Genomic DNA, 56,396 nt, shown 5'->3' with positions numbered 1-56,396 from the left:
GCGAAGTCCCAGACGTGCTCCAGGATGTCCGCCTTGGACACCACCTCGCCGGCCCGCAGCACCAGGTGCTCCAGAACCGCGAACTCCTTGGCGGTGAGGCTCACTTCGTCCTCCCCCAGGAACACCCGGCGGGCGGCGGTGTCCACCTTCAGGTCACCGTGCACACGCACCGGCGATGCCCCGGCCCCCTGCCCGCGCCTCCGCAGCAACGCCTTGATCCGAGCGACGAGCACGACATACGAGAACGGCTTGGTCAGATAATCATCCGCGCCGGTGTCGAGCCCCTCCGCCTCGTCGTACTCGCCGTCCTTGGCGGTCAGCATCAGGATCGGCACGTCGTGCCCCGCGGCGCGCAGGGCGGCACAGACCCGGTAGCCGTTCAGCCCGGGCAGCATGATGTCGAGGATCACCAGGTCGTACGAACCCTCCGAGGCCCGGTGCAGCCCCTCCCGCCCGTCATGGACGACGTCCACGGCGTATCCCTCGGCCGTCAGGCCTCTGGCCAGCGACAGGGCCAGCCGCTTCTCGTCCTCCACGATCAACAGGCGCATGGGTAAAGGGTCGCAAAACCAACCTGAAGATCCCTTCAGGGGCTTTCAGCTTCCTCTCAGCATCCGTCAGCGAGATTGAAGAGGTCGAAAACGAAGCGACTCGGGAGGAATCCGCATGAAGCGCAACATCGTGATCGCCGCGGTGACGGCTGCCGCCTTGATCGGAGGCGGTACGGCCACGGCTCTCGCGGTCACGGGGAACGACGGGGCGGCGCGGCAGGCGGCACACACCCGGCTGTCGGACGACGCCGACCGCGTGACGTCCGTCGACGTGACGGCACCCGACGCGATCGCCGCCGCGCTGAAGCACACCCCGGGCACGGTGGTCTCCGCGGAGCTGGACGACGAGGACGACGACAACGGCAAGGTGGTCTGGAGCGTCGACGTCCTCGGCGGCGACGACACGTGGCACAGCGTCCGCGTCGACCCGGGCACCGGCAAGGTCCTCGGCGTTCACACCGAGCACGAGGACGACACGGCTCAGGTCCGGGCGGCGCTGAAGGGTACGTCCGTGACGGCCGCGGAGGCCGCGAAGGCCGCGGCCGGCAAGGGCACGGTGACCTCGGTGGACCTGGACGAGGACGGCAGGTCCAAGGCGTGGGAGACCGAGACGCACCGCTCCGGCGGCGCCGAGCAGGACTGGAAGGTCGACCTCAACACCGGCAAGCTCACGGCGGACCGCTCGGACGACGACTCGGACGACGACTGACGGAACGCCACGGGGGTGGGCTGCGGGGTGACTGCCGGCGGCTGGGCCGAATGTCCCGGTGCCATCCGCCTGTCAGGCACCCGGCGCCGCAGCTCGGGTGGGTGCGCAACCCGGCGCCGCGAGGTGCCGCTGCACCCACCCTCCCCCATCGCCCCAGGCGGCACGACTGCCCGCAGCTAGGCGGCTGACGCCGTGCGCGGTGCGGCGCCGCGCGCGCCGAAGGCCTGCCCGCACCGCAAGGTGGACGCACCCGCAGTCGCCCACGCACGGGCCTTGCCCCCGCCGAAGCGGTAGGCGCTAAGCGCACCCCCACCGAAGCCGCACAAGCCGCCGCAGACATCCCCGCTCAGACCGCCGGAGGCACCCGCACAAGCCACCGCAGGCACCCCCGGCCAAACCCCCGGAGGGCTACCCCTCCGTCAGCCCCGCCACCAGTTCGTCCGCCGCCCGGTACGGATCCAGCTGTCCCGAAACGATCCGTTCCGCCAGCGCGCCCAGCCGGCGATCCCCGTGCAGATCCCCGATCCGCTCCCGCAGTGCCGTGACCGCGATCGTCTCCACCTCGCGTGCGGCCCGGGCCAGCCGGCGCTCGGCCAGGACGCCCCGCTCCTCCATCCACGCGCGGTGCTTCTCCAGGGCTTCGACGACCTCGTCGACGCCCTCCCCCCGCGCGGCGACCGTCTTCACGATCGGCGGGCGCCAGTCACCCGGCCCGCGCGCCTCCCCCAGCCCCAGCATGTGGTTCAGCTCGCGGGCGGTCGCGTCCGCACCGTCCCGGTCGGCCTTGTTGACGACGTACACGTCACCGATCTCGAGGATGCCCGCCTTGGCGGCCTGGATACCGTCGCCCATCCCCGGGGCCAGGAGCACCACGGACGTGTCGGCCTGCGACGCGATCTCCACCTCCGACTGCCCGACGCCCACCGTCTCGACGAGGATCACGTCGCAGCCCGCCGCATCCAGCACCCGGATCGCCTGGGGCGCGGCCCACGCGAGCCCGCCCAGGTGGCCCCGCGTGGCCATGGACCGGATGTACACGCCGGGGTCCGACGCGTGCTCGGACATCCGCACCCGGTCACCGAGCAGCGCCCCGCCGGAGAAGGGCGAGGACGGGTCCACGGCCAGCACCCCGACCCGCTTGCCCTGCTTCCGGTACGCCGTCACCAGCGCCGAGGTCGACGTGGACTTGCCGACCCCGGGCGATCCCGTCAGCCCCACGACATACGCCCCGCCCGTCAGCGGCGCGAGCGTGGCCATGACCTCCCTCAGCTGTGGGGACGCCCCCTCCACCAGGGAGATCAGCCGGGCCACGGCCCGCGGCCGCCCCTCCCTGGCCTGGGCCACCAGCGTGGAGACGTCCTGCATCACAGCTCCGTTCCCGAGAAGGTCAACCAAGTCAACCGAAGAATCCGCCGTCAGGCCTTCGGTACCCGCACGATCAGCGCGTCACCCTGACCGCCCCCACCGCACAGCGCCGCCGCACCGACCCCGCCGCCGCGCCGCTTCAGCTCCAGCGCCAGGTGCAGCACGAGCCGGGCACCGGACATCCCGATCGGGTGACCCAGGGCGATGGCCCCGCCGTTGACGTTCACCTTTTCGGTGGATACCCCGAGGTCCTTCATTGACTGCACGGCCACGGCGGCGAAGGCCTCGTTGATCTCGATGAGGTCGAGGTCCTCGACGCTCAGCCCCTCCTTCTTCAGCGCGTGGAGGATCGCGTTCGACGGCTGGGACTGCAGCGAGTTGTCCGGCCCGGCCACGTTCCCGTGCGCGCCGATCTCGGCGATCCACTCCAGGCCGAGCTCCTGCGCCTTGGCCTTGCTCATCACCACCACGGCCGCCGCACCGTCCGAGATCTGCGAGGACGAGCCGGCCGTGATCGTGCCGTCCTTGGAGAACGCGGGACGCAGCTTGCCCAGGGACTCGACCGTCGTGTCGCCGCGGATGCCCTCGTCCTTGCTGAACAGGATGGGGTCGCCCTTGCGCTGCGGGATCTCCACCGGCGTGATCTCGGCCTCGAAGATCCCGTTCTTCTGGGCCGCGGCAGCCCGCTGGTGCGACAGAGCGGCCACCGCGTCCTGCTCCTCCCGACCGATGCCCAGCCGCGTGTTGTGCTTCTCGGTCGACTCGCCCATGGCGACGCCCTCGAAGGAGTCGGTCAGCCCGTCGTGCGCCATGGCGTCGAGCATCTGGACCGCGCCGTACTTGAAGCCCTCACGGGACTTCGGCAGCAGATGCGGGGCGTTGGTCATGGACTCCTGCCCACCGGCCACCACCACGTCGAATTCACCCGCGCGGATCAGCTGATCCGCCAGCGCGATCGCGTCGAGCCCGGACAGACACACCTTGTTGATCGTCAGCGCCGGGACGTTCATCGGGATGCCGGCCTTGACCGCGGCCTGGCGCGCCGGGATCTGCCCCGCCCCGGCCTGCAGCACCTGGCCCATGATCACGTACTGCACCTGGTCGCCACCGATCCCCGCACGGTCGAGGGCGGCCTTGATCGCGAAGCCGCCGAGGTCGGCTCCGGAGAAGGACTTCAGCGAACCGAGCAACCGCCCCATCGGGGTACGGGCACCCGCGACGATGACGGACGTCGTGCCGTTCGTGCCGGAGGTTCCAGTCCCGGAAGTTCCAGAAGACATGAGCTGTGATCCCCTTACCGGCTGCACTGCCGAGGAGTGAACGAGGGTTTACTTCGAATGTACTGACCGGTACTCCACCCCGTCATCGGGCTGTCGGTGTGATCGCGCGCACGTTGCGTAACCACCTCTTCAGCGCTGCACTGAATCCATGCTGACGCGAATCGACCACATCGGAATCGCCTGCCACGACCTCGACGCGACCGTCGAGTTCTACCGGGCCACCTACGGCTTCGAGGTGTTCCACACCGAGGTCAACGAGGAGCAGGGCGTGCGCGAGGCCATGCTCAAGATCAACGATACGTCCGACGGCGGGTCTTCGTACCTGCAGCTTCTCGAGCCGATCCGCGAGGACTCCACCGTCGCGAAGTGGCTCGCGAAGAACGGGGAGGGCGTCCACCACATCGCCTTCGGCACGGCGGACGTCGACGGGGACGCGGCCGCCATCAGGGACAAGGGCGTACGCGTCCTGTACGAAGAGCCCCGACGCGGCTCCATGGGGTCACGGATCACCTTCCTGCACCCCAAGGACTGCCACGGCGTACTCACAGAACTGGTCACTTCCGCGCCTGTTGAGTCACCTGAGCACTGACCCTCGTACATAAGGGCCGGTAGGGTTGGGTGCGGTCGCCGCTCAATCCGCGGCGATCGCATTCCGGGGTCCGGGTTTCGGGGGACGAGCGTCGGGGCAGCAGCCCATGCTCCGCCGTTGATCTGACACCATTCCCCGGGGGCCCCGTTCGGCGGATGGACGGAGCTCGTTTGGAGAGACTTGCGACCAGGGGACGGATGGGACCGCGCAGTGCGGGGCTACGAGAGCCAGGAGCGAGAGCCGGCGGCTGACGTCGACCACCTCTCTCGGTTCGAAGCCGAGATGAAGCGGCTGAAGACCGAGCGGGAAAAGGCGATCCAGCACGCCGAGGACCTCGGCTACCAGGTCGAGGTGCTGCGCGCCAAGCTGCACGAGGCGCGGCGCACCATCATGTCCCGGCCCGCGTTCGACGGCGGCGACATCGGCTGGCAGGCCGAGCAGTTGCTGCGCAACGCGCAGATGCAGGCCGACCAGATCCGGGCCGACGCCGAGCGCGAGCTGAGCCAGGCCCGGGCGCAGACCCAGCGGATCCTGCAGGAGCACGCCGAGCAGGCGGCCCGGCTCCAGGCCGAGCTGCACCAGGAGGCGGTGACGCGCCGCCAGCAGCTCGACCAGGAGCTGGCCGAGCGCCGGCAGACCGTCGAGTCGCACGTCAACGAGAACGTGGCGTGGGCGGAGCAGCTGCGCGCCCGCACCGAGCAGCAGGCCCGCCGTCTGCTGGAGGAGTCCCGCGCCGAGGCCGAGCAGGCCATGGCCGCCGCGCGTGCGGAGGCCGAGCGGCTGACCGCCGAGGCGCGGCAGCGGCTGCAGAGCGAGGCCGAGGCGGCCCGTGCGGAGGCCGAGCAGCTGCTGCGCCGCGCCCGCGCGGACGCCGAGCGGCTCCTCAACGCCGCCTCCACACAGGCCCAGGAGGCCACCGACCACGCCGAGCAGCTGCGTACGTCCACCGCCACCGAGTCGGAGTCGGCGCGCCGCCAGGCCCAGGAGATGAGCCGGGCCGCCGAGCAGCGCATGGCTCAGGCCGACACGGCGCTGCGCGAGGCCCGCGCGGAAGCCGAGAAGCTCCTCGCGGAGGCCAAGGAGGCCGCGGCCAAGGCGCTCGCGAGCGCGGAGGCGGCCAACGAGACCCGCACGCGGACGGCGAAGGAGCAGGTCGCCCGGCTGGTCGAGGAGGCCACGAAGGAGGCCGAGTCCACCAAGGCGGAGGCCGAGCAGCTCGTCGCCGACGCCCGCGCCGAGGCCGAGAAGATGCTCGCCGAGGCCGCCGAGAAGGCCCGCAGCATCACCGCCGAGGAGGCCGCGACCCAGCTGTCGAAGGCGGCCAAGACCGCCGAGGACGTCCTCAACAAGGCCTCCGAGGACGCCAAGAAGACCACCAAGGCCGCGGCCGAGGAGGCCGAGCGGATCCGCAGGGAGGCCGAGGCCGAGGCGGACCGGCTGCGCGCCGAGGCGCACGACATCGCCGAGCAGCTCAAGGGCGCGGCGAAGGACGACACCAAGGAGTACCGCGCCAAGACGGTCGAGCTGCAGGAGGAGGCCCGCCGGCTGCGCGGCGAGGCCGAGCAGCTGCGCGCCGAGGCGGTCGAAGAGGGCGAGAAGATCCGCGCCGAGGCCCGTAAGGAGGCCGTGGCGCAGATCGAGGAGGCGGCCAGGACCGCCGAGGAGCTGCTCGCCAAGGCGAAGGCGGACGCGGACGAGCTGCGTACGACCGCCCAGACGGACAGCGAGAAGGTCCGCACCGAGGCCATCGAGCGCGCCACGACGCTGCGCCGGCAGGCCGAGGAGACCCTTCAGCGCACCCGCCAGGAGGCCCAGCGGCACCGCGAGGAGGCCCTGGAGCAGGTCGAGGCCCTCAAGTCGGACGCCGAGCGGGCCGCGCGCGAGCTGCGCGAGGAGACCGAGCGGGTCCTCGCGGCCCGGCAGGCGGAGGCCGCCGAGGAGCTGGCGCGGCTCCAGAAGGAGGCCGAGGACCGCCTGGTCGCCGCCGAGCAGGCGCTGAGCGACGCCCGCGAGGAGGCCGCGCGGATCCGCCGTGAGGCCGCCGAGGAGACCGAGCGGCTGCGCTCCGAGGCCGCCGAGCGGATCCGTACGCTCCAGCAGCAGGCCGAGGAGGAGGCCGAACGCCTGCGCACCGAGGCCGCGTCCGACGCGTCCGCCTCCCGTGCGGAGGGCGAGGCCGTCGCCGTACGCCTGCGTTCGGAGGCCGCGGCCGAGGCCGAGCGGCTGAAGGCGGAGGCGCAGGACACCGCGGACCGGGTCCGCGCGGAGGCCCAGGCCGCCGCCGAGCGGCTCGCCACCGAGGCGTCCGAGACGCTGGCCGCCGCCCAGGAGGAGGCCAACCGGCGCCGCCGCGAGGCCGAGGAACTCCTCGGTGCCGCCCGGCAGGAGGCCGACCAGGAGCGTGAGCGGGCCCGCGAGCAGAGCGAGGAGCTGCTGGCCTCGGCGCGCAAGCGCGTGGAGGAGGCGCAGGCCGAGGCCGTACGCCTGGTGGAGGAGGCCGACCGGCGCGCCACCGAGATGGTGTCGGCGGCCGAGCAGCACGCCCAGCAGGTCCGGGACTCGGTCGCCGGGCTGCACGAGCAGGCCCAGGAGGAGATCGCCGGGCTGCGCAGCGCCGCCGAGCACGCGGCGGACCGCACGCGCCGGGAGGCCGAGGAGGAGGCGGACCGGGTCCGCTCCGACGCCTACGCCGAGCGGGAGCGGGCCACGGAGGACGCCAACCGGGTCCGCCGCGAGGCCCGCGAGGAGTCGGAGGCCGCCAAGGCGCTCGCCGAACGCACGATGTCCGAGGCGATCGCCGAGGCCGAGCGGATTCGTACGGACGTCGCCGAGCACGCCCAGCGGGTGCGCACGGAGGCGTCGGACACCATCGCCGAGGCCGAGCAGAGCGCGGCGCGCACCCGGGCGGACGCCCGCGAGGACGCCAACCGAATCCGCTCGGACGCGGCGACGCAGGCGGACACCCTCATCACCGAGGCACGCAACGAGGCCGAGCGGCTCACGACGGAGACCATCGCCGAGACCGACCGGCTGCGCAACGACACGGTCGCGGAGGCCGAGCGCGTCCGTACCGAGGCCCTCACCGAGGCGGAGCGGGTCCGCGGCGAGGCGGCGAACGAGGCCGAGCGGCTGCGGGCCGAGTCGGTCGCCAAGGCCGAGAAGCTGATCGGGGACGCCACGTCGGACGCGGAGCGGATGCGTGCCGAGGCCGCCGAGACGGTCGGCTCCGCGCAGCAGCACGCCGAGCGGATCCGCACCGAGGCCGAGCGCGTCAAGGCCGACGCCGAGGCGGAGGCGGAGCGGCTGGTGTCGTCCGCGCGCGAGGAGGCCGAGCGCACCCTCGACGAGGCCCGCAAGGCCGCCAACAAGCGGCGTTCCGAGGCGGCCGAGCAGGTGGACAAGCTCATCTCGGAGACCACGGCCGAGGCCGACAAGCTGCTCACCGAGGCGCAGCAGCAGGCCCTGAAGACCACGGCGGACGCCGAGGCGCAGGCCGACACGATGGTCGGCGCGGCCCGCAAGGAGGCCGAGCGGCTGGTCTCCGAGGCCACCGTCGAGGGCAACTCCCTGGTGGAGAAGGCCCGTACGGACGCGGACGAGCTGCTGGTCGGCGCCCGCCGGGACGCCACGCAGATCAGGGAGCGCGCCGAGGAGCTGCGCGACCGCATCACGAGCGAGATCGAGGAGCTGCACGAGCGGGCCCGCCGCGAGGCCGCCGAGACGATGAAGTCCACCGGCGACCGCTGCGACGCGCTCATCAAGGCCGCCGAGGAGCAGCTCGCCAAGGCCGAGGCGAAGGCCAAGGAGATCGTCTCCGAGGCCAACTCCGAGGCCGGCAAGGTGCGCATCGCCGCCGTGAAGAAGGCCGAGGGTCTGCTGAAGGAGGCCGAGCAGAAGAAGGCGACCCTCATCAAGGAGGCCGAGGAGCTCAAGGCCGAGGCGATCCGCGAGGCCAAGCGCACGGTCGAGGAGGGCCGCCGCGAACTGGAGGTCCTGGTCCGGCGCCGCGAGGACATCAACGCCGAGATCTCCCGTGTCCAGGACGTCCTGGAAGCGTTGGAGTCCTTCGAGGCACCGCCGGCGGGCAAGGACAACGGGGTCAAGGCGGGCGCGGCGGCGGGAGCGACCCGATCGGGTGGCAAATCGTCAGAGAGCTAGCGAGGAGGGACGAATCCGGTGTCCGCTGGAGCCTTTGACCAAGTCTTTGGCAAGCCGTCCGCCGGTCAGCCACCCAAAAGGGGTCTCATTCTGCGTATCAAACGTGCATCCGCTCGATGACACACCGCTTCGGCCCCTAGGATTCCACCTATCACCTCACCGGTCTCATTCGACAGGAACCCCATGAGCGACACTTCCCCCTACGGCTTCGAGCTTGTGCGGCGTGGGTACGACCGCGCTCAGGTGGACGAACGTATCTCCAAGCTCGTCTCCGACCGTGACAGCGCTCTCGCCCGCATCACCGCTCTGGAAAAGCGCATCGAAGAGCTCCACCTCGAGACGCAGAACGCCCAGGCCCAGATCAGCGACGCCGAGCCGTCGTACGCGGGTCTCGGCGCGCGCGTGGAGAAGATCCTCCGTCTCGCCGAGGAGGAGGCGAAGGACCTGCGCGAGGAGGCCCGGCGCGCGGCGGAGCAGCACCGCGAGCTCGCCGAGTCGGCCGCCCAGCAGGTGCGCAACGACGCCGAGTCGTACGCGGCCGAGCGCAAGGCCAAGGCCGAGGACGAGGGCCTGCGGATCGTCGAGAAGGCCAAGAGCGACGCCGCCCAGCTGCGCGCCGAGGCGCAGAAGGACGCGCAGTCCAAGCGCGAGGAGGCGGACGCCCTCTTCGAGGAGACCCGCGCCAAGGCCGCACAGGCCGCCGCCGACTTCGAGACGAACCTCGCCAAGCGCCGCGAGCAGTCCGAGCGCGACCTGGCCTCCCGTCAGGCCAAGGCCGAAAAGCGCCTCGCCGAGATCGAGCACCGCGCCGAGCAGCTGCGCCTGGAGGCCGAGAAGCTGCGTACGGACGCCGAGCGCCGTGCCCGCCAGACGGTGGAGACGGCCCAGCGCCAGGCCGAGGACATCGTGGCCGACGCCAATGCCAAGGCCGACCGCATCCGTTCGGAATCCGAGCGCGAGCTCGCGGCGCTCACCAACCGCCGCGACTCCATCAACGCCCAGCTGACGAACGTGCGCGAGATGCTCGCCACGCTCACGGGCGCCGCGGTGGCCGCGACCGGCGCACCCGCCACGGAGGACGAGCCGATCTCCCGCGGGGTCCCCGCCCAGCAGTCCCGGTAACGCCCCGGCGTACGGCGGCTGAAAACCTGCGAAGCCCTCTGCCACTGCGGTGGCAGAGGGCTTCGTCCCGTTCTAGCGTGGGCCGCATGATCGAGCTCGAGGGGCTGACCAAGCGGTACGGCGAGAAGGTGGCGGTGAACAACCTGACCTTCGCCGTCAGACCGGGCACCGTCACGGGCTTCCTCGGACCCAACGGCGCGGGCAAGTCGACGACCATGCGGATGATCCTCGGCCTGGACCGGCCGACGGCCGGGGACGTCCGCATCGACGGCAAGCACTACGACCAGCTGAAGGACCCGCTGACGTACATCGGCGCCCTGCTGGAGGCCAAGGCCTGGCACGGCGGGCGCAGCGCCTACAACCACCTGCTGTGCCTGGCGCAGAGCAACGGCATCCCGAAGCAGCGGGTGCGCGAGGTGCTGGACACGGTCGGGCTGACGGCGGTCGCGCGGAAGAAGACCAAGGGTTTCTCGATGGGCATGGGGCAGCGGCTGGGGATCGCCGCCGCGCTGCTCGGCGACCCGCGGATCCTGATGTTCGACGAGCCGGTCAACGGCCTCGACCCCGAGGGCATCCACTGGATCCGCACGCTGATGAAGTCCCTGGCCGCGCAGGGCCGGACGGTGTTCGTCTCCAGCCACCTCATGAGCGAGATGGCGCTGACGGCCGATCACCTGGTCGTCATCGGGCAGGGCCGGCTGCTCGCGGACACGTCCATGGCCGACTTCATCGAGCAGAACTCGCGCTCGTACGTCCGGATCCGTACCCCGCAGCGGGAGCGGCTGCTGGACGTGCTGCACGGGGCCGGGATCACGGCCGTGGAGAGCGGTGGCGGGGCACTGGAGGTGGACGGCAACAAGGCCGAGCACATCGGTGAGCTGGCCGCCCAGCACCGGATCACCCTGCACGAACTGAGCCCGCAACAGGCCTCGCTGGAGGAGGCGTTCATGCGGCTGACCGCGGAGTCGGTGGAGTACCACGCACACAGCGGGACGGCCCCGGAGGCTCCGCAGTGGGGCGAGAGCTGGAGGAGGGGCTGAGCATGGCGGCGACCCAGGTCATCCGGTCGGAATGGACCAAGATCCGGTCAGTGGCGTCCACCGTGTGGACGCTCTCCCTCGCGGTGGTCGTCACCATCGCCCTCGGCATGCTGATCTCGGCGCTGTCGAAGAGCGAGTTCGACGGCATGAGCCGGCAGGACCGGCTCTCCTTCGATCCGACGTTCATCAGCTTCGCGGGGATGAGCCTCGGCCAGCTCGCGATGATCGTGTTCGGGGTGCTCGTCGTGTCGAACGAGTACAGCACCGGCATGATCCGCAGCTCGCTGGCCGCCGTACCGCAACGCGGCACCTTCCTGTTCAGCAAGATCGCGGTCGCCACGGGCCTCGCCCTCGTCGTCGGCATGGCCACCAGCTTCGCCGCCTTCTTCCTCGGCCAGGCGATGCTCGGCGAGCACAGCACGTCCCTGGGCGAGCCCGGTGTGCTGCGGGCGGTCCTCGGCGGCGGGCTCTACATGACCCTCATCGCGATGTTCTCGATGGGTGTCGCCGCGATGCTGCGCTCGCCGATGCTGTCGCTGGGCATCCTGATGCCGTTCTTCTTCCTGATCTCCAGCATCCTCGGCAACGTCGACGCGACGAAGAAGGTCGGCCAGTACCTGCCCGACCAGGCCGGCAGCCGGATCATGCAGGTGGTCACCCCGGTCGACGACGACGTCCCCTACGGTCCCTGGGGCGGCCTCGGGATCATGGCCCTGTGGGTGCTCGCGGCACTCGTCGGCGGTTACCTGCTGCTGAAGAAGCGCGACGCCTAGTGACAGCACGGCGGGGCCGACCTTTTACTCGCTCTTGGGTGGAACCGTCAGCGCCCGGATATCCTCCTAACCCTTACGGGGGCGTGTGCCCCGCTGTCCTGAACCTTGCGATGGGTGCGGAGCATGATCGAGGCAGTCGGCCTGACCAAGCGCTACGGCGACAAGACCGCTGTGTACAACCTTTCCTTCCAGGTACGGCCCGGCGCCGTCACCGGCTTCCTCGGGCCCAACGGCTCGGGCAAGTCGACGACCATGCGGATGATCCTCGGCCTGGACAACCCCACCGCGGGTCAGGTGACGATCGGCGGCTACCCGTACCGCAAGCTGCCCAACGCCCCCCGCCAGGTCGGCGCCCTGCTGGACGCCAAGGCCGTGCACGGCGGCCGGGCCGCCCGCAACCACCTGCTGTGCCTGGCCCAGCTGTCCGGCATCCCCGCCAAGCGCGTGGACGAGGTGCTCGGGGTCGTCGGCCTGCAGGACGTGGCCGGGAAGCGGTCCAAGGGCTTCTCGCTGGGCATGGGCCAGCGGCTCGGCATCGCCGCCGCGCTGCTCGGCGACCCGCAGGTGCTGCTGTTCGACGAGCCGGTCAACGGCCTCGACCCCGAGGGCATCCTCTGGGTGCGCAACCTGATGAAGGCGCTCGCGGCGGAGGGACGGACCGTGTTCGTCTCCAGCCACCTCATGAGCGAGATGGCCCTCACCGCCGACCACCTCATCGTCATCGGACGCGGGCAGCTGCTCGCCGACATGAGCGTGAAGGACTTCATTTCGGCCAACTCCGCCGACTTCGCGCGCGTGCGTACGCCCGACACCGAGCCGGAGGCGCGCGAGAAGCTGTCGGCCGCGCTCACCGAGGCGGGCGGGCACGTGCTGCCCGAGCAGGACGGCGCGCTGCGGGTGACGGGACTGCCGCTGCCGCGCATCAGCGACATCGCGCACGCCCATGAGGTACGGCTGTGGGAGCTGTCGCCGCATCAGGCCTCGCTGGAGGAGGCGTACATGCGGATGACGCAGGGCGCCGTCGACTACCGCTCGACCATCGACCAGAAGGAAGGGCTCCAGCAGCCGCTGCCGCCCGGCGCGCAGCCGCCGGTGCCTGTGCCCGGGCAGGGCCAGCCCGGCTGGTACGCCCCGCCGCCGCCCCAGCCCGGCGCGCAGCCGTTCGCGGCGCCGCAGGGCGCACCGGTCCAGGCGCCGGCCGGGCCGTACGGCGCCCAGGGCACGCCGGGGGCGGGTATGGCCAACCCGTACGCCCAGCCCGCGCCCCAGGCCCCCGCGCAGCCTTCCGGCCGGCCGCCCGCTCCGCAGCAGGCGCCCGCCGCCGTCCGGCCCGCCGCCCCGACCGACGTGACCAAGCCCGAGGACGCCCGATGAGCACGCCCCAGCCCCCGATGCCGCAGGCCGCGCCGCACTGGCAGGCGGCGCCCGGTGCCCCCTACCCCGCCTCCGGCTCGACGGACCCCACGTACACCTCGCCGATCCCGGTGGTGCGCACGCACCTCGGGCACGCGATCGCCTCCGAGTGGACGAAGATCAGATCGGTGCGCTCCACGATGTGGACGCTGGGCGTGTTCGTCCTGCTCGTCGTCGGCATCGGTCTGCTGACCGGTGTCGTGGTGGCGAGCTCCGAGTCCGACCTGTCCGGCGAGAACCCGCTGTCGCTGGGCTTCTTCGGGCTGCTGCTGGGCAGCATGTGCGTCATCACGCTGGGCGTGCTGACCACGGCCTCCGAGTACGGCACCGGCATGATCCGCACCACGATGGTCGCCTGCCCGTCCCGCGGGCGGGTCCTCGCGGCGAAGGCGATCGTGTTCTTCCTGGTCGCGTTCGTGGTGACGCTGGTGTCCGCCTCGCTCGTGGCGTTCCTGCACGTGGCCATGCTGGACGGCAACAACGTCAAGTCGCCGTCCGGCGGGGAGTGGATGAAGGGCACGGTCGGCATCGCGCTCTACATCGCGCTGCTCGGGATGCTCTCGCTCGCCGTCGGCTCGATCATCCGGCACTCGGCGGGCGCCATCACCATCATGATCGGCACCGTGCTCGCTCCGCTGGTGATCGCGCTGTTCATGTTCTCGTCGTCGCTGGAAAACGTGCGCCAGGCGCTGTTCGAGTACTCCATCCCGAACCAGCTCAGCGTCTTCTACGCCAACTCCCTCAGCGACTCCGGCCCGTCCGGCTGGGACCCGCTGTGGATCATGCTCGGCGTCACGGCCGTCGCCTTCGCCGGCGCGTTCGCGCTGCTGGAGAAGCGGGACGTGTGATCCCTCAACTCCTCTAGAACCTGGGCGCGTTACGGGACCGCCGCACCCGCGTGGTGCGGCGGTCCTTGGCGTTCCAGCACGCCTTGTGCCAGTGCCGGCGGTCGTCGACGCCCGCGTACGACGGCCAGGCCACGACGTGTGGCACGCCGTCCGGGATCAGCTGGTCGCAGCCGGGGCAGCGGTAGGCCTTGCCCTGCGCGCTCGCACCGGCCACGTGCCGCACGTTCCAGTCCTCGCCCTGCCAGCTCTCCGAGGACTGCCAGCCGCCGTAGCGGCCGCGGCTGTCGTCCTCGGCGCTCCGGCCGGACGAGACAGCGCCCTTGGGTCGGTTGCGACGCGGGGACACGGGACACCTCACGGAGCTGTACAGGGAGCACGGGCCGCGTCCAGCCTACGCGGCGCGGACGGGGGTACGTGTACGCCACCAACCACCACACGTCCCTCCGTGAGCGGTCGGGGCTCCCTCCGGAGCGACCCATTCAGCAGACAATCCGCAAAATCATCCGCCCGGCCGTGTCCTCGGCAGGTGTCAGACGGTTATGCGCTGTGGGGGAGCTCCGTGTCGGAGCCAAGGAAGCAGGAAAGCGATGCGCGTTGGAAGTTTCGTGTTGGCGGCCCAGTTCCCCGGGCAGGGCGAGGGGGAGGCGCTGCACCGCGCGGTCCGCTCGGCCGAGGTGGCCGAGGAGGCCGGGCTCGACACGGTCTGGCTGGCCGAGCACCACTTCGTGCCGTACGGCACCTGCCCGTCGGCCGTCACCCTGGCCGCTCTACTGCTGGGCCGGATCCGCCGCATCCGGGTCGGTACGGCGGTCAGCGTGCTGCCCACCACCCACCCCGTGACCCTCGGCGAACAGGCCGCGCTGCTGCACCTCACCAGCGGCGGCCGCTTCACGCTGGGCGTGGGGCGCGGCGGGCCGTGGGTCGACCTGGAGGTGTTCGGCGCGGGCCTGGAGGCGTACGAGAAGGCGTTCCCGGAATCACTCGATCTGCTGGTGCGCTGGCTGCGCGAGCCGTCCGTCGCGGCCGACGGGGAGCACTACCGGTTCCGCGAAGTTCCGGTCGTGCCACGGCCGTCGGAGGCCCTGACGGAAACCGAGGGCCCGGAGGTCGTCCTCGCCTGCACCTCCCCGGCGAGCGTGCGGCTGGCCGCCGAGCGCGGGCTGCCGATGCTGCTCGGGATGCACGTGGGGGACGAGGAGAAGGCCGAGATGGTCGCCCTGTGGCGCCGGCACGCACGGGCGTGCGGGCGGCCGGTGGAGGAGATCCGCGGCGCGGCCCATGTGTCGGCCGGTGTCTGCCAGATCGCGGACCGGCGTACGGACGCGGTGGAGGCGCTGACCAAGGCGATGCCGGGCTGGCTGAAGCAGGGACTGGAGGCCCATGTCACCGTGGACGGCCGCAAGCGTCAGATGCGCGACCCGCTGGCGTACACCGAACTGCTCTGCGGACTGCACCCGGTGGGCACGCCACGGTTGTGCGCCGACCGGCTCGCGGCGACCAGCGAGCGGACCGGCATCTCCCGCTTCGCCCTGCTCGTCGAGGGCTCCGGAGACCTGGCGGCCACCGAGGAGAACGTCCGGCGGCTCGGGGCCGAGGTACTCCCCCACCTCCGGTGAACCGGCCTGCCATCGGTCGGTCGCCGTGTCCCCCGAGCGACTCGCGCCCCTCGGGGGAGGTCACGGAAAGCCTGCCGCTCCGGTACAGACTGCACCTCCCGCGTACGGAGCGACACACCAGCGGCTGTCTGCGTCAGCAGTCGCGCAGTTCCGGCGACTGGTTCAGCAACTGACCACGGACCGAGGTGAAACGTGCCAGCGTCTCGTCGACCGAGGAGTCAATCGGGAACACCGCCACCCGGTGGCAGTTCTGGAAGGCCAACCGCACACCGAAGTGCCGTTGCAGCGCGCCGCGTATCGCGTCACTCGCGAGCGCACGCAGCAGCTGACCGCGTGCCTGCTCGTCCGGCGGGGGCGTCTGGTTGTCGGCGAACTGGCCGCCGTCCACCTTCAGCTGGGCCACCAGGGAGCTGATCATCTCCCACGCGTAGGGCAGGGAGGTCCGGACGCAGTCGACGAATGCTGCTTCGTCGACCTCGCCTCGCTCGGCCTGTTCGAGTAGGGCCGGTGAGACGTCGAGCGACATGGGTTCTCCTCTCGCACCCCCAACCAGCAGGGGTTGCCGGACAGATAGGGGAGTTCGCGATGCTGATCACGCTGCGTACACACCTCGCGACCTCCCGTTCAATACGGTAAGCAACCGGCGGTGACGGCACCAGGAGAATGCCCAGATGGGGAACTTCCTGTGGGCAGGTAATCGGCCATCGCGGAACACGTGTTTTCCAGGGCGAATCGCGTCACCCCTCACCCGTCGAGTAGCGTTGCCGACCATGCGTCTCGTCATTGCCCGCTGCTCCGTGGACTACGCCGGGCGGCTCACCGCCCACCTCCCCTCGGCCCCCCGCCTGATCCTGGTCAAGGCGGACGGCAGCGTCTCGATCCACGCCGATGACCGGGCCTACAAGCCCCTGAACTGGATGTCGCCGCCCTGCACGCTGAAGGAGGGCACCGGCGAGGAAGAGGGCGTCTGGACCGTCGTCAACAAGGCGGGCGAGAAACTGATCATCACGATGGAGGAGATCCTCCACGACTCCTCGCACGAACTCGGCGTCGACCCCGGTCTGATCAAGGACGGCGTGGAAGCACACCTCCAGGAGCTGCTCGCGGACCGCATCGAGACGCTCGGCGAGGGCTACACCCTGATCCGCCGCGAGTACCCGACGGCCATCGGGCCGGTCGACATCCTGTGCCGGGACGCCGACGGGCAGACCGTCGCGGTCGAGATCAAGCGACGCGGCGAGATCGACGGCGTGGAGCAACTCACGCGCTACCTGGAGCTGTTGAACCGCGATCCCCATCTCGCCCCGGTGCGCGGCATCTTCGCCGCCCAGGAGATCAAGCCGCAGGCCCGCGTCCTGGCGACCGACCGGGGCATCGGCTGCCAGGTGCTGGACTACGACGCGCTGCGGGGCATCGAGGACGACAAGCTGCGGTTGTTCTGACAGCGGTACGACGTCCAGGAGGGCCGGGTCCGAGGGAACGGACCCGGCCCTCCTGGGTATTCCTGGCCTAGATCGGCCTAGATCACCTGGTCCGAGCTGCTGGGCGTGCCGCCGCCGCTGCTCTCCGGGGCACTCGCGGGGGCGCTGGAGGAGACGGGGGCGCTGGAGGCCGGGCCGCTGGCCGAGTCGGAGGTGGACGGGGTGGTCGACGGCGTTTCCGTGGGCGGCTGCGACGTCGGAGTCTCCGTCGGTGTTTCGGTCGGCGTCGTCGGAGTCGTCGGCGGCTTCGGCGGCGAGGACGGCGGCTTGGACGGTGGGGTCGGCGGCTTCGACGGGGACTTGCTCGGCGAGCTCGACGGACCGCCACCGGAACCCTGTGTCCCGCTCGGGTCGTCCGACGGCCCCGCCGACCCCGTGCCCGTCGGCGTCGGATCGTCGGAGGTGCCGAAGGTGCCGTCCGGGCCCGGATCGGTCGGGCGGCTCGTGGCCACCCCGGTGTCGCCGCTGCCGTCCTTCGCGGGCACGTCGGCGCCCAGGCTGCCGTCGTCGATGCCCTGGCTGGCGGAGGGGTTGGGACCGACCTGGTCGGACGGGTTGCCGGCGTCGTTGTCGGACGTGGCACCGAGCGTGACGACCGTGCCGAGCACGGCGACGAGCATCGCGCCCGCACCGGCCGCCACGAGGTTGCGCCGGGCCACGCCCCTGAGGCCGACCCGCGCCTTGCGCGGGGGCGCGTTCCGGGACGGCGCGGGCGGGGTGCGGTGGGTGACCAGGCCGGTGTCGGCGGGCGGCTGAAGGGGCGGGAAGGCGGCCGGGACGCCGCGGGGCGGCGAGGCCGACTCCTCGTACCGGGCGTCGGGCACCTCCTCCCCTGCGGTCGGCCCGAGGGGCAGCGGGGTGCCGGAGCGGTCGGCGACCAGGGCGAGGGCGCGCCGGCCGGCGACGGTGCCGCGCTTGTCGGCGAGCGCGCCGCGCAGGCCGATGGAGGCCTCCAGTTCGGCGCGGGCCCGGTCGAGCTGTCCGCCGCACAGGGCGAGGATGCCGAGCTCGTGGTGGAAGTAGGCCTGTTCGGAGACGTCCCCGGCGAGCCGGGCGGCCTCGGCGCCGGCGCGCAGCGCCCGCTCCCAGGCGCTCCAGTACAGCCCGGCGGCGAACGCGGGTGCCGCCGTACGGGCCAGCGCGACGGCGGTGCTCTCCTCGCCCTCGGCGGGCGGGGTCGTGGTGGGCCCGAGCACGGTGAGGGCGGCGAGTACCGCGTCGGCCTCGGCGCACACGCGCTCCGGGGTGACCGACGGGTGCCCGGCCCACCAGGCGTAGTGCTGGGCGGCGGCGCGGGCCTGCTCCTGGACGTCGTCGGCGTATCCGGCGGCCTCCAGCTGGGTGAGCACCCCGGCGGCGAGCCGGTAGCGGGACCCGACCGGGGAGACCAGGCCGCAGGCGGCCAGCTCGCCGAGCGCGGCGTCCGCGTGGGTGTCACCGACCAGGGCGGGCAGGTGGGCCTGGTGCGGCACCTCGCCGCCGAGCGCGACGGCGAAGCGCAGGGTGGCCCGCGCGGAGGCGCTCAGCCGGGAGGCGAGCAGCGGGGCGGGCGCGGCGGCCTCGCCGAGCGAGGGCAGGGGGACGTCGTCGCCCGCGGCCGCGTCGTACGCCGCGTCGTCGGGGCGGGCGTCCTCGAAGACGCCGAACTCGCCGACGGCGCCCGTTCCGGCGCGCAGCCGGTCGCGCTGCCTCAGCAGGGCGCCGGCCTGTATGAACCGAAGCGGCAGGCCCTCGGACTCGAACCACAGGTCGCCAGCCCAGTTGGCCTCCTCCTCGGTGAGGCGGCGGCCGACGGCGTGCTCCAGCAGGTCGAGGCCGGCCGCCCGGTCGAGACCGCTGAGGACGACCTCCTCCACGCCCGAGCCGGCGGAGGGGGCCGGGACGTCCGGGGTGGCACCGATCAGGAAGGCGCACTCGGGGGTGGCCTCCAGCAGCTCGTCGAGCGCGGCGCCGCCGAACTCGATGTCGTCGAGGACGACAACCGCGCCGATCCGGCCGACGGATTCGAGCAGTTGGTCCCGTTCCGGCCGGTGCAGGGGGGCGTTGTGCACCGCGTAGAAGAGGTCGTACAGGAGGTCGTCGGCCGTGCGGTGGTGGCCGGTGAGGCGTACGACGCCGTCGGGGGCGAGGTCGGCGCAGTCCTCGGCGACGGTGTCGAGGAGGCGGGTGCGGCCGGAGCCGGCGGGGCCGGTGAGGCGTACGGAGCGGCCGCGGGCGAGCAGGCGCACCAGTTGTTCGCGCTCGTCCTGGCGGGCCAGCAGCGGCAGCGTGGGCTGCGCCGGGCCGGGCGGGACGGGCGGCCTGGCCGCGCGGTCGAGCTCGGCGCGCTCGGCCTCCGTGAGCTTGGCGGGCGGGCCGGGCCGCTCGGCGGGCGGGCAGGCTTCTATCTCGCTGCCGTCGACGGGGTTGACGGTGAGCAGGAAGTCGCCGGAGACGAGCTGCACCGTGCGGGCCAGCGCGGGCGCGTGCTGCCCGAAGTCGGATGTGAGGGATTCCCTGGGCGGGCGCTGGCGCGGCGCGTGGCCGTCACCGTCGTGGCCGTACTCCTCGGGTCCCCGGTTGTTCGGGTCCATAGGTTCAAGCCCCCAAAAGCGTCGTGTGCCTGTAGCCCCTCCCGGCCTTGCTGCACACCGCGCTGTCGCTTCTGGTCCGGGCCCGCTCGAAGGGTGGCAAGGCAGCGGGCAGCCGAACCCTAAACCTTCGCTCAGTATCTACGACAGTCCGGGGTACCGCGCCGTCCGAGACGTCACAGTCTCGTGAGGATTGTGCGCGTCGCGCGATTCGCCGAGGTTCGCCCGGGTCTCCCCCGACGCCCGGTTCACACCCGTACGGGATGTCAGACGCGGGGCAGTGTCTCCACCCCGATGCCCCCCTCGATCGCCAGGATCCGGTGCAGTCGGGTGGCCACCAGCAGGCGCTGCATCTGCGGCGGGACGCCGCGCAGCACCAGCCGCCGGCCGCAGCGGCCGGCCCGCCGGTGGGCCCCCATGATCACCCCGAGTCCGGTGGCGTCCCAGGAGTCCAGTTCGGACAGGTCCAGCACCAGGTCGCCGACTCCGTCGTCGACGGCCGAGTGCAGGACCGTACGGGCGTCCGCCGCGCTGCGGACGTCGAGGCGGCCCCCGACGACCAGCTCGGCGTGGTCGCCCCTGATGTGCATATGCGCTCCCCGTGCGTGCGTCTCGTACTCCGCGTTCTGATGCAGTTCTGATGCCGGTGATGCAACCTCTGACTGCATGGAGGGCTTGAAGGTTGCCGTCCGTTGGCGAACCGATACCGAATTCACCCCGAGGAGTGATGCGCCTCGGGGCGTGTGCGGTTTCAGTGCTTGTAGAAGCCCTGCCCGCTCTTGCGTCCGATGTCACCGGCGTCAACCATCCGGCGCATCAGCTCGGGCGCGGCGAACTTCTCGTCCTGGGACTCGGTGTAGATGTTGCTGGTGGCGTGCAGCAGGATGTCCACACCCGTCAGGTCCGCCGTCGCCAGCGGGCCCATGGCGTGGCCGAAGCCCAGCTTGCACGCCAGGTCGATGTCCTCGGCGCTCGCCACGCCCGACTCGTACAGCTTCGCGGCCTCGACGACGAGGGCGCAGATGAGGCGGGTCGTCACGAAACCGGCGACGTCCCGGTTGACGACGATGCAGGTCTTGCCGACCGACTCGGCGAACTCCCGGGCCTTGGCGAGGGTTTCGTCACTCGTCTTGTAACCCCGTACGAGCTCGCACAGCTGCATCATCGGCACCGGCGAGAAGAAGTGCGTGCCGACGACCCGCTCGGGGCGCTCTGTCACCGCCGCGATCTTGGTGATCGGGATGGCGGAGGTGTTGGAGGCGAGGACCGCGTCCTCCTTCACCAGCTTGTCGAGCGTGCGGAAGATCTCGTGCTTGACTTCCAGCTTCTCGAAGACGGCCTCGACGACGACGTCGGCGTCGGCCGCGGCGTCCAGGTCGGTGGTCGCGGTGATGCGGGCGAGGGCGGCGTCGGCGTCGTGCGCCTCCATCTTCCCCTTGCCGACGAACTTGTCGTAGGAGGCCTTGATGCCGTCGGTGCCCCGCTTGAGCGCCTCGTCGGTGACGTCGCGCAGGACGACGTCCCAGCCCGCCTGTGCGGAGACCTGGGCGATGCCGGAACCCATCAGTCCGGCCCCGATGACGGCGAGCTTCCGTGCCACTGTGCGACTCCCCTGATACGCGCTGCTCTTGCTTCTCCGGCGGACACTAGCGCTCGTGAGGGCGCGTGTGGACGGTAAGTAATGCGCGTCACGTCTCACATGACGGACATCACACCGGGGCGGGTCATTCCGCGCCTCGCACGGCGTAGTTGAGCACCTTCTCGCTCAGCAGCTCCTCCATCTCGTCGAGCAGCAGGAGCACCTGGCGCGAGACCTCGGCGGGCTTGCCGCCGGCCATCATGCGCCGGCCGATGTCGGCCATCACGGTCTGGTGCAGCCAGTTGACCTGACCGGCGATCAGGCCCGGCATGGGGTCGTCGGGCGCGGCGCCGGTCTCCTCGCGCAGGGTGCGCTCCAGGTTGTCGACGATCTCCTGGCCGATCGACCAAAGCCGGGAGCGCAGGGCGGGCGACTCGTGAATCACCGTCATGAAACGGGCGTACCCCTCCATCAGGCCCATCCGCGGCGAGACCGCCTCGACCTCGTCGCGCAGCTCCCGCAGGACCGCCTCGGCGGCCGACTCGCCGTCGCGCCGGCCCCGCACCCACCGGGAGAGCCGGTCGACGACCCCCTTGGACCGGTCGAGGAACAGGTCCTCCTTGGCAGGGAAGTAGTTGTAGACGGTGTTCACGGAGACGTTCGCGGCCTCGGCGATCTCCGCGACGGGCACCGCGTCGAAGCCGCGCTCGACGAACAGCCCCGTGGCGACATCGGAGATGTACTGCCGGGTCTGCCGCTTCTTCCGTTCCCTGAGTCCCTCGGCCATGCCCGCATCCTAACTTCGATGGGGCCGCTGAAAACTTGGTGTCATCGCAAAATTTCAGTGACTCTGTTTTTCTGGGGGCATGACCATCATCAGTACGGCCGGCCTGGCCCGTACCTTCCGGACGAAGCACGGCCCGGTGGAGGCGGTGCGCGGCATCGACCTCACCGTCCGCGAGGGCGAGATCCTCGGCTTCCTCGGACCGAACGGCGCCGGCAAGACGACGACCCTGCGCATGCTCACCACGCTCCTGGCCCCCACCGGCGGCACCGCCACCGTCGCCGGCCACGACCTGGCCACCGACCCGGCCGGGGTACGCCGGGCCTGCGGGTACGTGGCGCAGTCCGGCGGGGCGGACCCGCAGATCACCGTGCGGGAGGAACTGGTGACCCAGGGCCGCCTGTACCGCCTGACGAAAACTCAGGCGACCGTGCGCAGCGAGGAACTGGCCCGCGACCTCGGCCTCACCGAGCTGCTGGACCGCAAGTGCGCCGCGCTCTCCGGCGGCCAGCGGCGCCGGCTGGACATCGCGATGGCGCTGACCCACCGCCCGAAGGTGCTGTTCCTCGACGAACCGACGACCGGCCTGGACCCCGGCAGCCGCGCCGATCTGTGGAACCTGGTCCGCCGGCTGCGCGACGAGCACGGCACGACCGTCTTCCTGACCACCCACTACCTCGACGAGGCCGACGCCCTCTCCGACCGCCTGGTGATCGTCGACCGGGGCGTGGTCGTGGCCGAGGGCACACCGAGCGCGCTGAAGCTGGAGTACGGCGGCTCGGTCGACGCGCCCCTCCAGGACACGTTCCTCGCCATCACCGGCCGCAGCGCCACCCCCGCCGACGCCACCCCCGTAGCCGTATAAGGACCCCCGATGCTGTTGCACGACACCGCGCTCATCTACGGCCGTTATCTGCGCCAGTCCCTGCGCTCCCGCTTCGCACTGCTCTTCGGCGTGCTGATGCCCCTGCTGTACCTGGTGTTCTTCGGTCCGCTGCTCAGGGACCTGCCGCTCGGCGAGGAGGGCAGCTCCTGGCAGGTCCTGGTCCCCGGTCTGCTGCTCCAGCTCGGACTGTTCGGGGCCTCCTTCGCGGGCTTCACGATCATCATCGAGAAGGGCCAGGGGGTGGTCGAGCGTATGCGGGTCACCCCCGTCAGCCGCTTGGCCCTGCTGCTCGGCCGGGTGCTGCGGGAGGCCACCGTCTTCGTCTTCCAGGCGGTGCTGCTGGTGCTGGCGGCGGTGGCGATGGGCCTCAGGGCCCCGCTGCCCGGCGTCCTGATCGGCTTCGCCTTCGTGGCCCTGCTCACCGTCTCGCTGGCCTCGCTGTCGTACGCGCTGGCCATGAAGCTCAGCACCCCGCAGGCGTTCGGCCCGGCGGTCAACGCGCTGGCCATGCCGTCGATGCTCCTGTCGGGCCTGATGCTGCCGATGACCCTGGGGCCGGCCTGGCTGGACGTGCTGTCCCACTTCATGCCGTTCCGCCATCTGGTGGACGCGATGCGGGACGCGTACGTGGGCAGTTACGCGACCGGGCACATGCTGTACGGCGTCCTCGTCGCCGTCGGCCTGACCGCGCTGCCCGTGACAGTGGGCACACGCGTGTTCCGTACCGCCGGAGCGTAACTACGCTGGGTGCATGGTCAATCTGACGCGCATCTACACGAGGACCGGCGACCAGGGCACCACCGCCCTCGGCGACATGAGCCGGGTCCCCAAGACCGACCTGCGCATCGCCGCGTACGCCGACGCCAACGAGGCCAACGCGGTGATCGGCACGGCGATCGCGCTGGGCGGACTCGACGAGGAGATCGTCAAGGTCCTCACCCGCGTGCAGAACGACCTGTTCGACGTGGGTGCGGACCTGTCGACGCCGGTCGTGGAGAACCCCGAGTTCCCGCCGCTGCGGGTCGAACAGTTCTACGTCGACCGGCTGGAGGCGGACTGCGACCGCTTCAACGAGCGGCTGGAGAAGCTCCGCTCCTTCATCCTCCCCGGCGGCACCCCGGGCGCGGCACTCCTCCACCAGGCGTGCACGGTCGTACGCCGGGCCGAGCGCTCGACGTGGGCGGCGCTGGAGGCGCACGGCGAGACGATGAACCCCCTGACGGCGACCTATCTCAACCGCCTGTCCGACCTGCTGTTCATCCTGGCCAGGACGGCGAACAAGGAGGTCGGGGACGTGCTGTGGGTGCCGGGCGGGGAGCGCTGAGGCGCCCTACCGGCCCGGCGAGGCGGTACGCGCGGACCGGTACAGGCCCCACAGGACCTGCGCCCCGCCGGCGCACATCATCACGATCCCGACCTTCGTCAGGGTGACGACCGGGACCTCCACGTCCTCCGTGAACAGCCACAGCACCAGGCCGATCACGAAGGTGGCGCTCCCCTCCCCCAGGTGCCGCGCTCCGCGGCTCACCGGTGCGCCCTTTCCTTCTCGTGCTCCTTCTCGTGCCCCTTCTCGAACGTCACCTCGGGCGCGTCCGCCGGGGCCTTCTTCGGCCAGATCGTGTACGACAGCGCGATCAGGCCGTGGATGCCGACCGCGCGCCAGGCCGCGTACCGCCAGCTCTCCAGGGAGCCGGTGCGGCTCGGGTCGTCGACGTACCAGATGGCGATCTGCAGCAGCGCGGTCGCCACGGCGGCGCCCGTCACCGTGCCCAGCCACACCTTGCCCTCGTGGCGGGCGCGGGCCATGCCGTAGCGCGGGGGCCTGCGCGGCGGCGGGCCGCCGGCGAGGCGGTGGGCTGCGTGGCCGTCGAGCCACTTCACCGTGCGGTGGCCATGGCCGACCGTGTAGCCGATGTACAGCGCGGCCAGCCCGTGCTTCCAGCTCGGGTCGGCGCCGTTCTTCAGGTCGAGCGCGGTGACGACCAGCAGCACGACCTCCAGCAGCGGCTCGCACAGCAGCAGGGCGAGGCCGGTGCGCTCCATTTTGAGCAGGTAGCGGAAGGCCAGCCCGGCTGCCAGCAGCACCCAGAAGCCGACCTCACAGACGACGATCAGCGTGACGATCACGGCGCAGGCTCCTCCCGGCGGTTCGGTTCACCCCTCAAGGCTCCCGTCGGGATCGGCTCGTTTCGTCGTCGGCTGCGACGAACTCGCGGTACATCGAAAGATGCAGTCCGGGACCGTCCCCGGGGATCAGGCGAGCGCGGCGCGTGCCGTGTTGGATGGGGTCATGGCCGTACGACTCCCCCGCCCACGCCGCTTCGACCTGTACGTCGCGCTGGGTGGACTGCTCGGCGGGCTGCTCCTGTGGGGCCTCGGCCTGGCCACCCGTCCGCACACCGAGCCGTACGTGCTGTGGGCGGGACGCTGGCCGGTCCTGCTGCCGCTCGTCGTCATGGCCGGCTGCGAGCTGCTGCGCCGGACCGCCCCGCGCGCGGCCCTGCTGACCGGCACGGCCACGCTGGTCCTGGACACCCTCACGCAGGGCAACCTGGTCACGGTCCTGATGTTCACCGACCTCATGTACGCGGCCGTCCTGTACGGCCCGCCCGCCTCCGCCCACCGCATCCCGCGGATCACGGGGCTGCTGTCGGTGGCCGCGACGGTGGTGCCGTTCGCGGTGTGGCGCGAGCCGGAGGCGCTGCTGGTCGGCGTGGTCACCGGCCTCGTGGCCTTCGGACCCGCCGCCACCGGCCTGATCGTCCGCACCCACCGCGACGCCGCCGAGGCCGCCCGGCTGCGCGCCGAGCAGACCGCGCTGCTCGCCGAGATGGACCGCGCCCAGGCCGTCACCGCCGAACGCGCCCGTATGGCCCGGGAACTGCACGACATGGTCGCCAACCACCTCTCCGCGATCGCCATCCACTCCACGGCCGCCCTCTCCCTCGACGACCCGGACACCACCCGCCAGGCCCTCGGCGTGATCCGGGAGAACAGCGTGGAGGGGCTCGCGGAGATGCGGCGGCTGATCGGCATCCTGCGGGACTCCAGCGGCGACACCGAACCGTCCCCCAAGCTCTCGGCTTCGCTCGAGCAGGGAGGTACCCCCACCGCCCCCACCCTCGACGGCCTGGGCGGCCTCCTCGACACCGCCCGCGCCAACGGGCTCGACGTGACCCTCGACGCCCCGCGGCTGACCGTCCCCGCGCCGGTGGAGCTCGCGGCGTACCGGATCGTGCAGGAGTCGCTGACCAACGCCCTCAAACACGCCTGCCCCGGCCGGGTCACCGTGGCCCTGCGGCAGCAGGACGGCCTGCTCCACATCACCGTGACCAGCCCGTACGGCGACCGCGACGGCCCGCGCGCGCCCGGTTCCGGCGCCGGGCTGGTGGGCATGCGGGAGCGCGCCGCACTGCTGGACGGCACGTTCGAGGCCGGGGCCGAGACCGGAGGGAACGGCAAGATCTGGGCCGTACGCGCCACACTGCCCACCACGGAGGGAGACCCCGCATGATCCGCGTCCTCGTCGCCGAGGACCAGTCCGCCGTCCGCGCCGGGCTGGTGCTCATCCTGCGCAGCGCGCCCGACGTCGAGGTGGTCGGCGAGGCCGCGGACGGCGAGCAGGCGGTGGCGCTGGCCCGGGAGCTGCGGCCCGACCTGGTGCTGATGGACGTTCAGATGCCGCGAGTGGACGGAGTGTCGGCGACCCGGCAGGTGGTCGAGGAGCGGCTCGCCGACGTGCTCGTGCTGACCACCTTCGACCTCGACGAGTATGTCTTCGGGGCGCTGCGCGCGGGCGCGGCCGGTTTCCTCCTGAAGAACACCGAGGCGAAGGACCTGCTGGAGGCCGTCCGGACGGTCGCCCGCGGCGAGGGCCTGATCGCCCCGGCGGTCACCCGCCGCCTGATCGCGGAGTTCGCCGCGAGACCCGTACGGGAACCCGCGGCCGACCCGGCCGTCCTCGACCAGCTCACCCGCCGCGAGCGCGAGGTGCTGTCCTGCCTCGGCGAGGGCCTGTCCAACGCCGGTATCGCCGACCGGCTCGACATGGCCGAGGCGACCGTGAAGACGCACGTCAGCCGGCTGCTGGGGAAGCTGGGCCTGCGCAGCCGGGTCCAAGCGGCGGTGCTGGCGCAGGAGTTGGGGATCTGACCCGGCTCCGGGGCGCGACCGGGGCGGCTGGTCCAGACCTATTGACCTGTGGTCCAGACCTTTCTATTCTCGCCGCACTGTGCTCCGGCCCAGTCATGCCCCCGACAATCACCCATGGGAGGCGCTGCATGCGCTTCAGACACAGAGCCGTGGCAGGGGTCGCGACCCTGCTGCTCCCGCTGGCCGGTCTGGTCGGCCTCGCGACCCCGGCCCAGGCGGCCACTTCGGCCACCGCGACCTACACCAAGACCCAGGACTGGGGCTCCGGCTTCGAAGGCAAGTGGACGGTGAAGAACACCGGCACCACGACCATCAGCTCCTGGACCGTCGAGTGGGACTTCCCCTCCGGTACGTCCGTCACCTCCGCCTGGGACGCCGACGTCACGAACTCCGGCACCCACTGGACCGCCAGGAACAAGTCCTGGAACGGCACCCTCGCCCCCGGCGCCTCCGTCTCCTTCGGCTTCAACGGCACCGGCACCGGCTCCCCCGCCAACTGCAAGCTCAACGGCGGCAGTTGCGACGGCGGCGGCACCGTCCCCGGCGACGCGGCCCCCTCCGCGCCCGGCACCCCCACCGCCTCCGGCATCACCGACACCTCGGTGAGGCTGACCTGGCCGGCCGCGACCGACGACAAGGGCATCAAGAACTACGACGTCCTGCGCGACGGCACCAAGGTCGCGACGGTCACCACCACGTCGTACACGGACACCGGCCTCACCGCCGGCACCGACTACTCCTACAGCGTCCAGGCCCGCGACACCGCCGACCAGACCGGCCCGGTCAGCGGCGCGGTCCGGGTCCGCACCACGGGCGGAGGCCAGGAGCCGCCGCCCACCGGCGACAAGATCAAGCTCGGCTACTTCACCGAGTGGGGCGTCTACGGCCGCAACTACCACGTCAAGAACCTGGTGACCTCCGGCTCCGCGGCGAAGATCACCCACATCAACTACGCGTTCGGCAACGTCAAGGACGGCAAGTGCGTCGTCGACGACACCTACGCCGCCTACGACAAGGCCTACACCGCCGACCAGTCCGTCAGCGGCACCGCCGACACCTGGGACCAGCCGCTGCGCGGCAACTTCAACCAGCTCCGCCAGCTCAAGGCGAAGTACCCGCACATCAAGGTCCTGTACTCCTTCGGCGGCTGGACCTACTCCGGCGGCTTCGGCCAGGCCGCGGCCAACCCGGCCGCGTTCGCCAAGTCCTGCAAGGCCGTGGTGGAGGACCCGCGCTGGGCCGACGTCTTCGACGGCATCGACATCGACTGGGAGTACCCGAACGCCTGCGGCCTGACCTGCGACACCTCCGGCCCGGCGGCCTTCAGGAACCTCTCGCAGGCGCTGCGGGCCGAGTTCGGCCCGGACTACCTGGTCACCGCCGCCATCACCGCCGACGCCTCGGACGGCGGCAAGATCGACGCGGCCGACTACGGCGGCGCGGCCCAGTACCTCGACTGGTACAACGTGATGACGTACGACTACTTCGGCGCCTGGGACAGGACCGGCCCGACCGCCCCGCACTCGCCGCTCACCTCGTACACCGGCATCCCGAAGGCCGGCTTCCACTCGGCGGCCGCCATCGCCAAGCTCAAGGCCAAGGGCGTCCCGGCGAGCAAGCTGCTGCTCGGCATCGGCTTCTACGGCCGCGGCTGGACCGGAGTCACCCAGTCCGCCCCCGGCGGCACCGCGACCGGCCCGGCGCCCGGCACGTACGAGGCGGGCATCGAGGACTACAAGGTCCTCAAGACGTCCTGCCCGGCCACCGGCACCATCGCGGGCACGGCGTACGCGCACTGCGGCAGCAACTGGTGGTCCTACGACACCCCGGCCACCATCGGCACGAAGATGGCGTGGGCCAGGAGCCAAGGGCTGGGCGGCGCGTTCTTCTGGGAGTTCAGCGGCGACACGAGCAACGGCGAGCTGGTGAACGCCATCGACAACGGGCTGAAGTAAGCCTACGTGGAGTAGATCTCAAGCGACATTGACGCTCCCCCAGACTTCGCCCGGGGGGACCCCACCCAACGAGTGAATGTGGCTACGCCACATTCACTCGTTGTCCGGGCGGGGCTGCCTCCAGCCACGCGAGGAAACCGGTCAGCGCGTCCTCGCTCATGGCCAGCTCCAGGCGCGTGCCCCGGTGCAGACAGGCCAGGACCACATGGTCGGACAGCAGCGCCAGCTCCTCCTCGCCCTCGGGGACGCGGCGGCCGGCCACCTCGATCGCGGAGCGTTCCAGGACACGGCGGGGTCGGGGGGCGTAGGAGAAGACGCGGAACCACTCGACGCGGTCGCCGTTGTACCGGGCCACCCCGTACGCCCAGCCCTTGCCGCTGGGGTCGCCCTGCTCCGGGGCGTCCCAGCGCAGGCTGCAGTCGAAGGTGCCGCCCGAGCGCTGGATGAGGCGGCGGCGCAGTCCGAAGACGAACAGTCCCACCACCACGAGGGCCACGACAATTCCGCACACAGTCAGAGCGAGGACCATCGACACCGACCTCCTCGTCTCCTAGGTAACGGAACGTAAAAAACACCCATATCCGCCTCAGCCGCGGCCGGCTCCGGATGGCTCCGGTGCCGACCGCGGCTGAGTGACGTCATAGCACGGGGCGCGGGGTCAGCGCACCGCCGTCGCCGCACGCAGACGGACATCCGCGCGGCGCTGGGCGTCGGCGTCGTCCTCCGCCTTCGCGCGCGCCAGCTCCTGCTCGGCGCGCTGGACGTCGATCTCGTCCGACAGCTCGGCGATCTCGGCCAGCAGCGACAGCTTGTCGTCCGCGAACGAGATGAAACCGCCGTGCACCGCGGCGACGACCGTCCCACCTTCACTCGTACGGATGGTCACCGGGCCCGACTCCAGCACACCGAGCAGCGGCTGGTGACCGGGCATGACGCCGATGTCGCCGGACGTGGTGCGCGCGACGACCAGGGTGGCCTGGCCGGACCAGACCTCACGGTCGGCCGCGACCAGCGCGACGTGCAGCTCAGCAGCCAAGGGTGGCTCCTCGGGTCACCACCCGGCGGGAGTGCCGGGTGTTGGTTACAAGTCTAGTAGGCGTGGCAGAGGGGGCGGGACGTGCCCGCCCCCTCACACGAGCGCTTGGCTCAGGAGACGCCCAGCTCCTTCGCGTTCTTCTTCAGGTCCTCGATACCACCGCACATGAAGAACGCCTGCTCCGGGAAGTGGTCGTACTCGCCGTCGCAGATCGCGTTGAACGCGGTGATCGACTCGTCGAGCGACACGTCCGAACCGTCCACGCCGGTGAACTGCTTGGCGACGTGGGTGTTCTGGGACAGGAAGCGCTCCACGCGACGGGCCCGGTGGACGACGAGCTTGTCCTCCTCGCCGAGCTCGTCGATACCGAGGATCGCGATGATGTCCTGGAGGTCCTTGTACTTCTGCAGGATGCTCTTCACGCGCATGGCCGCGTTGTAGTGGTCCTGCGAGATGTAGCGCGGGTCCAGGATCCGGGACGTGGAGTCCAGCGGGTCCACGGCCGGGTAGATGCCCTTCTCCGAGATCGGACGGGACAGCACCGTCGTCGCGTCGAGGTGGGCGAAGGTGGTGGCCGGGGCCGGGTCGGTCAGGTCGTCGGCGGGGACGTAGATCGCCTGCATCGAGGTGATCGAGTGACCGCGGGTCGAGGTGATGCGCTCCTGGAGGATGCCCATCTCGTCGGCCAGGTTCGGCTGGTAGCCCACCGCGGAGGGCATACGGCCGAGCAGGGTCGACACCTCGGAACCGGCCTGGGTGAAGCGGAAGATGTTGTCGATGAAGAACAGCACGTCCTGCTTCTGGACGTCGCGGAAGTACTCCGCCATCGTCAGACCGGCCAGCGCCACGCGCAGACGGGTGCCCGGGGGCTCGTCCATCTGACCGAAGACCAGCGCGGTCTTGTCGATGACGCCCGACTCGCTCATCTCGTCGATGAGGTCGTTGCCCTCACGGGTGCGCTCACCGACGCCCGCGAAGACCGACACACCGTCGTGGTTGTTGGCGACGCGGTAGATCATCTCCTGGATCAGCACGGTCTTGCCGACGCCGGCGCCGCCGAACAGACCGATCTTGCCGCCCTTGACGTACGGGGTCAGCAGGTCGATGACCTTGATGCCGGTCTCGAACATCTCGGTCTTGGACTCGAGCTGGTCGAAGTTCGGCGCCTTGCGGTGGATCGGCCAGCGCTCGCCCTCGTACTGCTCGTCGGAGTTGAGCACATCACCGATGGTGTTGAACACCTTGCCCTTGGTGAAGTCACCGACCGGCACGGAGATGGGGGCGCCGGTGTTGATCACCGGGGCCTGGCGGACCAGGCCGTCGGTGGGCTGCATGGAGATCGTGCGGACCAGGCCGCCACCCAGGTGCTGGGCGACCTCCAGGGTCAGCGTCTTCTTCTCGCCCGCCTGCGCCGGGTCGGCGACCTCGACGTGAAGGGCCTGGTACATGTCCGGGATCGCGTCGACGGGGAACTCCACGTCGACGACCGGGCCGATGACCCGGGCGACGCGGCCCGTAGCCGTCGCGGTCTCAACAGTGGTGGTCATTTAGTAGTCACTCCCCGCGGTCGCGTCGGCGAGAGCGCTGGCGCCACCGACGATCTCGCTGATTTCCTGGGTGATTTCGGCCTGGCGGGCCTGGTTGGCAAGCCGGGTGAGGGTCTCGATGAGCTCTCCGGCGTTGTCGGTGGCCGACTTCATCGCGCGCCGCGTGGCGGCGTGCTTCGAAGCGGCCGACTGGAGCAGCGCGTTGTAGATACGGCTCTCCACGTAGCGCGGCAGCAGGGCGTCCAGGACGTCCTCCGCCGAGGGCTCGAAGTCGTACAGCGGGAGGATCTCGCCCTTGGGCCTGGCCTCCTGCGCGACCTCTTCGAGGCTCAGCGGCAGCAGCCGGGACTCGACCGCCGTCTGCGTCATCATCGACACGAACTCGGTGTAGACGATGTGGAGCTCGTCCACGCCGCCGTCCGCCGTCTCCGTCTCGATCGCCTCGATCAGCGGGGCCGCGACCTTCTTGGCGTCCGCGTACGAGGGGTCGTCGGTGAAGCCCGTGAACGACTCCGCGACCTTGCGCTCGCGGAAGTTGTAGTGGGCGACACCGCGCCGGCCGACGATGTACGTGTCGACCTGCTTGCCCGCGCGCTCGAGCCGCTCGGTCAGCTGCTCCGCCGCCTTGATCGCGTTGGCGTTGAAGGCACCGGCCAGACCGCGGTCGCTCGTCAGGAGCAGGACCGCGGCACGGGTCGGGCTCTCCGCCTCCGTGGTCAGCGGGTGCCGGGTGTTCGAGCCGGTGGCGACCGCGGTGACCGCGCGGGTCAGTTCCTTCGCGTACGGCGTGGAGGCCGCCACCTTGCGCTGCGCCTTGACGACGCGCGAGGCGGCGATCATCTCCATCGCCTTCGTGATCTTCTTGGTCGCGGTGACGGATCGGATGCGACGCTTGTAGACCCGGAGCTGGGCTCCCATGAGTCAGGTCCTTCCTTACGTCACTTGGCGGCAGCGGCCGAGGTGTCCTCGCCGAGCAGCTTGCCGTCCGAGGTCTCGAACTGCTTCTTGAACTCCGCGATCGCCTCGGCGACGGCCTGCAGGGTGTCGTCGGACATCTTGCCGCCCTCGCGGATGGAGGTCATGAGGCCCTGCTCCTTGCGGTGCAGGTAGTCCAGGAGCTCCTTCTCGAAGCGGCGGATGTCGGCGACCGGGACGTCGTCCATCTTGCCGGTGGTGCCGGCCCAGACGGAGACGACCTGGTCCTCGGTGGACATCGGCTCGTACTGGTTCTGCTTCAGCAGCTCGACCATGCGCTGACCGCGCTCCAGCTGGGCCTTGGAGGCCGCGTCCAGGTCGGAACCGAAGGCGGCGAACGCCTCCAGCTCACGGAACTGGGCGAGGTCCACGCGCAGTCGGCCGGAGACCTGCTTCATCGCCTTGTGCTGGGCGGAACCACCGACTCGGGAGACGGAGATACCGACGTTCAGCGCGGGGCGCTGACCGGCGTTGAACAGGTCCGACTCCAGGAAGCACTGGCCGTCGGTGATGGAGATGACGTTGGTCGGGATGAACGCCGAGACGTCGTTGGCCTTGGTCTCGACGATCGGCAGACCGGTCATCGAACCGGCACCCATGTCGTCGGAGAGCTTCGCGCAGCGCTCCAGCAGACGGGAGTGCAGGTAGAAGACGTCACCCGGGTAGGCCTCACGGCCCGGCGGGCGGCGCAGCAGCAGGGACACGGCGCGGTAGGCGTCGGCCTGCTTGGACAGGTCGTCGAAGATGATCAGGACGTGCTTGCCCTGGTACATCCAGTGCTGGCCGATGGCCGAGCCGGTGTACGGCGCCAGGTACTTGAAGCCGGCCGGGTCGGACGCCGGGGCGGCGACGATGGTCGTGTACTCCAGGGCGCCGTTCTCCTCCAGCGCGCGGCGCACGCCGGCGATGGTGGAGCCCTTCTGGCCGATGGCGACGTAGATGCAGCGGACCTGCTTCTTCGGGTCGCCCGAGCGCCAGTTGTCGCGCTGGTTGATGATCGTGTCGACGGCCAGGGCGGTCTTGCCGGTCTGGCGGTCACCGATGATCAGCTGACGCTGACCACGGCCGATCGGGGTCATCGCGTCGACGGCCTTGTAGCCGGTCTCCATCGGCTCGTGCACCGACTTACGGACCATGACGCCCGGAGCCTGCAGCTCGAGGGCGCGGCGGCCGTCGGTCTCGATCTCGCCGAGGCCGTCGATCGGGGTGCCGAGGGGGTCGACCACGCGGCCGAGGTAGCCCTCACCGACGGCGACGGACAGCACCTCACCGGTGCGCCGCACCGGCTGGCCCTCCTCGACGCCGCTGAACTCGCCGAGAACGATGGCACCGATCTCGCGCTCCTCGAGGTTGAGGGCGAGGCCGAGGGTGCCGTCCTCGAACTTCAGCAGTTCGTTGGCCATGGCCGAGGGCAGGCCCTCGACCTTCGCGATGCCGTCGCCGGCAAAGGTGACCGTGCCGACCTCCTCGCGCGAGGCCGCGTCCGGCTTGTACGACTGGACAAACGTCTCCAGCGCGTCCCGGATCTCCTCCGGCCGGATCGTGAGCTCCGCCATCTGGGTTCCCTGCTCTCCTTGTTGGGCCCGAAGTTTCTTTGGGGGTCTGGGGTTCGACCCCCAGGAATCCTCTGCACGGCCCAACCAGGGCCGTAAGCACGTACTGCGTTTTCAGTTGCCGCGGATGCCGCTAGCTCGCCAGGCGGCGGCTCGCGTCCTCCAGGCGGTCCGCGATGGAACCGTTGATCACCTCGTCGCCGACCTGCACCCGGATCCCGCCGAGGACCTCGGGGTCCACGTCCAGGTTGAGGTGCATCTTGCGGCCGTAGAGCTTCGCGAGGGCGGCGCCCAGGCGCTGCTTCTGCTGGTCGCTCAGCGGAACCGCGGAGGTGACGACGGCCACCATGCGGTCCCGGCGCTCGGCGGCGAGCTTGGACAGGGACTCCAGTCCCGACTCCAGGCTACGTCCCCGCGGCGCGGTCACCAGACGCGTCACCAGACGCTCGGTGGTCGGCTGCGCCCGGCCGCCGAGCAGGCTGCGCAGCAGCCCGCCCTTGGCCGAGGTGGTGGCCTTGCGGTCGGTGAGCGCGGCACGCAGCTCGGTGCTGGAGGAGACGATCCGGCCGAACCGGAACAGCTCGTCCTCGACGTCGTCGAGCGTGCCCGCCCGCTGCGCGGCGGTGAGGTCGGCGAGGTTCGCCAGCTGCTCCAGCGCGTCCACCAGGTCGCGGGACTGCGACCAGCGGGAGCGCACCATGCCGGACACCAGGTCGGCGGTGGGACCGCTGACCTGGGCGCCGAGCAGGCGCTGGGCCAGGTCGGCCTTGCCCTCGCCGGCCTGCGCCGGGTCGGTGAGGACCCGACGCAGCGACACCTCGCGGTCGAGCAGCGTGGTGACGGCGGCCAGCTCGTCGGCGAGCTGCCCGGCGTCCACGGACGTGGAGTCCGTCAGCGCGTCGAGACGCTCACGTGCGGCTGCCAGGGCCTCGCGGCTCGCTCCGTTCATCGGCCGGCCTCGGCCTTCTCCTCGAGCTCGTCGAGGAAGCGGTCGATGACGCGGCTCTGCCGGGCGTGGTCCTCGAGGGATTCGCCGACGAGCTTGCCGGCCAGGTCGGTGGCGAGCTTGCCGACGTCCTGGCGCAGCGCGGACGCGGCGGCCTTCCGGTCGGCCTCGATCTGCGCGTGACCGGCGGCGATGATCTCCTCGCGCTGACGCTGGCCCTCGGCGCGCATCTCGGCGATGAGCGCGGCGCCCTGCTCCTGCGCCTCCTGGCGCAGACGCGCGGCCTCGTGCCGGGCCTCGGCGAGCTGGGCCTTGTACTGCTCCAGGACGCTCTGGGCCTCGGTCTGCGCGGCCTCGGCCTTCTCGATACCGCCCTCGATGGCCTCGCGACGCTCTTCCAGGACCTTGTTGATGGTCGGGAGGAGCTTCTTGGCGAGGAAGCCGAAGACGATGACGAAAGCGATGAGGCCGATGACAACTTCCGGCCACGGCGGAATGAGGGGATTCTCCTTCTCACCCTCAGCCGCCAGGAAAACCAGGGCGGTAGTCACATCAGTGCCTTTCGTCGAAAGGGACGGTCGTCAGGGCTCGTCTTAGTAGACGAACGGCATGACGAGACCGATCAGGGCGAGCGCCTCACAGAAGGCGAAGCCCAGGATCTGGTTGGCGCGGATCAGGCCGGCGGCCTCGGGCTGGCGGGCGAGCGCCTGGGTGCCGTTACCGAAGATGATGCCGACGCCGACGCCCGGGCCGATCGCGGCGAGGCCGTAACCGATGGAGCCGAGGTTGCCGTCGACCGCAGCGAGGGTCTGGAGAGCGGACATGCCGGTTCTTCCTTCTCTTTCAGTGACCGGTGGGGGTTGGCCACCGGATGTCTACAGGGAGGGCGGGGCGGTGCTCAGTGGTGCTCGGCGAGCGCGCCCTGGATGAAGGTGCAGGTCAGCAGGACGAAGACGTACGCCTGGACCGCCTGGATGAAGAGCTCGAACGCGGTCATGACGATGACCATCAGGAACGAGACGGCCGAGAACGCGATGCCGATGCCGTTCAGCATGTACCAGCTGGCGATGGTGAACAGCAGCAGCAGGGTGTGGCCGGCGAACATGTTCGCGAAGAGTCGCACCGCGTGCGTGAACGGGCGGACCAGCAGGTTCGAGGCCAGCTCGATGGTCATGGACAGCGGGAGCACGGCGCCCAGCGACTTGTCGTAGCCGCTGAAGTTCTTGAAGGCGCCGACGAAGCCGTGCCGCTTGAAGGTCAGCCCGACCCACAGCACGTAGACGATCAGGGCCAGGACCATCGGGTAGGCGATGATCGACGTCACCGGGAAGGCCGCGACCGGGATGATCGACCAGAGGTTCATCATCCAGATGAAGAAGAAGAGCGAGACGGCGAGCGGGACGTACTTCTCGCCCTCCTTCTTGCCGATCGTCTCGTAGACGACACCGCGGCGGATGAAGTCGTAGCCGGCCTCGGCGACCATCTGGAGCTTGCCCGGGATCACCTTGGGCTTGGCGAACGCCGCCCAGAAGAAGCCCACGACGATGATCGAACCGAGCACGGCGAGCAGCATGGGCTTGTTGAAGTAGAAGCCGTTGCCGTCCGCGTTGCCCATCAGCGGTTCGAACAGGAACGAGTGCAGGCCCGGAGCAACCGTGTCGAAGCCACATCCCTCGAAGAGGTGGCAGTCGGTCTCGAAGGCGAGCACCTGCGTCGGGTCAGCACTCACCGCGGGCTCCTTCATCGTGGCGCATAGGTACGGCAACCTCGTTGTGTCGGCGCGGCGCACGGCCGCGGTTCGGCACGGGACTGGTGTTACGGATGTGGGGGCGGCTGTGGGGCATCTCGCCTCGCGCTTGAGCAGGCGTCAGCTCAGATGCCCGCGCCCGCGATGCCGCAGTTGGCACCGGACGATAGCAGGATCTCTCATGCCTCTTTATCCCGGCCCTATCCCTCACGACGAGTGCCCTGACTTTTCGGGCTTTCCGCCCGTCGTCGCATCGGGCTCGACGTAAAGGATCTTGGACTTCATGTGGGCACGCGTCTGCGCGGCGATCCAGGTCAGGGTGCCGGCGACGAGCGTGAGGGCGAAGGCCTTGGGGTGGAACAACGTCGTGTTCTTGAACGCGGCGACGAAGATGAACAGCAGAAGAATCTGTGCCGCGTAGAGCATCAGGCCCATCGCCTGGAAGAGGTGCGGAAGCGATTTGGCAGTGCGCTGCAGGACGTAGAGGCCGATCCCCATGAAGAGGATCACCACAAGCGTCGCGACGACCGCTCCGATCGCCCCCTTGCCACCGGCGGCCACAGCGCTGACGACGGCGGCAATCGCGCCGACGGCAGCCGTGGGCACGGCGGCCTGGGCCAGGATCCGGACGTCGTTGGACGGCATGGCGGCAACTCCGCTTTCACAGGGGGCAGGGGTGTCGTCATGGACGAGCGTAGTCCCGGGCTGAGAGTGGAGACCTCACACCAATGGGCCGTCGCACTACGGCCCTCGGCTCTATCCGGGGTTCTCGTGAACCGTATCACAAACTATTTGATGCAGTCTTTACCTGAAGGGTGTGCTCGCTGTCACACATGAGAGTGAATCTGCGCGTCTGAGCGATATCGCAGCCGACTTGTCTGGTATTGGGCGCTTCTTACCCCCATCACAGTCTCACGACTTGGCAATGCTCTAGTCAGATTCTTACCTTGCGGTAGCCGGCGGCCCGGGCCTCAGCGCGGCGTCCCGGCCTTCCGGCGGTCCGTGAAACGCGAACGGGCGCCGATGGCGGTCGCTCCGTTGACTCCGGACACCCCGCTCACCACGGGACTGCGCGGTACCTGCTCGTCCGGGGCGAGCTGCTCCGGGGCGGACGCCGGCGTCGAGGCCCCGGGCGCCAGCGGGGCGACCCCGCGCCGCCGGTACCGCGGCGGCACGAACCGCTCCGCCCAACGCGGGGCGCGCGGCGTGAAGCGCGGCAGCAGGAGCAGGACGAGGCCCACCGCGCTGAGGAACACGACGCCCAGCACGATCCACGTCGACGCCGAGTTGACCGAGTAGGCCAGCGCCCCGAACGCGATCAGCGCCGACCAGAAGTACATGATCAGCACCGCGCGGCTGTGCGAGTGCCCGATCTCCAGCAGCCGGTGGTGCAGATGACCCCGGTCCGCGGCGAACGGCGACTGGCCGCGCCAGGTGCGCCGCACGATCGCCAGGATCAGGTCGGCCGCCGGGATCGCGATGATGGTCAGCGGCATCAGCAGCGGGATGTAGACCGGCACCATCTGGTGCACGGTGCTGCGCTCGGACCCGCCGAACAGGTTGTCCGGGTCGACCTGCCCCGTGACCGAGATCGCGCCCGCGGCCAGCACCAGCCCGATCAGCATCGAGCCCGAGTCGCCCATGAAGATCCGCGCGGGGTGGATGTTGTGCGGCAGGAAGCCCACGCACATGCCCATCAGGATCGCCGCGAACAGCGTCGCGGGGGCGGCGGCCTCGATGCCGTACGAGTACCAGATGCGGTAGGCGTACATGAAGAACGCGGCCGACGCGATGCACACCATGCCGGCGGCGAGGCCGTCGAGGCCGTCCACGAAGTTGACCGCGTTGATGGTGATGACGACCAGGGCCACCGTCAGCAGGGTGCCCTGCCACTGGGTCAGCGCGACCGTGCCGACGCTCGGGATGGGCAGCCACAGGATCGTCAGACCCTGCACGACCATCACGCCCGCGGCGATCATCTGCGCGCCCAGCTTGATCAGGGCGTCGATCTCGAACTTGTCGTCCAGGACGCCGATCAGCCAGATGAGCGCCGCTCCGGAGAGCAGCGCCCGTGGCTCGTTGGACTTCTCGAAGACCTGGCTGAGGTTGGTCAGATGGTCGGCGACCAGCAAGCCCGCGCACAGGCCGAAGAACATCGCGATCCCGCCGAGCCGCGGAGTGGGTTCCCGGTGCACGTCACGTGCCCGGATCTCCGGCATCGCTCCCGCCACGATCGCGAACTTCCGTACCGGCCCTGTCAGCAGATACGTCACCGCGGCCGTCACGCAGAGCGTCAGCAGGTATTCACGCACGGGCTTCCCCACAGGTCTCGCTGGCCATCTCAGCCCCACACCCTAGCGATGCGCGCATAACTGTGGGGACTGCCGGGTAGCGACGATGGTTGCACGAGTGGCTGTGCACCCAGGTGCGCCTACCCCGCCTCAGCGCAGATACGGCGGAAATCCACCGGTGAGCTCCCGCACTTCTTCACGTGCCTGCGCGGGTTCCGTCTCCTCCCTCAGCACCGCCGCGAGCAGCGCGGCGATCTTCCCCATCTCCCCCTCCCCCATGCCCTGGGTGGTCACCGCGGCCGTGCCCAGGCGCAGTCCGCGGGCGTCGCCGTGCGGCAGTGCGCAGCAGTCCGTGACCATTCCGGCGGCGGCGAGCCGGCCGCGCGCGGTGCGGCCGTCGACGCCGAGCGGGGCCGGGTCGGCGGTGATGAGGTGGGTGTCCGTGCCGCCGGTGGTGACGACGAGCCCCTCGGTCGCCAGCCCGGCCGCGAGAACCCTCGCGTTGACGACCACCTGATGGGCGTACGCGGCGAACGCCGGTGTTGCCGCCTCTCCGAAGGCGACCGCCTTGGCGGCGATGGTGTGCATCTGCGCCCCGCCCTGGGTGAAGGGGAACACGGCGCGGTCCACGCGCTCCGCCAGCTCCGCGGCGCACAGGATCATCCCGCCGCGCGGGCCGCGCAGCACCTTGTGGGTGGTGGCGCAGACGATGTCGGCGTACGGCACGGGGCTCGGGGCCGCTCCCCCCGCCACCAGCCCGATGGGGTGCGCGGCGTCCGCGATGAGATACGCGCCGACCTCGTCGGCGACCTCGCGGAAGAAGGCGTAGTCGATGTGCCGGGGATAGGCGATCGAGCCGCACACGATCGCCTTCGGGCGGTGGGTACGGGCCAGGGTGCGCACCTGGTCGTGGTCGACGAGCCCACTCTCGGCGTCGACCCCGTACCCGACGAAGTCGAACCAGCGGCCGGAGAAGTTGGCGGGCGACCCATGCGTGAGGTGGCCGCCGTGCGGCAGACCGAGCGCGAGGACGGTGTCGCCGGGGCGCAGCAGGGCGGCGTAGGCGGCCAGCACCGCCGAAGAGCCCGAGTGCGACTGGACGTTGGCGTGCTCGGCGCCGAACAGCGCCTTCGCCCGGTCCACGGCGATGCGCTCGGCGACGTCGGCGAACTCGCAGCCGCCGTGGTGCCGCGCTCCCGGGTATCCCTCGGCGTACTTGTTGGCCAGGGGCGAGCCGAGCGCGGCCAGCACGGCCGGCGAGCAGAAGTTCTCGGCGGCGATCAGCTGCAGCGTCGTCGACTGCCGCTGCCGCTCCCCGAGGAGGATGTCGGCGAGCTCGGGGTCCTGGCGCCGCAGGACATCGGTCTCAAGGGCAGGACTGACCGTCATGGTGGACTCCGGGCCTCGTCGACGGTGACGTACGTCCAATGTAGGCCCGAGAGGTCACGGCCGCCCGAGTTGTTGCATCACCCGCAGTGCGCAGTCGTCCGGCTGGGGCGGTACGCGTGGGCACGGCCGACAGCGCCGAGCACCGCTGCGCGAAGCTCCAGCCGTCACCCCGTACGCGCCGGCACCCCGGTCAACGCGGTGACCACCGGATCCAGCGCCTGGTGTATCTCGTCCCCGATCGACCGGAAGAACGTCAACGGCGCCCCATACGGGTCGTACACCTCGTCCGCCTCCGCCGTGGGCGCCAGAAGCCACCCGCGTAGAGCGGCAGCAGCCCGCACCAGCGCACGCGCACGCGCGACCACGCCCTCCTCCAGCGGCGGCAGGGTGGCAGGGTCGATGGCCTTCACCAGGCGGGTGAACTCCTTGAGCGTGAAGGTCCGCAGCCCCGCCGAGTGGCCCATCGAGATCACCTGCGCCCGGTGATCCCGCGTAGCCGTCAGCACGAGGTCCGCACGGATCACGTGCTCGTCCAGCAACTCCCGGCCCACGAAGCCGGAGGCGTCCGCGCCGAAGTCGGCCAGCACGGTCTCCGCGTGGGCCTCCATGGGCGCGCCCTCGTGCCCCCAGGTGCCCGCGCTCTCCACGATCAGACCGCCGCCCAGGATCCCGAGCCGCTCCTGCACGAAATGGCGGGTCAGCCGCTCGGTGATCGGCGAGCGGCACACGTTGCCGGTGCTGACGTGGAGGATGCGGAAGCTGTCACGCGGAAGCCCCACGAACGTCGTCGTGATCTCCGCCGCGCTTTCCCCGTTGCCTATGCCACGCATGGGGGTGCCCCCTGCTCGAACGCAGTCGAGAGCGTGGGGGAGTCAGGGGCTGTCAATTCGCCACCTCGAGGTCGGGTACGACCTTGCGCAGCTCGTCCGGGGAGAGCGCGCCCTCGCGCAGCAGGACGGGCACCGGGCCGGTGACGTCGACGATCGAGGACGGCACGTTGCCGGGCGTCGGGCCGCCGTCGAGGTAGACGGAGACAGAGTCGCCGAGCATCTCCTGCGCGGCGTCGCAGGTCTCCGGCGCCGGGTGGCCGGTGAGGTTGGCGGAGGAGACGGCCATGGGGCCGACCTCCGTCAGCAGCTCGATGGCGACGGGGTGCAGCGGCATGCGCACGGCGACCGTGCCCCGGGTGTCGCCCAGGTCCCACTGCAGGGACGGCTGGTGCTTGGCGACGAGCGTCAAAGCGCCCGGCCAGAACGCGTCCACGAGCTCCCAGGCCAGCTCGGAGAAGTCCGTGACGAGCCCGTGCAGGGTGTTCGGGGAGCCGATGAGGACAGGGGTGGGCATGTTGCGGCCCCGGCCCTTGGCCTCCAGCAGGTCGGCGACGGCCTCCGGGGAGAACGCGTCGGCGCCGATGCCGTACACCGTGTCCGTCGGCAGCACCACGAGCTCGCCACGGCGGACGGCGGACGCGGCCTCACGCAGACCGGTCGCGCGGTCGGTTGCGTCATTGGTGTCGTATCGCCGTGCCATCTTTAGCTGGCCTCCTCGTACACGTGCTGCTGGGATGAAGACTGCGGGGTGCTCACGGCAGTGCCTTGCGGGCCGTGGCGAACCTCGGGCGGTTGTTGAGGTCGGGGTGGTCGGCGGCGTCGGTCCAGCCCCGGTCCTCGGCGAAGATCCACGGCACCTGGCCGCCCTGGGTGTCGGCGTGCTCGATGACGACGACGCCGCCGGGGCGCAGCAGCCGGTGCGCGGTGCGCTCGATGCCGCGGATCAGGTCGAGGCCGTCCTCGCCGGAGAACAGCGCCATCTCGGGGTCGTGGTCGCGCGCCTCGGGGGCGACGTACTCCCACTCGGTGAGCGGGATGTACGGCGGGTTGGAGATGACCAGGTCGACCTGGCCGTCGAGGTCCGGGAAGGCCGTCAGGGCGTCGCCCTGGCGCAGTTCGACCCGGGACCCCGCCATGTTCTTGCGGGTCCACACGAGGGCGTCCTCGGACAGCTCCACCGCGTGGACCCGGGAGCGCGGCACCTCCTGGGCCATGGCGAGCGCGATGGCGCCCGAACCGGTGCACAGGTCGACGATGCACGGCTCGACGACGTCCATGGCCCGTACGGCGTCTATGGCCCAGCCGACCACGGACTCGGTCTCGGGCCGCGGGACGAACACCCCGGGCCCGACCTGGAGTTCCAGGTACCGGAAGTAGGCGCGCCCGGTGATGTGCTGGAGCGGTTCGCGGGCCTCGCGGCGGGCGATGACCTCCCAGTAGCGGGCGTCGAAGTCGGAGTCCTGCACGGTGTGCAGCTCGCCCCGCTTGACGCCGTGCACGAACGCGGCGAGCTCCTCCGCGTCGGTGCGTGGGGAGGGCACGCCGGCGTCGGCCAGCCGCTGGGTGGCCTGCGCCACCTCCGCGAGCAGCACGCTGCGGGGGCTCGGGGGTCGCCCCCCGGAATCTTGCTGCACGCTGTCCTCCGGTACTCAGTGCTCTCTATACGTACTACGCGAGTACTGCGTACTGCGCGCCCTGCGCGCCTTACGCGGCTGCGAGCTTGGCGGCCGAGTCCGCGTCGACGCAGGCCTGGATCACCGCGTCGAGGTCGCCGTCCAGGACCTGGTCCAGGTTGTACGCCTTGAAGCCGACGCGGTGGTCCGAGATGCGGTTCTCCGGGAAGTTGTAGGTGCGGATCTTCTCGGAGCGGTCGACGGTGCGGACCTGGCTGCGGCGGGCGTCGGCGGCGTTCCTCTCCGCCTCCTCCTGCGCCATGGCGAGCAGCCTGGAGCGCAGGATACGCAGTGCCTGCTCCTTGTTCTGCAGCTGGCTCTTCTCGTTCTGGCAGGAGGCGACGACTCCGGTGGGAAGGTGCGTGATGCGCACCGCGGAGTCGGTGGTGTTGACCGACTGCCCGCCGGGGCCGGAGGAGCGGTAGACGTCGATGCGGAGGTCGTTGGGGTTGATCTCGACGTCGACCTCCTCGGCCTCGGGGGTCACGAGGACACCGGCCGCGGAGGTGTGGATACGGCCCTGGGACTCGGTGGCCGGCACGCGCTGCACGCGGTGCACACCGCCCTCGTACTTCAGCCGGGCCCACACGCCCTGCCCGGGCTCGATCTGCCCGCGGGTCTTGATGGCGACCTGGACGTCCTTGTAGCCGCCCAGCTCGGACTCGGTGGCGTCGATGATCTCGGTCTTCCAGCCGACGCGCTCGGCGTAGCGCAGGTACATGCGCAGCAGGTCGCCGGCGAACAGCGCCGACTCGTCGCCGCCCGCACCCGCCTTGATCTCCAGGATCACGTCCTTGTCGTCGCTGGGGTCGCGTGGGACGAGCAGCAGCCGCAGCTTCTCGGTGAGCTCCTCGCGCTGCTTCTCCAGCTCCTTGACCTCGGCCGCGAAGTCGGGGTCGTCGGCGCCCAGTTCGCGCGCGGTCTCGACGTCGTCACCCAGCTGCTTCCAGGAGCGGTACGTGGCGACGATCGGGGTGAGCTCGGCGTAGCGCTTGTTCATCTTGCGCGCGCCTGCCTGGTCGGCGTGGACCGACGGGTCGGCGAGCTTCTTCTCCAGGTCGGCGTGCTCGGCGACGAGTTCCTCGACGGCCTCGAACATCTTGGGCTCCTGTGTACTGCGGTGAAGGGGAAGGCGGGCGACCAAAAACGCCGGTCCCGGCACGCCCGGTGAAGGGGCGCGACCGTGGACCGGCGACTTGGGGCTCGCTACTTCTTGGAGCCGGCGGCAGCCTTGCCGAAGCGGGCCTCGAAGCGGGCCACACGGCCACCGGTGTCGAGGATCTTCTGCTTGCCCGTGTAGAACGGGTGGCACTCGGAGCAGACCTCGGCCCGGATGGTGCCGGACTCGATGGTGCTGCGGGTGGTGAACGACGCGCCGCAGGTGCAGCTGACCTGCGTCTCGACGTACGCGGGGTGGATGTCGCGCTTCAAGGTGTCTCCTAGGTTTCGGGAGGGCGCCGGGTCGCAGCCGCGGGGTGCGGGTGCGTGAACCGGAGCCGACGTACCAGTCTGCCAGGACTGGGGCCCTCTCCCAAAACCGGGGGTTGCCGTGGTTTGTTCCCGGGGAGTGGGGGATGGGCTCGCCCAGTGGGGTGCCGGGTGATCGGCATGGGCGGGTGCGGGTCGTGTGTGGCTGGTCGCGCGGTTCCCCGCGCCCCTTATGGGGCGCTCACCACACCCTTGGCCTCACCTGTGGCCGTGCCTTCGGTGGCGGCCTTCGGGATCGGCCGGTCGTTTCTCAGGGCCTTCCAGACCATCTCGGCCTTGGACTTCTGGACGATGACGCGGTTGGGGTCGGCGGGGTCGTACTGGACCGGCATCGTGACCATGTGCATGTTCTTCGGGGTGATGCCCTTGAGGCCGTTGGCGAAGGACATCAGGGCGTTCACCGAGCCCAGGTCGGAGTCGGTCGTCACGGTCTTGGTGGCGGTGTCGGCGAGGTCGTAGAGCTTCTTCGGGCTGGTGAAGATGCCGACGGCCTTGACCTGGTTGACCAGGGCCTTGATGAAGGCCTGCTGGAGCTGGATGCGGCCGAGGTCGGAGCCGTCGCCGACGCCGTGCCGGGTGCGGACCAGGCCGAGGGCCTGCTCGCCGTCGAGGCGGTGCGTGCCGGCCGGAAGCTTGAGGTGGCTGTCGGGGTCGTCGATGTTCTTCGTGGTGGTGACCTCGACGCCGCCGAGCTCGTCGATGAGCTTCTGGAAGCCGCTGAAGTCGACCTCCAGGTAGTGGTCCATGCGCAGATCGGTGATCGACTCGACGGTCTTCACGGCGCAGGCGGCGCCACCGGTGGAGTAGGCGGAGTTGAACATCACGCCGTCCGCGGCGGGGTGGTCCTCGCCCTTGGTGTCGGTGCACTCGGGGCGGTCGATGATCGTGTCGCGCGGGATGGAGACCACGCTGGCCTTCTTGTGGCCCTCGTAGACGTGCACGATCATCGCCGTGTCGGAGCGGGCGCTGCCGTCGTCGCTGCCGCCGCCGAGCTTCTTGTTGCTGCCGGAGCGGGTGTCGGAACCGAGGACGAGGATGTTCTCCGAGCCGTTGTCGACCTTCTCGGGCCGGTCGGTGCCGAGGGCCTGGTCGATGTTCACGCTCTTGAGGTTGCCGTTGAGCTTGAAGTACAGGTACCCGGCCCCGCTGCCGCCCAGGACGACGATGCCCGCGGCGGTCCAGGCCATGATCAGCAGGCCCTTGTGACGCTTGCGGGGCTTGCGGCGGCGGCCCTTGGCGCGCTGGCGCGGGCCGCTGGTGCCGGGCTCCCCCGGTATGCCGGGTCCCGGTGTGCTCTCGGCAGACATGTGCTCCTCAGCTCATCTCCGGTCGGTTACCCCCTGCGGTCGGTGCCAGGCCTGGTCGGTTCGAGACCCGTACTGCACCCATCGTCACCCCTCCGGTCAGACGGGGAAACCGGCCACAGAGTTGCACAACGCTCTGTGCCCACCGCGGGGGACGGTGGGCACAGAGCGTGTTGGTTCGAGCGGGGAGCAGGGCGCTCACCTGGGGTTTCAGCCCCAGATGTCGTACTGCTGGAATCCGGTGCCGAGCGAGATCCGTGTGGCGAAGATCTCGCTGGTGGCCTTGCCCGTGCCCTTGTACAGGTAGAGCGTGCCGCCGGGGGTGCGGGCCAGGAAGTCGGCCTTGCCGTCGCCGGTGATGTCGCCGACCGCGTCGAAGGTGTTGTACGTCGTGCTGCTCCAGGTGCGGACCTTGATCCGGCCGGAGAAGGCCGCGGAGCCCGCCTTGCCGGTGCCCTTGTACAGGTACACGTAGCCGTTGCTCTTGCCGCGGGCGATCAGGTCGGTCTTCCCGTCGCCGGTGAAGTCGCCGTGGCCGCGCAGGGAGTTGTACTGGTTCCAGCCGGAGCCGACCTTCACGCGGGGGGCGAAGGTGCCGTTGCCCTTGCCCGGGTAGATCCACAGGTAACCGGCGGAGTCGACCGACAGCAGGTCGGGCAGGTAGTCGCCGGTGACGTCACCGGGGGTGACGATCCGGGTGCGGGTCTTCCAGTTGTCGGCGATCTGCGTGTTGGCCCAGGTGCCGCCGGCGGGCACGTAGTGCGCCCAGTAGACGTCGCCGGTGGCGCTGACCCGGTAGAGCAGGTCCTCGTAGCCGTCCCGGTCGAGATCGGTCTGCAGGACGAGGTTCACGCCGTCCCAGTTGCCCCAGGACTCGCGGGCCCCGAAGGAGGTGCCCGTGGAGTTCTTCGCGTAGCCGGTCTTCGTCGAGGCGCTGCGCACCCACAGGTCGGCCTTGTGGTCACCGCTGATGTTGGTGTCGTCGATCCGCGGGTAGGCGGCGCCGACGTACGCGCTGGTCTTGGCGAAGACGCTGTAGGCGCCCTTCGCGACGCAGTCCTCCACGCCCCAGGACACGACACCGACGATCCGGTTGTTCACGACGAGCGGGCCGCCGGAGTCGCCGTTGCAGGCGGTGGTGGTGCCGCTGTCGCTGCCGGTGGCCGGGTTGCCCGCGCAGACCATGTGGTTCTTGATGTAGTCGGCGCCGTAGTAGCCCGCGCAGGTGCTGTCGGACTGGATGGGCAGCGTGGCCGTCTTCAGCGTCTCGGAGACGTCGTCGCTGGTGGAGCTGGTGCGGCCCCAGCCGTAGACCTTGGCGCTGGTGCCGGCCGCGTACGAGGCGGTGTCCCCGGACGTCGTCATCCGGATCGGCGTGGCCCTGACGGGGTTCGGCAGGGTCAGGACGGCGATGTCGTTGTCGATGGTCGTCGCGTTGTACGACGGGTGGTTCCACTGCCGCCAGACGCCCGAGGCCGTGCCGCCGTGCAGGTCGGTGTTGCCCGCGTCGTCGGTGGTGGGCAGCTGGGCGGTGCCGGTGACGATGGCACCGTTGTTGCGCCAGTCGTAGCCCTTCACGCAGTGCGCGGCGGTGAGGATCTTGGTCGGCGCGACGACGGCTCCGCCGCAGAAGAACCCGATGTCGTCGGTCTCGCTGGTGGTGCCCCGGTCGTCGTAGTACCAGAGCTGGGCCATCCAGGGGGCCGAGGTGATGGTGGTGGTCGTACCGCCGATGATCTTGGCGTCGACGGTGCCGTCGCTGGAGCTGGAGCCGGAGGTGGAGCTGGAGCTCATCGACGACTTGCTCGTCTTCCCCGCGGTGTCGTCACCGGCGAGGGCGCCCGCGACGCGCTTCTCCAGCTCGGCGAGCGAGGGCGCGCTGGTGGCGGGCTTGACCGTGGGCCGCGGCAGCGGCGTGGCCGCGTCCGCGGAGGAGGTCAGCAGCGCGGCGGCCAGAGCAGCGGCGACACCGACGGCTCCGACGGGCAGGGCGAGGCGTATCCGGCGTCTGTGACGACCGGCACCGGACATGGACGTGGGCAAGGAAGTCCCCCCAGAGAGGCGCATGAGACAGGAGGGGCGTCTGACGCACCCCTCCCTCTCAGCGCCGAAGGGCAGTTTCCCGTCACTCACGTGACGGGAAACTGCCCTTCAGAGGCGCGGGGCTGTGTCGATGTGCGGCTCGCCGCGCGGGCGCGACAGGCCACGAACGCCCCGCAGCCGCCGTACGACCTCGCAGTCCCCCGGCGCTGTCGCGAAGCGACTAGTCGCCGTTACCGGGCGTCGGCGTCGTCTTCTGGATCTGCATCAGGAACTCGACGTTCGACTTGGTCTGCTTCATCTTGTCGAGCAGGAGCTCGATCGCCTGCTGCTGGTCCAGCGCGTGCAACACCCTCCGCAGCTTCCAGACGACGTTGAGCTCCTCGGCCCCGAGCAGGATCTCTTCCTTACGCGTGCCGGAGGCGTCGACGTCAACGGCCGGGAAGATGCGCTTGTCGGCCAGCTTCCGGTCGAGCTTGAGCTCCATGTTGCCGGTGCCCTTGAACTCCTCGAAGATCACCTCGTCCATGCGGGACCCGGTGTCGACGAGAGCCGTCGCCAGGATGGTGAGCGAGCCACCGTCCTCGATGTTCCGCGCGGCACCGAAGAAGCGCTTCGGAGGGTACAGGGCGGTCGAGTCGACACCACCGGACAGGATGCGGCCGGAGGCGGGCGCGGCCAGGTTGTACGCACGGCCCAGACGCGTGATGGAGTCGAGCAGCACCACGACGTCGTGCCCGAGCTCGACCAGCCGCTTCGCCCGCTCGATCGCCAGCTCGGCGACCGTGGTGTGGTCCTCGGCCGGGCGGTCGAAGGTCGAGGAGATGACCTCGCCCTTGACCGACCGCTGCATGTCGGTGACCTCTTCCGGACGCTCGTCGACGAGGACGACCATCAGGTGGCACTCGGGGTTGTTGTGGGTGATCGCGTTGGCGATCGCCTGCATGATCATGGTCTTGCCGGTCTTCGGCGGGGCCACGATCAGACCACGCTGGCCCTTGCCGATCGGCGACACGAGGTCGATGATCCGCGTGGTCAGCACGCCCGGGTCGGTCTCCAGGCGGAGCCGGTCCTGCGGGTACAGCGGGGTGAGCTTGTTGAACTCCGGGCGGCCGCGGCCGTGTTCGGGCGCCATGCCGTTGACGGAGTCGAGGCGGACCAGCGCGTTGAACTTCTCGCGGCGCTCGCCTTCCTTCGGCTGGCGCACGGCGCCGGTGATGTGGTCGCCCTTGCGCAGGCCGTTCTTGCGGACCTGGGCGAGGGAGACGTACACGTCGTTCGGACCCGGCAGGTAGCCGGACGTACGGATGAAGGCGTAGTTGTCGAGGATGTCGAGGATGCCCGCGACCGGGATCAGGACGTCGTCCTCGGTGATCTGCGGCTCCTGGACCTCGTCGCGGCCACGTCGGCCACGGCGGTCGCGGTAGCGGCCGCGACGGCCGCGACGGCCGCCCTCGAAGTCGTCGTCGTCCTGCGGACCGGTGTTGCGGTCCTGGCGGCCGCCGCCCTGCTGCTGGTTCTGCTGCTGACCGCGCTGGCCGCCCTGCTGGTCGTCGCCCTTACGGCGGTCACGGTCCCGGTCCCCCCGGTCGCGGTCACGGTCCCGGTCGCGGTCCCGGCCGCGCTCGCGGCGGTCGCGGCGGCGGCCCTCGCCGCCGTCACCGGCGGCCTCGCCCTTGGCCTCGTTCTGGGACTGCTGCTGCGGCTGCGCCGGCGTCTCGGCCTTCGGCTCGCTCTTCGCCTCGGCGGCGACCGTCTCGGGGGCGGTGGCTGCCGGGGCTCCGGCCTCGGCGGTGGCGCGGCGACGGCGGCGCTCGACGGGGGCGTCGTCGGTGGGGGCGCCTCCCTGGTCGAGCGAAGTCGAGACCTTGGGGGACGGCTGGCCCGGGATCTCGATCTGCTGCTGGGCGACGGCCTTCTCGGCAGGAGCCTCGGCGCCCTTGTCCGCCTTCTTCTCGGCCTTCTCGGCGGTGTCACCCGTACGGGTCCGGGAGGTGGCGCGGCGCTTGGGCTTGGTCTCCGCGGGAGCCTCGGCCTTGGCGGCCGGGGCGGCACCTCCTCCCCCAGAGGGGGCACCCCCAGCCTGCGCCTCCTTGATGACCTCGATCAGCTGGCTCTTGCGCATACGCGCGGTGCCCCTGATACCGAGGCCGGATGCGACCTGCTGCAGCTCGGCCAGCACCATGCCCTCGAGGCCGGTACCGCGGCGCCGCCGGGAGCCGGCACCGGTGGCAGGCGCGGAGGCGTCCGTGGCGGGCGCGGCAGCGGTCTCCTCGACACGTGCGCCCATCAGATCGGTGGTGTCGCTCACGAAGGGTCCTTCCCTGGAGCGGACGTCGGCCTGTCTGGCTCGGCGACCGGTTGTGCTGTCCGGCAGTGGTCCCGTTGGTGTGGACCGTGCCGGGGCGGTGGTCCGCCTAAGCGGCGGAGGAAATATCTGGTGATGGCGCTTCCTTGAGCCGTGGCACCCAGTGTCTGTGTCACGCGGCGTGGTCGCACCGGTTCCGGAGCGTGCCCGTCGGCCCGCTCAGTGTCCGTGTACGGCGTACGCTCCACGTACGACGTACGGAACACAGTGCGGCTTGGGGGGCTCCCGGAAGAATGTCTGTCCCGGACGGGGACACGAGGCACCTCGCCATGGTGGGGTCGGGTGCAGACTTGAGATTAACACTACCGGATCCAACAAACATTCCCCCTCTCCAAATCCGGCAACCGAGTGTCAGGTCGCGAGCGGAAGCACGCTCGCGCCCTGCAGATCGAGACTCAGCCGGTTCGCGGCCCAGTCCTCGCCCGCCAGTGCTTCGACCTTGTCGGCGGTGCCCGCGTCCGCCAGCGCCATGACCGTGGGTCCTGCGCCGGAGATCACCGCGGGGATGCCGTCGCCCCGCAGCCGTTCCACCAGCGCCGCGCTCTCGGGCATGGCGGGGGCGCGGTACTCCTGGTGGAGGCGGTCCTCCGTGGCGGGCAGCAGCAGCTCGGGACGCCTGGTCAGGGCCTCGACGAGCAGGGCGGCCCGGCCCGCGTTGGCGGCGGCGTCGACGTGCGGCACGCTGCGCGGGAGCAGGCCGCGCGCGGTCTCCGTCAGGACCGGCTTCCCGGGCACGAAAACCACCGGAACGATGGAATCGGCGGGCTCCATCCTGATCGCCCGCGCGGCGCCGCCCTCCATCCAGGAGAGCGTGAAGCCGCCCAGCAGGCACGCCGCGACGTTGTCGGGGTGGCCCTCGATCTCGGTGGCGAGTTCCAGGAGCGCGGTGTCGTCGAGCTTGGCCTCGGCACCTATGGTCACGGCGCGGGCGGCGACGATCCCGGCGCAGATGGCGGCCGAGGAGGAGCCGAGGCCCCGGCCGTGCGGAATGCGGTTGGCGCAGACGATTTCCAGGCCGCGCGGCTGTCCGCCCAGGACATCGAAGGCGGTACGCAGGGAACGCACCAGAAGGTGGCGCTCGTCGCGCGGGAGCGTCTCACTGCCCTCACCCGCGATGTCGATGTGCAGCCCGGAGTCGGCCACCCGGACGACCACGTCGTCGTACAAGCCCAGCGCGAGGCCGAGGGCGTCGAAGCCCGGGCCGAGGTTGGCGCTGGTGGCGGGGACGCGCACCCGGACGGCGGCGGCGCGGAACGCTGGACCGGCCATCGCTCGATGACTCTCCTTGAGCTGCGTGACTGTCGAATGACATTCGATGACGTACGAGGACCCTGGGGGCCGCTGCCGACCGGAGGGCCGGCCGCTTACGGGCCGCGGAGACGGCGCGGCACCGGGCCATATGCGGAGGCATATGCGGCGGGCGGGTTCAGTACAGCCTATCGAAGGAAGGTTCTGTGGCGACATAGGGCGCACAGGAGGCGCACGATGCGTGTCGTAAGCCCCCTATGCACCCGCTGTAGGGAACTTCCCCAGGTAAGCGCCGTCTTACGCCGGACCGTGGCGCGCGTTACACCGGCGCTGCCCGGATCGGCGCGGCTTGCGCCGACCCAGGGCTGTTTACGCCAGTTCAGCGCCGTTTTCGCGCCAGTCCGAGGTGCTTACGCCAGTCCGAGGCGCTCGGCCGCCGCGGCCGCGTCGACGGGCACGGTGACCGGCTGCGGGGCGCCGGCGACGGCCCAGTCCGGGTCCTTCAGACCGTTGCCGGTGACCGTGCACACGATCCGCTGGCCCGGGTCGACCTTGCCCTGCTCGGCGGCCTTCAGCAGACCGGCGACGGACGCGGCGGACGCGGGCTCGACGAAGACGCCCTCCTGGGAGGCCAACAGCCGGTAGGCACGCAGGATCTCACGGTCCGTCACCTCGTCGATGAGGCCGCCGGACTCGTCCCGTGCCGCCAGCGCGTACTGCCAGGAGGCAGGGTTGCCGATGCGGATGGCGGTGGCGATGGTCGACGGGTCCTTGACGACCTCGCCGCGCACGATCGGGGCACTTCCGGAGGCCTGGAAACCCCACATGCGGGGCGTCCTGGTGGAGACCCCGTCGAGGGAGTACTCCTTGTACCCCTTCCAATAGGCCGTGATGTTCCCGGCGTTGCCCACCGGCAGGACGTGGATGTCGGGCGCGTCGCCGAGCATGTCCACGATCTCGAACGCGGCCGTCTTCTGACCCTCGATACGCACCGGGTTGACCGAATTCACCAGCGCCACGGGGTAGTTCTCGCTCAGACCGCGCGCGAGGGTGAGGCAGTCGTCGAAGTTGCCGTCGACCTGGAGGATCTTCGCGCCGTGCACCAGGGCCTGGCCCATCTTGCCGAGCGCGATCTTGCCCTGCGGCACGAGCACGGCGCAGACCATCCCGGCGCGCACGGCGTACGCGGCCGCACTCGCGGACGTGTTGCCGGTGGAGGCGCAGATGACGGCCTTCGCGCCCTCCTCCTTGGCCCTGCTGATGGCCATGGTCATGCCGCGGTCCTTGAAGGACCCGGTCGGGTTGGCACCCTCGACCTTGAGGTGGACCTCGCAGCCCGTGCGCTCGGAGAGCACCTGCGCGGGCACGAGCGGCGTGCCGCCCTCGCGGAGCGTCACGACCGGCGTGGTGTCGGAGACCGGCAGCCGGTCCCGGTACTCCTCGATGATTCCGCGCCACTGGTGGGTCATTGCTGGTTACTCTCCTTCAACCCGCATGATGCTGGCGACACCGCGGACGGTGTCGAGCTTGCGCAGCGCCTCGACGGTCCCGCCGAGGGCCGCGTCGGACGCACGGTGGGTGACGACGACGAGGGAGGCCTCGCCGTCCTTCCCCTGCTGGCGAACCGTATCGATCGAGACTCCGTGCTCGGCGAACACGGTCGCCACCTGGGCGAGAACACCCGGTTTGTCGGCCACGTCGAGGCTGATGTGGTAGCGCGTGACGACGTCACCCATCGGCGAGACGGGCAGGGCGGCGTACGCGGACTCGCCGGGTCCGGTCGCGCCGTTGAGCCGGTTGCGGCAGACGGCGACGAGGTCGCCGAGCACGGCGGACGCGGTGGGCGAGCCACCCGCGCCGGGGCCGTAGAACATGAGCTGCCCGGAGGCGTCCGACTCGACGAAGACGGCGTTGTAGGCGCCGCGCACGGAGGCGAGCGGGTGGCTCAGCGGGATCATGGCGGGGTGCACGCGCGCGGTGACGGAGGCACCGTCCTCGGCCCGCTCGCAGATGGCGAGCAGCTTGATGGTGCAGCCCATCTCCTTCGCGGAGGCGAAGTCGGAGGCGGTGACCTCGGTCATGCCCTCGCGGTAGACGTCGTCGAGGCGCACGCGCGTGTGGAAGGCGATTCCGGCGAGGATGGCGGCCTTGGCGGCGGCGTCGAAGCCCTCGACGTCGGCGGTCGGGTCGGCTTCCGCGTATCCCAGGGCGGTGGCCTCGTCGAGGGCCTCCTGGTACCCGGCGCCGGTCGAGTCCATCTTGTCGAGGATGAAGTTGGTCGTCCCGTTGACGATCCCCAGCACCCGGTTGACCTTGTCGCCGGCGAGGGACTCGCGCAGCGGCCGGATCAGCGGGATGGCACCGGCGACGGCTGCCTCGTAGTACAGGTCCCGGCCGTGCTCCTCGGCGACGGCGTGCAGGGCGGCCCCGTCCTGCGCGAGGAGGGCCTTGTTCGCCGAGACGACGGAGGCCCCGTGCTCGAAGGCGGTGGTGATGAGGGTCCGGGCGGGCTCGATGCCCCCGATGACCTCGACCACGACGTCGATGTCGCCGCGTTTGACGAGGGCGGTGGCGTCGGTGGTGACGAGCTCGGCGGGAAGGCCCTCCCGCACCCTGTCGGGCCGCCGGACGGCCACCCCGGCGAGCTCCACCGGGGCGCCGATGCGGGCGGCGAGGTCGTCGGCGTGCGTCGTCATGATGCGCGCCACCTCTGAGCCGACCACTCCACAGCCCAGCAGCGCCACCTTCAGCGGACGCGTACGCATCATCCGACCTCGTTTCCTGAATACCGTCACGGTTGGACCAGTCTCACTCACCGGACCGGAGTTTCTGCCCTTCGTCCGGATCGTGAGACATTTATTTCATTTGTACAGGGGCGGTCGACAGGAGATCTTCCGCCCTCCGCGGCCCGGGTCAGCCGACGTCCAGACGCAGGAGGTCCTCCTCCGTCTCGCGGCGGACGATCACGCGCGCCTCGCCGTCCCGGACGGCGACGACGGGCGGGCGGAGCACGTGGTTGTAGTTGCTGGCCATGGACCGGCAGTAGGCGCCGGTGGCCGGTACGGCGATCAGGTCACCGGGTGCCAGATCACCGGGCAGGAAGGCATCGCGTACGACGATGTCCCCGCTCTCGCAGTGCTTGCCGACCACGCGGCAGAGCATCGGCGCGGCGTCGGAGCGGCGCGAGACGAGGGCGACGCTGTACTCGGCGTCGTACAGCGCGGTACGGATGTTGTCCGACATGCCGCCGTCGACGGAGACGTACGTACGCAGCCCGTCGAGGGGCTTGATGGTGCCGACCTCGTACAGCGTGAAGGCGGTGGGCCCGACGATGGCCCGCCCCGGCTCGACGGAGATGCGCGGGGTCCGCAGGCGCGCGGCCTCGCACTCCCGGCCGACGATCTCGCTGAGCGCCTTGGCGATCTCGTGGGGCTCACGGGGATCGTCGTCGCTCGTGTACGCGATGCCGAGCCCGCCACCGAGGTCGATCTCGGGAAGCTCGACCCCGTGCTCGTCACGGATGTCCTTCAGCAGCCCGACGACGCGATGCGCGGCGACCTCGAACCCGGACATGTCGAAGATCTGCGACCCGATGTGGCTGTGAATGCCGGCGAGCTCCAGCCCGTCGAGCTGCAGGGCACGCCGTACGGCCTCGGCGGCCTGCCCGCCGGCGAGCGGGATGCCGAACTTCTGGTCCTCGTGGGCGGTGGCGATGAACTCGTGCGTGTGGGCCTCGACGCCCACGGTGACACGGATGAGGACCTTCTGCCGCTTCCCGAGGTCCCGCGCGATGTGGGCGACGCGGACGATCTCCTGGAAGGAGTCGAGGACGATGTGCCCCACGCCGGCCTCGACGGCCCGGGTGATCTCGCTGACGGACTTGTTGTTGCCGTGGAAGGCGATGCGGTCGGCGGGCATCCCGGCGGACAGGGCGGTGGCGAGCTCGCCGCCGGAGCACACGTCCAGATTGAGCCCTTCCTCGTGCAGCCACCGCACGACGGCGCGGGACAGGAACGCCTTGCCCGCGTAGTAGACGTCGGCGTCGGTCCCGAAGGCGGTACGCCACGCACGCGCGCGTGCCCGGAAGTCGGCCTCGTCGAGGATGTAGGCCGGGGTGCCGAACTCCTCGGCGAGCTGCTTGACGTCGATACCGCCCACGGTGAGGACACCGTGCTCGTCGCGGCCGACGGTCTGGGCCCACACCTTGGGATCGAGGGCGTTGAGGTCGGCGGGCGGGGCGGTGTAGTGCCCCTCGGGGAGGACGTCGGCGTGACGGGGCCCGGCGGGGTGTGCGGAACGGCTCATGTCTGGGTGGCTCTCTGTGTCTCTTCAGAGGTGGTCGGGTGCGTCGATGCCGAGCAGGGACAGGCCGCCGGCCAGCACCGTCCCGGCGGCTTCGGCGAGGGCGAGCCGGGCGCGGTGGGCGGCCGAGGGTTTCTCCTCACCGAGGGGCAGGACGGCGGGGAGCAGGGCGAACGTGGCGTCGGCGACGGCGACGAGGTGCCGGGCGAGGCGGTCGGGGGTGCGGTGTGCTGCCGCCCGGGCCAGGATGCGGGGGTGGTCGGCGAGGGCCGCGAGCAAGGGTACGGCGGCGTCCTGCCGTACGTCTCCGGGCTCGGGAGCGAAGCCGAGGTCGGCGGCGTTGCGCAGGAGGGCCCGGGTACGGGCGTGGGCGTACCGGACGCGGAAGAGGGGGTTGCTCTCGCGCTGGACCAGGTGCTCGTCGCTGATCCGGGGCCGGTCGTGCGGGGCGGGCTGGAGCAGCGCCCAGCGGGCGGCGTCACGGCCGAGGGGAACCGGGTCGGCGGGGGCGGGCACGGGCCGGACGTCGACGTCGAGCGAGGCAGGGGCAGGGGCACCGGCCCGCCCGAAGGCATCGACGCGGACCCCCAGTACGTCACTCCACTCCGGCTCGGGACGGGCTTCGCAGCCGGTGCGGACCAGGGCGCCCTGGGAGCGGAGCAGCCGGGCGACGACGTCCATGACGACGGCGGCGCGGACCTCGTGAGGACAGTGGAGCCGCACGACCTGCCCGGTCGGACCGTCGGCGTGTCCGTACCGTGCGCCCTGCCGCTGGATCTGCCGTACGA

General features: G+C 70.7%; 52 protein-coding genes (2 of these 52 only partly in view). 16 read left to right on the top strand and 36 right to left on the bottom strand.

Annotated features, from left to right (window positions below; all coding sequences use genetic code 11):
- Positions 1–551, bottom strand: partial view of a response regulator transcription factor gene (locus ACYVMZ_RS13365; protein WP_461079026.1) — the 5' portion only. It extends 118 nt beyond the left edge of the window; 551 of the gene's 669 nt are visible here — the first part of the coding sequence; its start codon is at positions 549–551; the stop codon falls past the left edge of the window.
- 115 nt (positions 552–666) lie between these two features.
- On the opposite strand from ACYVMZ_RS13365, the gene ACYVMZ_RS13360 reads away from it, so the two are divergent.
- Positions 667–1,260, top strand: coding sequence for a PepSY domain-containing protein (locus ACYVMZ_RS13360; protein ID WP_461079023.1), 594 nt, complete (start codon positions 667–669; stop codon positions 1,258–1,260).
- A 408-nt stretch (positions 1,261–1,668) separates the two neighbouring features.
- On the opposite strand, the gene meaB is transcribed toward ACYVMZ_RS13360, so the two are convergent.
- Together meaB and ACYVMZ_RS13350 are read right to left on the bottom strand one after the other, a co-directional pair.
- On the bottom strand, positions 1,669–2,625 hold the full coding sequence (gene meaB, locus ACYVMZ_RS13355; protein ID WP_461079021.1) for a methylmalonyl Co-A mutase-associated GTPase MeaB: 957 nt from the start codon (positions 2,623–2,625) through the stop codon (positions 1,669–1,671).
- A gap of 50 nt (positions 2,626–2,675) precedes the next feature.
- Entirely contained in the window at positions 2,676–3,905 is a 1,230-nt protein-coding gene (locus ACYVMZ_RS13350) for an acetyl-CoA C-acetyltransferase (RefSeq protein ID WP_461079019.1), read from the bottom strand.
- Positions 3,906–4,053: 148 nt separating this feature from the next.
- Here ACYVMZ_RS13350 and mce point away from each other — a divergent pair, with 148 nt between their 5' ends.
- The 7 genes from mce to ACYVMZ_RS13315 all read left to right on the top strand — a co-directional run bounded on the left by mce (position 4,054) and on the right by ACYVMZ_RS13315 (position 13,848).
- A complete protein-coding gene (gene mce / locus ACYVMZ_RS13345; RefSeq protein ID WP_171118036.1) occupies positions 4,054–4,494 on the top strand; it encodes a methylmalonyl-CoA epimerase in 441 nt (146 codons plus the stop codon).
- Between the two features lie 210 nt (positions 4,495–4,704).
- The gene (gene scy, locus ACYVMZ_RS13340; protein ID WP_461079016.1) at positions 4,705–8,652 is read left to right on the top strand and encodes a polarized growth protein Scy; all 3,948 of its coding nucleotides are present in this window, start codon (positions 4,705–4,707) and stop codon (positions 8,650–8,652) included.
- Between the two features lie 183 nt (positions 8,653–8,835).
- On the top strand, positions 8,836–9,774 hold the full coding sequence (locus ACYVMZ_RS13335; RefSeq protein ID WP_461079014.1) for a cellulose-binding protein: 939 nt from the start codon (positions 8,836–8,838) through the stop codon (positions 9,772–9,774).
- Between the two features lie 86 nt (positions 9,775–9,860).
- The gene (locus tag ACYVMZ_RS13330; protein ID WP_461079012.1) at positions 9,861–10,814 is read left to right on the top strand and encodes an ABC transporter ATP-binding protein; all 954 of its coding nucleotides are present in this window, start codon (positions 9,861–9,863) and stop codon (positions 10,812–10,814) included.
- Positions 10,815–10,816: 2 nt separating this feature from the next.
- Positions 10,817–11,587 (top strand): ABC transporter permease, encoded by a 771-nt coding sequence (locus tag ACYVMZ_RS13325; RefSeq protein WP_461079010.1) that lies wholly within the window; start codon positions 10,817–10,819, stop codon positions 11,585–11,587.
- Between the two features lie 123 nt (positions 11,588–11,710).
- The gene (locus ACYVMZ_RS13320; protein ID WP_461079008.1) at positions 11,711–12,961 is read left to right on the top strand and encodes an ABC transporter ATP-binding protein; all 1,251 of its coding nucleotides are present in this window, start codon (positions 11,711–11,713) and stop codon (positions 12,959–12,961) included.
- Positions 12,958–13,848: an ABC transporter permease subunit gene (locus ACYVMZ_RS13315; protein ID WP_461079006.1), complete on the top strand. Its 891-nt coding sequence runs from the start codon at positions 12,958–12,960 to the stop codon at positions 13,846–13,848. Before ACYVMZ_RS13320 ends, ACYVMZ_RS13315 begins: the two co-directional genes overlap by 4 nt.
- Positions 13,849–13,861: 13 nt before the next feature.
- Here ACYVMZ_RS13315 and ACYVMZ_RS13310 read toward each other — a convergent pair whose 3' ends face one another.
- A complete protein-coding gene (locus ACYVMZ_RS13310) occupies positions 13,862–14,194 on the bottom strand; it encodes an ATP/GTP-binding protein (RefSeq protein WP_461079004.1) in 333 nt (110 codons plus the stop codon).
- Positions 14,195–14,435: 241 nt separating this feature from the next.
- Here ACYVMZ_RS13310 and ACYVMZ_RS13305 point away from each other — a divergent pair, with 241 nt between their 5' ends.
- Complete coding sequence (locus ACYVMZ_RS13305; RefSeq protein WP_461079002.1) at positions 14,436–15,464, top strand: LLM class flavin-dependent oxidoreductase; 1,029 nt, start codon at positions 14,436–14,438, stop codon at positions 15,462–15,464.
- A gap of 133 nt (positions 15,465–15,597) precedes the next feature.
- Here the strand turns inward: ACYVMZ_RS13305 and ACYVMZ_RS13300 are convergent, their stop codons facing one another.
- Positions 15,598–15,990 carry an SCO5389 family protein gene (locus ACYVMZ_RS13300; RefSeq protein WP_461079000.1) on the bottom strand — a complete coding sequence of 131 codons (393 nt, stop codon included), beginning with the start codon at positions 15,988–15,990 and terminating at the stop codon, positions 15,598–15,600.
- A 244-nt stretch (positions 15,991–16,234) separates the two neighbouring features.
- Between ACYVMZ_RS13300 and nucS the strand changes: the two genes are divergently transcribed.
- Positions 16,235–16,906, top strand: coding sequence for an endonuclease NucS (gene nucS, locus ACYVMZ_RS13295; RefSeq protein ID WP_461078998.1), 672 nt, complete (start codon positions 16,235–16,237; stop codon positions 16,904–16,906).
- Between the two features lie 77 nt (positions 16,907–16,983).
- Here nucS and ACYVMZ_RS13290 read toward each other — a convergent pair whose 3' ends face one another.
- The 4 genes from ACYVMZ_RS13290 to ACYVMZ_RS13275 form a co-directional block, all read right to left on the bottom strand.
- Entirely contained in the window at positions 16,984–19,518 is a 2,535-nt protein-coding gene (locus ACYVMZ_RS13290) for an ATP-binding protein (protein WP_461078996.1), read from the bottom strand.
- A 263-nt stretch (positions 19,519–19,781) separates the two neighbouring features.
- A complete protein-coding gene (locus ACYVMZ_RS13285) occupies positions 19,782–20,105 on the bottom strand; it encodes an STAS domain-containing protein (RefSeq protein WP_003993003.1) in 324 nt (107 codons plus the stop codon).
- Between the two features lie 161 nt (positions 20,106–20,266).
- Entirely contained in the window at positions 20,267–21,115 is an 849-nt protein-coding gene (locus ACYVMZ_RS13280; protein WP_461078994.1) for a 3-hydroxyacyl-CoA dehydrogenase family protein, read from the bottom strand.
- 124 nt (positions 21,116–21,239) lie between these two features.
- Positions 21,240–21,881 carry a TetR/AcrR family transcriptional regulator gene (locus tag ACYVMZ_RS13275; protein WP_461078992.1) on the bottom strand — a complete coding sequence of 214 codons (642 nt, stop codon included), beginning with the start codon at positions 21,879–21,881 and terminating at the stop codon, positions 21,240–21,242.
- Between the two features lie 79 nt (positions 21,882–21,960).
- On the opposite strand from ACYVMZ_RS13275, the gene ACYVMZ_RS13270 reads away from it, so the two are divergent.
- Genes ACYVMZ_RS13270 through ACYVMZ_RS13260 form a run of 3 tightly spaced genes read left to right on the top strand, consistent with a single transcriptional unit; the run spans position 21,961 to position 24,088 of the window.
- Positions 21,961–22,743 carry an ABC transporter ATP-binding protein gene (locus ACYVMZ_RS13270; RefSeq protein WP_461078990.1) on the top strand — a complete coding sequence of 261 codons (783 nt, stop codon included), beginning with the start codon at positions 21,961–21,963 and terminating at the stop codon, positions 22,741–22,743.
- A gap of 9 nt (positions 22,744–22,752) precedes the next feature.
- Complete coding sequence (locus tag ACYVMZ_RS13265) at positions 22,753–23,502, top strand: ABC transporter permease (protein WP_461078987.1); 750 nt, start codon at positions 22,753–22,755, stop codon at positions 23,500–23,502.
- Positions 23,503–23,515: 13 nt separating this feature from the next.
- A complete protein-coding gene (locus tag ACYVMZ_RS13260) occupies positions 23,516–24,088 on the top strand; it encodes a cob(I)yrinic acid a,c-diamide adenosyltransferase (protein ID WP_461078985.1) in 573 nt (190 codons plus the stop codon).
- A gap of 6 nt (positions 24,089–24,094) precedes the next feature.
- On the opposite strand, the gene ACYVMZ_RS13255 is transcribed toward ACYVMZ_RS13260, so the two are convergent.
- Together ACYVMZ_RS13255 and ACYVMZ_RS13250 are read right to left on the bottom strand one after the other, a co-directional pair.
- The gene (locus ACYVMZ_RS13255; RefSeq protein ID WP_461078983.1) at positions 24,095–24,292 is read right to left on the bottom strand and encodes a DUF5708 family protein; all 198 of its coding nucleotides are present in this window, start codon (positions 24,290–24,292) and stop codon (positions 24,095–24,097) included.
- Complete coding sequence (locus ACYVMZ_RS13250; RefSeq protein ID WP_461078981.1) at positions 24,289–24,891, bottom strand: hypothetical protein; 603 nt, start codon at positions 24,889–24,891, stop codon at positions 24,289–24,291. Before ACYVMZ_RS13250 ends, ACYVMZ_RS13255 begins: the two co-directional genes overlap by 4 nt.
- A gap of 163 nt (positions 24,892–25,054) precedes the next feature.
- Between ACYVMZ_RS13250 and ACYVMZ_RS13245 the strand changes: the two genes are divergently transcribed.
- From ACYVMZ_RS13245 to ACYVMZ_RS13235, 3 genes are all read left to right on the top strand, one after another.
- The gene (locus tag ACYVMZ_RS13245; protein WP_461078979.1) at positions 25,055–26,278 is read left to right on the top strand and encodes a sensor histidine kinase; all 1,224 of its coding nucleotides are present in this window, start codon (positions 25,055–25,057) and stop codon (positions 26,276–26,278) included.
- A complete protein-coding gene (locus tag ACYVMZ_RS13240; protein ID WP_461078977.1) occupies positions 26,275–26,916 on the top strand; it encodes a response regulator in 642 nt (213 codons plus the stop codon). The genes ACYVMZ_RS13245 and ACYVMZ_RS13240 overlap by 4 nt, the downstream gene beginning before the upstream one ends.
- Positions 26,917–27,044: 128 nt before the next feature.
- The gene (locus tag ACYVMZ_RS13235; protein WP_461078975.1) at positions 27,045–28,871 is read left to right on the top strand and encodes a glycosyl hydrolase family 18 protein; all 1,827 of its coding nucleotides are present in this window, start codon (positions 27,045–27,047) and stop codon (positions 28,869–28,871) included.
- 82 nt (positions 28,872–28,953) lie between these two features.
- Here ACYVMZ_RS13235 and ACYVMZ_RS13230 read toward each other — a convergent pair whose 3' ends face one another.
- From ACYVMZ_RS13230 to nrtL, 25 genes are all read right to left on the bottom strand, one after another.
- Positions 28,954–29,400 carry a DUF2550 domain-containing protein gene (locus ACYVMZ_RS13230; protein ID WP_461078973.1) on the bottom strand — a complete coding sequence of 149 codons (447 nt, stop codon included), beginning with the start codon at positions 29,398–29,400 and terminating at the stop codon, positions 28,954–28,956.
- A gap of 129 nt (positions 29,401–29,529) precedes the next feature.
- The gene (locus ACYVMZ_RS13225) at positions 29,530–29,907 is read right to left on the bottom strand and encodes a F0F1 ATP synthase subunit epsilon (RefSeq protein ID WP_461078971.1); all 378 of its coding nucleotides are present in this window, start codon (positions 29,905–29,907) and stop codon (positions 29,530–29,532) included.
- Between the two features lie 110 nt (positions 29,908–30,017).
- On the bottom strand, positions 30,018–31,454 hold the full coding sequence (gene atpD / locus ACYVMZ_RS13220; protein ID WP_461078969.1) for a F0F1 ATP synthase subunit beta: 1,437 nt from the start codon (positions 31,452–31,454) through the stop codon (positions 30,018–30,020).
- The gene (locus tag ACYVMZ_RS13215) at positions 31,455–32,372 is read right to left on the bottom strand and encodes a F0F1 ATP synthase subunit gamma (RefSeq protein ID WP_461078967.1); all 918 of its coding nucleotides are present in this window, start codon (positions 32,370–32,372) and stop codon (positions 31,455–31,457) included.
- Between the two features lie 20 nt (positions 32,373–32,392).
- Positions 32,393–33,985, bottom strand: a complete 1,593-nt coding sequence (atpA, locus tag ACYVMZ_RS13210; protein ID WP_461078965.1) for a F0F1 ATP synthase subunit alpha — start codon at positions 33,983–33,985, stop codon at positions 32,393–32,395.
- A gap of 130 nt (positions 33,986–34,115) precedes the next feature.
- Positions 34,116–34,931: a F0F1 ATP synthase subunit delta gene (locus ACYVMZ_RS13205; protein ID WP_461078963.1), complete on the bottom strand. Its 816-nt coding sequence runs from the start codon at positions 34,929–34,931 to the stop codon at positions 34,116–34,118.
- Positions 34,928–35,479, bottom strand: coding sequence for a F0F1 ATP synthase subunit B (locus ACYVMZ_RS13200; RefSeq protein ID WP_461078961.1), 552 nt, complete (start codon positions 35,477–35,479; stop codon positions 34,928–34,930). Before ACYVMZ_RS13200 ends, ACYVMZ_RS13205 begins: the two co-directional genes overlap by 4 nt.
- Positions 35,480–35,521: 42 nt before the next feature.
- Complete coding sequence (gene atpE, locus ACYVMZ_RS13195) at positions 35,522–35,752, bottom strand: ATP synthase F0 subunit C (RefSeq protein ID WP_103780068.1); 231 nt, start codon at positions 35,750–35,752, stop codon at positions 35,522–35,524.
- A gap of 74 nt (positions 35,753–35,826) precedes the next feature.
- Positions 35,827–36,672, bottom strand: coding sequence for a F0F1 ATP synthase subunit A (gene atpB, locus ACYVMZ_RS13190; protein ID WP_461078958.1), 846 nt, complete (start codon positions 36,670–36,672; stop codon positions 35,827–35,829).
- 210 nt (positions 36,673–36,882) lie between these two features.
- Complete coding sequence (locus ACYVMZ_RS13185; protein WP_461078956.1) at positions 36,883–37,320, bottom strand: hypothetical protein; 438 nt, start codon at positions 37,318–37,320, stop codon at positions 36,883–36,885.
- A gap of 326 nt (positions 37,321–37,646) precedes the next feature.
- Complete coding sequence (locus ACYVMZ_RS13180) at positions 37,647–38,987, bottom strand: MraY family glycosyltransferase (RefSeq protein ID WP_461078954.1); 1,341 nt, start codon at positions 38,985–38,987, stop codon at positions 37,647–37,649.
- A gap of 129 nt (positions 38,988–39,116) precedes the next feature.
- Entirely contained in the window at positions 39,117–40,355 is a 1,239-nt protein-coding gene (locus ACYVMZ_RS13175) for a serine hydroxymethyltransferase (protein WP_461078952.1), read from the bottom strand.
- Positions 40,356–40,519: 164 nt separating this feature from the next.
- Entirely contained in the window at positions 40,520–41,185 is a 666-nt protein-coding gene (locus ACYVMZ_RS13170; RefSeq protein ID WP_461078950.1) for an arsenate reductase/protein-tyrosine-phosphatase family protein, read from the bottom strand.
- A gap of 52 nt (positions 41,186–41,237) precedes the next feature.
- A complete protein-coding gene (locus ACYVMZ_RS13165) occupies positions 41,238–41,885 on the bottom strand; it encodes an L-threonylcarbamoyladenylate synthase (protein ID WP_461078948.1) in 648 nt (215 codons plus the stop codon).
- Between the two features lie 52 nt (positions 41,886–41,937).
- Positions 41,938–42,777: a peptide chain release factor N(5)-glutamine methyltransferase gene (gene prmC, locus ACYVMZ_RS13160; protein WP_461078946.1), complete on the bottom strand. Its 840-nt coding sequence runs from the start codon at positions 42,775–42,777 to the stop codon at positions 41,938–41,940.
- Between the two features lie 112 nt (positions 42,778–42,889).
- On the bottom strand, positions 42,890–43,957 hold the full coding sequence (gene prfA / locus ACYVMZ_RS13155; RefSeq protein WP_461078944.1) for a peptide chain release factor 1: 1,068 nt from the start codon (positions 43,955–43,957) through the stop codon (positions 42,890–42,892).
- 107 nt (positions 43,958–44,064) lie between these two features.
- Positions 44,065–44,289 (bottom strand): 50S ribosomal protein L31, encoded by a 225-nt coding sequence (gene rpmE, locus ACYVMZ_RS13150; protein WP_014675000.1) that lies wholly within the window; start codon positions 44,287–44,289, stop codon positions 44,065–44,067.
- A gap of 227 nt (positions 44,290–44,516) precedes the next feature.
- The gene (locus tag ACYVMZ_RS13145) at positions 44,517–45,653 is read right to left on the bottom strand and encodes an LCP family protein (RefSeq protein WP_461078942.1); all 1,137 of its coding nucleotides are present in this window, start codon (positions 45,651–45,653) and stop codon (positions 44,517–44,519) included.
- Between the two features lie 207 nt (positions 45,654–45,860).
- Positions 45,861–47,681, bottom strand: coding sequence for a trypsin-like serine protease (locus tag ACYVMZ_RS13140; protein WP_461079114.1), 1,821 nt, complete (start codon positions 47,679–47,681; stop codon positions 45,861–45,863).
- A 232-nt stretch (positions 47,682–47,913) separates the two neighbouring features.
- Positions 47,914–50,001 carry a transcription termination factor Rho gene (gene rho, locus ACYVMZ_RS13135; RefSeq protein WP_461078940.1) on the bottom strand — a complete coding sequence of 696 codons (2,088 nt, stop codon included), beginning with the start codon at positions 49,999–50,001 and terminating at the stop codon, positions 47,914–47,916.
- 408 nt (positions 50,002–50,409) lie between these two features.
- Entirely contained in the window at positions 50,410–51,327 is a 918-nt protein-coding gene (gene thrB / locus ACYVMZ_RS13130) for a homoserine kinase (protein ID WP_461078938.1), read from the bottom strand.
- A 389-nt stretch (positions 51,328–51,716) separates the two neighbouring features.
- A complete protein-coding gene (gene thrC / locus ACYVMZ_RS13125; protein WP_461078936.1) occupies positions 51,717–52,775 on the bottom strand; it encodes a threonine synthase in 1,059 nt (352 codons plus the stop codon).
- Between the two features lie 6 nt (positions 52,776–52,781).
- The gene (locus ACYVMZ_RS13120) at positions 52,782–54,074 is read right to left on the bottom strand and encodes a homoserine dehydrogenase (RefSeq protein ID WP_461078934.1); all 1,293 of its coding nucleotides are present in this window, start codon (positions 54,072–54,074) and stop codon (positions 52,782–52,784) included.
- A gap of 145 nt (positions 54,075–54,219) precedes the next feature.
- Complete coding sequence (gene lysA, locus ACYVMZ_RS13115) at positions 54,220–55,611, bottom strand: diaminopimelate decarboxylase (RefSeq protein ID WP_461078932.1); 1,392 nt, start codon at positions 55,609–55,611, stop codon at positions 54,220–54,222.
- 24 nt (positions 55,612–55,635) lie between these two features.
- Positions 55,636–56,396: the 3' portion of an ArgS-related anticodon-binding protein NrtL gene (gene nrtL, locus ACYVMZ_RS13110; RefSeq protein WP_461078930.1), read on the bottom strand. 298 nt of this gene lie beyond the right edge of the window; the window shows 761 of its 1,059 coding nt (coding positions 299–1,059); the start codon falls outside the window, past its right edge; its stop codon occupies positions 55,636–55,638.

The organism is Streptomyces deserti, from assembly GCF_054782695.1.
This window is presented reverse-complemented; position numbering and strand designations above follow the sequence as displayed.

Coding starts and splice junctions, on each gene's coding strand:
- ACYVMZ_RS13360 (WP_461079023.1), top strand. CDS start 667: ATGAAGCGCAACATCGTGATCGCCGCGGTGACGGCTGCCGCCTTGATC.
- meaB (WP_461079021.1), bottom strand. CDS start 2,625: ATGCAGGACGTCTCCACGCTGGTGGCCCAGGCCAGGGAGGGGCGGCCG.
- ACYVMZ_RS13350 (WP_461079019.1), bottom strand. CDS start 3,905: ATGTCTTCTGGAACTTCCGGGACTGGAACCTCCGGCACGAACGGCACG.
- mce (WP_171118036.1), top strand. CDS start 4,054: ATGCTGACGCGAATCGACCACATCGGAATCGCCTGCCACGACCTCGAC.
- ACYVMZ_RS13335 (WP_461079014.1), top strand. CDS start 8,836: ATGAGCGACACTTCCCCCTACGGCTTCGAGCTTGTGCGGCGTGGGTAC.
- ACYVMZ_RS13330 (WP_461079012.1), top strand. CDS start 9,861: ATGATCGAGCTCGAGGGGCTGACCAAGCGGTACGGCGAGAAGGTGGCG.
- ACYVMZ_RS13325 (WP_461079010.1), top strand. CDS start 10,817: ATGGCGGCGACCCAGGTCATCCGGTCGGAATGGACCAAGATCCGGTCA.
- ACYVMZ_RS13320 (WP_461079008.1), top strand. CDS start 11,711: ATGATCGAGGCAGTCGGCCTGACCAAGCGCTACGGCGACAAGACCGCT.
- ACYVMZ_RS13315 (WP_461079006.1), top strand. CDS start 12,958: ATGAGCACGCCCCAGCCCCCGATGCCGCAGGCCGCGCCGCACTGGCAG.
- ACYVMZ_RS13305 (WP_461079002.1), top strand. CDS start 14,436: ATGCGCGTTGGAAGTTTCGTGTTGGCGGCCCAGTTCCCCGGGCAGGGC.
- ACYVMZ_RS13300 (WP_461079000.1), bottom strand. CDS start 15,990: ATGTCGCTCGACGTCTCACCGGCCCTACTCGAACAGGCCGAGCGAGGC.
- nucS (WP_461078998.1), top strand. CDS start 16,235: ATGCGTCTCGTCATTGCCCGCTGCTCCGTGGACTACGCCGGGCGGCTC.
- ACYVMZ_RS13290 (WP_461078996.1), bottom strand. CDS start 19,518: ATGGACCCGAACAACCGGGGACCCGAGGAGTACGGCCACGACGGTGAC.
- ACYVMZ_RS13285 (WP_003993003.1), bottom strand. CDS start 20,105: ATGCACATCAGGGGCGACCACGCCGAGCTGGTCGTCGGGGGCCGCCTC.
- ACYVMZ_RS13275 (WP_461078992.1), bottom strand. CDS start 21,881: ATGGCCGAGGGACTCAGGGAACGGAAGAAGCGGCAGACCCGGCAGTAC.
- ACYVMZ_RS13270 (WP_461078990.1), top strand. CDS start 21,961: ATGACCATCATCAGTACGGCCGGCCTGGCCCGTACCTTCCGGACGAAG.
- ACYVMZ_RS13265 (WP_461078987.1), top strand. CDS start 22,753: ATGCTGTTGCACGACACCGCGCTCATCTACGGCCGTTATCTGCGCCAG.
- ACYVMZ_RS13260 (WP_461078985.1), top strand. CDS start 23,516: ATGGTCAATCTGACGCGCATCTACACGAGGACCGGCGACCAGGGCACC.
- ACYVMZ_RS13245 (WP_461078979.1), top strand. CDS start 25,055: ATGGCCGTACGACTCCCCCGCCCACGCCGCTTCGACCTGTACGTCGCG.
- ACYVMZ_RS13240 (WP_461078977.1), top strand. CDS start 26,275: ATGATCCGCGTCCTCGTCGCCGAGGACCAGTCCGCCGTCCGCGCCGGG.
- ACYVMZ_RS13235 (WP_461078975.1), top strand. CDS start 27,045: ATGCGCTTCAGACACAGAGCCGTGGCAGGGGTCGCGACCCTGCTGCTC.
- ACYVMZ_RS13230 (WP_461078973.1), bottom strand. CDS start 29,400: ATGGTCCTCGCTCTGACTGTGTGCGGAATTGTCGTGGCCCTCGTGGTG.
- atpD (WP_461078969.1), bottom strand. CDS start 31,454: ATGACCACCACTGTTGAGACCGCGACGGCTACGGGCCGCGTCGCCCGG.
- ACYVMZ_RS13215 (WP_461078967.1), bottom strand. CDS start 32,372: ATGGGAGCCCAGCTCCGGGTCTACAAGCGTCGCATCCGATCCGTCACC.
- atpA (WP_461078965.1), bottom strand. CDS start 33,985: ATGGCGGAGCTCACGATCCGGCCGGAGGAGATCCGGGACGCGCTGGAG.
- ACYVMZ_RS13205 (WP_461078963.1), bottom strand. CDS start 34,931: ATGAACGGAGCGAGCCGCGAGGCCCTGGCAGCCGCACGTGAGCGTCTC.
- atpE (WP_103780068.1), bottom strand. CDS start 35,752: ATGTCCGCTCTCCAGACCCTCGCTGCGGTCGACGGCAACCTCGGCTCC.
- atpB (WP_461078958.1), bottom strand. CDS start 36,672: ATGAAGGAGCCCGCGGTGAGTGCTGACCCGACGCAGGTGCTCGCCTTC.
- ACYVMZ_RS13185 (WP_461078956.1), bottom strand. CDS start 37,320: ATGCCGTCCAACGACGTCCGGATCCTGGCCCAGGCCGCCGTGCCCACG.
- ACYVMZ_RS13175 (WP_461078952.1), bottom strand. CDS start 40,355: ATGACGGTCAGTCCTGCCCTTGAGACCGATGTCCTGCGGCGCCAGGAC.
- ACYVMZ_RS13170 (WP_461078950.1), bottom strand. CDS start 41,185: ATGCGTGGCATAGGCAACGGGGAAAGCGCGGCGGAGATCACGACGACG.
- ACYVMZ_RS13165 (WP_461078948.1), bottom strand. CDS start 41,885: ATGGCACGGCGATACGACACCAATGACGCAACCGACCGCGCGACCGGT.
- prfA (WP_461078944.1), bottom strand. CDS start 43,957: ATGTTCGAGGCCGTCGAGGAACTCGTCGCCGAGCACGCCGACCTGGAG.
- ACYVMZ_RS13145 (WP_461078942.1), bottom strand. CDS start 45,653: ATGTCTGCCGAGAGCACACCGGGACCCGGCATACCGGGGGAGCCCGGC.
- ACYVMZ_RS13140 (WP_461079114.1), bottom strand. CDS start 47,681: ATGTCCGGTGCCGGTCGTCACAGACGCCGGATACGCCTCGCCCTGCCC.
- thrB (WP_461078938.1), bottom strand. CDS start 51,327: ATGGCCGGTCCAGCGTTCCGCGCCGCCGCCGTCCGGGTGCGCGTCCCC.
- thrC (WP_461078936.1), bottom strand. CDS start 52,775: ATGACCCACCAGTGGCGCGGAATCATCGAGGAGTACCGGGACCGGCTG.
- ACYVMZ_RS13120 (WP_461078934.1), bottom strand. CDS start 54,074: ATGATGCGTACGCGTCCGCTGAAGGTGGCGCTGCTGGGCTGTGGAGTG.
- lysA (WP_461078932.1), bottom strand. CDS start 55,611: ATGAGCCGTTCCGCACACCCCGCCGGGCCCCGTCACGCCGACGTCCTC.